Here is a 57,671-nt window from a genome sequence, read left to right as displayed (position 1 = left end):
CTCCTTGCGCCCCATCACGATGAAGGGCTGGCTGTCGTCCTGGGTGCGCTCGATACCGGTATTGAGCGACCAGTTTCGCTTGCCCTGCACCAGAATGTCAGGCGTCGCGCTGGTATCGACCTCGTCTCCGGCCAAAGGGGCGAGGGCCACCGCGCCGTCCTCCGTCGTGACGACCTTCAACCCGGTGCCGGCCAGAAGGCCGCTCAGCGCGAACATCGGCTCGTAATTGCCGTGCAGGCCGCCCGTCGTCTTACGGCCGACATCGTCCATGCGGTACACGATCTCGCGCTTGGTGATCTTGCTCCACGCCTGCAACGCCTCGGCCAGCCCCCCGGCCGGAATGTCGAACCGCTCGGTCGCCGCCTTGCGCGGCGTGCGCTGTGCGGATTGCGCGGCGGCGCTGCCAGCCGACGCGAACGGAGTCAGAACAGTCGCCCCCATGGCGATCGCAACCATGCTCTTCTTCATATGATAGCCCCCCTGACGGCATATTTTCATGCCGCTCCGGCAAGATTGTCATTTCGGCATCACGAATCCGTAACGTGGAATTTCAAAAAATTTTACGGCAGTGGAACTTCCGGATAAATTTGGCATGCGCGGTGCCCTCGGCTATTTCCCGTTACGGTTTTGCATGAGCCGGTTGTCATGGTGCTGCGAGACGGCTTTCACGAAGGAGTAGTTTGGACGGCCGATGGTGAACGACGCGCAGTTGGAGCGATGGTTTTGCGACGAGGTGCTTCCGCTGGAAGCGTCGCTGACCCGCTATCTGCGCCGCAATTGGCGGACGACCGAACAGATCATGGATATCCGGCAGGACATATATGAGGCGGCGCTGACCGGCGGGCGGCAGGAACTGCCCGCCAATACCGCGGGCTATGTCTTCACGATCGCGCGCAACATCCTGGTCAACCGTGCGAAGCGCGAACGCATCGTGCAGTTCGAACATTATGCCGACATGGAAAGCGTCGACCAGGCCATCGATCTGTCGGCGACCGACCGGCATCTCGACGCCCGCGACGCCCTGCGCCGTGCGCAGGACGGGATCGAACGGCTGCCCCCGCGGTGTCGCGAGGTGGTACGGCTGCGCAAGATCGAAGGATTGTCGACGCGTGAGGCGGCGGCGCGGATGGGCGTCGGCATCGACACGATCGAGCGGCAGTTGGTGCTCGGCATCCGCGCCATGGCCGATGCGATGCTGGGCGGCACCGGCAAGATCCGGCGGGGTGCCACGCCGGGCGCCAGCAAGGTCCGCCGCCAATGAACCGGGCCAGCGAGATCGAACAGACGGCCGCCGAGTGGATCGCCCGGCAGGAAGGCGGCGACTGGTCCGCCGAGGATAGCGATGCCCTGCGGTCTTGGCTGGACGAAGGAATGGCGCACAAGGCGGCGTTCTGGCGCCTGCGCCATGGCTGGGCCGCGGCGGATCGCATCGGTGCGCTGGGCTTCCAACCGGCAAAGCCCCGTTCGCGCCGGGCCCGGCCCTGGCGCCACTGGGTGAAGAACCGGCCCGCCATCGCCAGCGCGGTCGCCGCTTCGCTGGCCCTGGTGGTTGGGATCGGTGCCGTCACGCTGCGCACCCGCCCGTCGGATGCTCCGGCGCCGAAGCCGATGCTGGTGCAGACCCCGGTCGGCGGGCAACGGACGATCGCGCTGCACGACGGCAGCCGGGTTCAGCTCAATACCGCCACCGTGGTCCGAACCGCAAAGGATGCCGATACGCGCGAGGTCTGGCTGGACAAGGGCGAGGCCTATTTCGATATCGCGCATCGCCCCGATCATCCGTTCATCGTCCATGCCGGACCCCGTACGGTCACGGTGCTGGGTACGCGCTTCACCGTCCGGCGGGACGGCGAAAAGGTGACGGTGGCGGTGCTGTCCGGCCGGGTCCGCGTCGAGGATGCGATCGACGGCGCGAGCAGCCGTGCCGCGGTCATCGGAAAGGGCGACATCGCCTATGCGCAATCGCACGGCACGCTGGTGGCGCTCGCCGCCCCCGATCAGGTCAACGCCATGACCGGGTGGCGGGACGGCGTATTGATTTTCAACAATCGCCGCCTTGCCGACGCCGTTGCGGACTTCAACCGCTATTCGACGCTCCCCATTCGAATCGACGACCCCGCCGTCGCCAATATCCGCATCGGCGGCACCTTCCAGATCGACAACAGCACCGGTTTCCTTCACCTGCTTCAATCGGCCTATGGGCTTGAGGTTCGCCAGCGTGAAAACGAAATTCTGGTAGACCCCTGAGGTCGCCTCCGGAGGCGATACGGCTCACAGCGGCAAGGCGATATTCGCGATCATGAAGGGGGCCGAACGGCCTTCTTACTGGAGGCGATCGCTTCGGCGATCAAGGCGGGCAGGCCCTCCTTCAGGATATCCTGCTCTACCCAATAGCGTGCAGAGGCGGGGCTGGCAGGCTGGCGGGCGTCGAGTTTCAGGATGTGGAAACCTTCCGGTCCGCGTACCGGTTCGGTGATCCCGCCCACGGGCAATGCCTGTACATAGGGAAAGAAGGCATCGTTCATCGTGACGCCGAGCAGTTCGGAGAGCGCGCCGCCCTCGGCGGCGGTGGAGCCATCCTCCGACGCGGCCTCCGCGACCGTTTCGAAGCGCTCGCCGCCCATGATCCGCGCGCGGATTTGCCGTGCGAGCGCCAGGGCATCGGCTTCGCTGCGGCGCTTGCCGTCGCGGGTCGGGCCGACCGCGACGAAGATGTGGCGCAGGCGATATTCGTCATACCGCCCCGGATGGGCCGCGATCCGTTGCGCGATCTCGGCATCGGTCGGTCGAATGGAATCCACCAGGCTGCGGCGGGCCGCCTCCGCCAGGATCAGGTCATCCGCTGCGGCACGCGCGGCGCGCACATCGGCTCGGTCGGCCAAGCCTTTGGATCGTGCAACATTCGCCAGCCCCATCACCTGTCGGGCATCATGCCTGTCCGAATCCGTGACCTCGATATGTTCGAGTACCATGGGATCGAAGAGCCAGGAAAAATCCGTTCGAGAATGCAGCATTTTGGCGACGGAATCTGAATTCTTATCCGCCATATTCAATCCAGTCCGCGCCTGCGCCGGAACTGCAACAATGGCCATGACGGTCATGGCCATCATTATCATGCCAGAACGAAGATACCTCATTTTGGAAGCATTCCCATTGATTGGAGAATCATCAGCATAATAAAAGCTTCATTTTGACGGATTACAGTCGCAGCCGACAAGAATGCGGTTTAACTTGCAGAGGTGGATCATGTCGAATTCACTTGTCGATGTCCGTCGTTCGCGCAAGCCGTTCGCCATGGTGGCAGGACTGGCCGTCCTGGCTGGCATCGGTGCCTTCCTGATGCGCAACCATGGGCCCGCCGATGGCACGTCGTCGAACGACCGGATCGTGGTCGTCTCCGCGCGCGGACAAGACATGCCGCATCGTGAACGCCCGGAAGCCGATCCGGCAAAGCCCTTGCCAGCGATATTGGACGCGGCGGGCGTCGACCGGATGGTGTCGCAATATCTGCCCATGCTGCGCGCGGTCAGGAGCGAGTGCGATGCCGATATCTGCGTCGTGTCGGCCCAGCCGAACGCGGCCGGAGCGCCACTCGACGACTTGGCATTTTCGCAGTTGGTCCAGCAGGACATGCCGACGATCCTCACACGGGCGGGCCACGGCCTGACGGAGCCGATCCAGATCGAGGAACTTGGCCCCGATCAATATCGCCTGCGCTTCCGGATCGCACGCCAAGCCCACTGACCTGTCGCAATCCGGTGGGTGGCGCAAAGTCCGCCCACCGGCTCATCGGTCGGACGCGATCAGCCCCAATAGCCTTGGAAATGGTTCTGGCGCTTGCCCGCGCGTGACAGGTAGCGGACCGTGCCCTGGGGGTCGTCGGTGGTGATCAGGCCGAAATGCTGCTGGACCAGAAAGGGCATCTGCCCGCGCCGATCATCGGTGTCGCGCCCCGCCACCTGGCGATTGACGTAATAGGTGTAATAGAGATCCGACAGCTTGTAGCAGCACGCGCCCGTGTTCTTGTAGAAGGTGTCGGCATAGGGACCGTCCGGGATCGCCTGGAACACGCCGACACGGATGCCTTTGTTCAGCGCCTGATCCTTCTGATAGGATAACAGGCCGCCCGCCTGCTTGACGTTGATCTCCATCGTCCGCACCCGGCTGGACCAGGCGTTGAAGGCGTCGGCGACGCTGATCTTGCCCAGCATGTTGGTGGTAAAGACCGGAATGACCTTCAGGTGGCTGCTGTCGCGCCAGAAGGACTGGGGCGTCGGATAGAGGGTCGCGTTGACCTTCACCCCCATCACCTCCCCGCCGTTCGGCACCAGCCCCGCGACCAGGGAATCGAGCATCCGCACCGCGCTGGTCGTCTTGGTGTCGAAGATGATCGGCGTCGACCACCGATCGCCCGTATAGGTCTCCAGCACCTTGCTGACGCGGGGCAGGCCCTGATCCGACAAGCCCGACCGATTGGGCAGCAGCAAGGTGAGCCGGTCGAGCTGGGTCGCCATCGTGCTGCTGACCGCCGGGTTGGCGCCCGTGTCGTGGATCGGATCATATTTGCCGCCCGACTGGAAGCGGTAGATGTCCGTGGTGCGGCCCAGGTTGAAATCGTGCATCAGATAGAGGACGCCGTCTTTCGACTCCTTCACGTCATATTCGATGCCGTCCATGCAGTCGGCGTTGGCCGATGCACCCGATGCGATGGAATTTTCCGGGATGGTGTTGTCGTTGCGGTTATATGGCCCCCAATTGCCGCGATGCGCCAGGAACAGCGTGTCGCCAGTCGCGCGCGTGTTCATGATTTCCGCCATCTGATAGGCGGCGGACTGGCACGTCGCGGCGCTGGCCTGCTGCGCGCCCAATAGGACCACAGCAGACGCCAGGGTGCAGGCCGCATAGCGGAAAAGACGACGGTGATAGAACATCGGTTTCTCCCTGAATGAGCGCAGGCGCTTGAAAACGGGTGGATACGGATTCGTTCTGACGTCGGCGGCGCTAGAGCAGCTCGGTTTCGTCTTTGTGACGCGGGATGCGACTCTCAAGGGCGGCGGCAGGACCGCGGTCCATGCCGCCGCTCGCATCAGTACCGAACGAGTGCGCCGATATAGAAGGCGCGACCATTGTCGATTTCTTCGCGCAACAGACCGAAATCGGGGCCGAACATCCGCTGCGGACGGAAGTCGGTGAGGTTCTTGCCCTGGGCGACGATCGTCCAGTGTCGGCTCAGCCTCAGGCGAAGCTGCGCGTCGAACAGGTCGCTGGCGGCATAGCGCCGGTCGCCGAGCGGATCGGTGGTCGATACCGAATAGAGGATCGGCGACAGGTGGTTCCACGCGCCCTGTACCGTGACCGGCCCGGCGGTATAGAATAGTTTGACGTTGGCGACCGTGTTGGCGCTTTCGAACAGGCCGGACAGGCGACGGCGGGTCACACCGTCGGACAGCGTCACCTGTGGCGGCGTGGGGTCGAGCAGCGTCACGTTGGCCGAGACGCCAAGGCCCGACAGCGGGCCGGGCAGGAACGGCATCCGCGCCACGACCGCGTTCAGTTCGATACCCTGCACCTTGGCGCTGCTGGCATTGACCGGGCGGATACGGGTGACGAGCTGCTGCGCGCCGTCGAACAGCTCGGTCGCCTGGTTGCGCACGGTGATGATCTCGTCCTTGATGTCCTTGCGGAACAGCGCGGCGGAGAACAGCACGTCGCGGTTAGCGTAATATTCCAGGCTGAGGTCATAATTGTCCGACCGGCGCGGCTTGAGGTCGGGGTTGCCCGACGTGATGCTGACCGCGCCGGTCGAACTGTTGATGTTGACGCTCTCGCGCGCGGCAAGGTCGTCGTAATTGGGGCGGCCGAGCGTCCGGCTATAGGCCGCGCGGAAGCGAAGGCGGTCGGTCAGGTCCCAGTCGAACTGGGCGGAGGGCAACCAGTCCTGATAATGCTGGCCCTGCTGCCCCCAGGCATAGGCCTTGTCCCGCAGTTGATAAGAGCCGGTCGTCAATGTCGTGTCCTCGAACCGGACCCCCGCCGTCAGCCGCGCGGTGTCGAGCGCGTAACGCGCCATCAGATAGCCGGCGACGATGTTCTCGGTCAGGTTGTAATCGGACTGCAGGCTGTTGCCGACATTGGCGGAATTGGCCGTAAAGCCGCTACGATTGGCGTCGAAGAAGGATCGCGCCGCGCTCGGATCGACGAACAGCATCCTCTGCCCGCCGCCATTATACGGTGTATAGCTTTCCGGCGCGAGCACGCCCGAGAGCAGATAATTGGAAGCGCTGTTCGTCCGGTAATTGTCCAGCACATAGTCATAGCGGCGGTCGAGGAAACGGGCGAAAGCCCCGGTCGCCACACCGAAACCACGATCCTCCGCCCCCATATTGAAACCGATATTGGCGCGCGCGGTCAGCGCGTTCTCGCGCTGGTCCTCGGCGGTCGTGCCATATTCGAACTGGCGGTAATTGGCCGGGTTCGCGACATAGGCCGGGTTGGTGAAGTTGAACTGCGTGAACTGACCCGGCGTGATCGTATAGGCATAGGCCAGATTGTTGGTGTTCGCGATGCGATAGGTGGCGAGGCGGGCATCCTGACGATAGGTTGCCACCGCGTAATTCACGCCGAAATCGGCATGGATGCGATCGCCCGGAGACAGCTCGCCCCGGAAATCGGCATAGCGCATCCGGCGGGTCTGGTAGTAATTGACCAGATCGACCTGCCCGCTGGCATTGGCGACGTTGCCGCCCGTCGCGGTCACGCCGCTGAAGTTGGTATAGCGATTGGTCGCGCTGGTCACCGCCGTATTGGCCGTGACCAGGTTCGACTGACGTTCCTCGTCATTGGTATGGCGGAAATCGGCCAGCGTCACCGCCGCCTTGAACATCCGATGATCGTCAAATTCCAGCTTGCCGAACACGCCATAACGCTGGCGGACATTGTCATAGTGAAGCCAGCGGCGACGGTCCGGCGCGACGAAGGCGTTCGAGACGTCGTTGGCCGGCGAGGTCAGCCGCGTGCCGGTCGAGGGATCGAAGTACAGATAATTGTCGCTCGCCGAATTGAGCGAGGCGGAGTCGCGGCGGAAATAGCTGCCCGCCAGCACCACACCGAATTTGTGATCCGGTCCGAACGTCGTCGAGCCGACCAGCTCGGCCTGGCCCGAGGGCGTGGCTTTGCCGCGCGTCCGTTCGAAATCCCATTGGCCGATGTCGAAACGGCCGCCGACGAACGGCTTGCCGCCCCGGTCGAAGGCGCTGCGGGTTCGCAGATTCGCGATGCCGCCAATGGCATTGCCGTTCATCGCGGCATTGAGCGACTTGTAGACCTCGACCCGCGACGCCAGCGACGAAGGGATCACATCGAGCGAGACGTTGCGCCGTCCGACCTCATTGGCGGGTAGCGACACGCCATCGATCTGGACGAGGTTGTAATCGGCGTTGAGTCCCCGGATCGACAGGAATTGCGCCTCGCCGCGCGCGTTGTTCTGGATCGTCGACACGCCGGGCACGCGGGTCAGTGCCTCGCCCAGCCCGAAATCAGGCAGCGTGCCGATCTCGTCCGAACTGATGCTGTCGGAGATGACGGGGATCTCCCGCTTGGCCTCGATCTCGCGGACCGCCTGCAGACGCGCGCCGGTCACCACGATGTCGCTATCCGCCCCCGCCGATGGCGACGATGCAGCCACTGGTGAGGCCGTCTGGGCATGGACCGGCGCGGCGAGTGCCGACGACAGGAGCAATACGCTTCGCATGGCCAGTGACGCTTTCATCATAATCCCCTCTTTCCCCGAACAGGTCGAACGCCTATTACTCACTATAGGTGACATAACTATGACGAAGCGGCGTGACGCGCAATCGTCGGCAAGCCAGATCAGGAAAGGTGCCTATGTTCCGTATGTTGACTGCTCTGCTCGCGCTCTCGGCCAGCTCCGGCGCGATGGCGGCCGAGCGACTCTATGCCTGTGGCGACGACCAGATTCGCGAATATGCGGTGACGGGCGACCATGCGCGCGAGACGTGGCGCTGGACCGCCGCGCAGGCCGCCGACTTGCCGGATGCCTATCGCACCAGGCTGCTGGCCCATATCGACGATTGCAAGCCGGTGGAGGATGGCAAGGCGATCCTGGTGACCGCATCGACCGGCGGGGTCGTGCTGATCGATCGCACGACCGGCAGGGTCCGTTTCCGCGCCAAGGCACCGATGGCCCATTCGGCCGACCTGTTGCCGGGCGGCTATGCCGCGGTGGCGCTATCGATCAACCCGCAGGGCGATCGACTGCAAATCTACAAACTGTCCCGCAGCGAAACGCCCCTTCTCAGCGTACCGCTGCCATCCGGGCATGGCGCGGTATGGGACGCGCGGCGGAAGCGGTTGTTCGCCCTGTCGCACGACCTGATCCAGGCCTTTTCCTTCGATCCCCACGGAGGCAAGCCCCGCCTGACCGAGACGGCCCGCTGGACGCTGCCCGGCCGCCACGACGGCCACGATCTTTCGGCGACACCGGAGGGCGGCTATGTCGTCACGACCGATGACGGCGTATGGCGTTTCGATCCTGAAGAGGGCCGCTTCACGCCGATCGCGGCGCTGAACCCGAAGCTGCGGGTCAAGGCGGTCAGCGTGGCGCAAGGGGGCATGGCATGGGTGCAGGCGGAGGACAGCTGGTGGGCAAATGGCTTCACCATCGCCGATCGCGACACCGGGAATCCGCACCGGATCGAGACGCCGGGGATGAAGCTCTACAAGGTCCGCTGGATTCGGTAAGCTGGCGACGGGTCTGCGCACTCTATTGCGCGGCGCATTTCGGCAAGAGCCTGTTATGGACGGCCAGCGACCTGCTGACCCTGTACCTGCTGGTATCGGTCTATGGGCTCGATCCGATGACGGCGGGGCTGGTCTTCCTGATCGGGCTGGCGGCGAATGCCTTGGCCGACTTCGGCGTCGGCCTCTGGTTGGCGCGCCGCCCCCGCCATGCGGCGGTGTTGGCGGGTGGCGGACTGGTCGTCGCTTGCCTCGCCTTTCCGCCCAGCGTGCTGCTCGCCCCCGCCGGAGCCTGGGCGGTGATGATGGCGACCCTGGTGTTCCGCATCGCCTATGCCGGATGCGACGTGCCGCACAATGCGCTGCTGACCCGATTGGGGGACACGCCGCGCCGGGCGCTGGCGCTGTCGCGCGGACGGACGATCGGAACCGCGCTCGCCTCGGTCATCGCCGCCGCGATCGTGCGTGGCGATGCGGGCGTCGTACCGCTCCTGTCCGGCCTTGCAGGGGCCAGTCTGCTGATTGGGGCGACCATGGTGCCGTTGCTGGTCGCCTTTCCCCTGTCCGCCCCAAAGCCTGGGCAGCGGGGAGGAGGATTGCCCTGGCGCTTTCTCGCCGCCAGCGTGATCGGCATCGTCGCGCTGGCGGCACTGGCCAAGGCGATCCTGCACCTGCCCGCCGACTGGCATGGCGGGGAAGGCGGTACGGCGATCCTGCTATGGCTGATCCTGGGGCGAACGCTGTCCGCGCTGTTGCCGATACGGCTTGCGACCTCTGACCAGGGCCTGAGGATGCTGGCGATCGCCTTTGTCATCGCAAGCGCGGTGTCGACCGGTTTGATCTGGCATACCGGCCCCGTGATGCTGGTGTTGCTCGGCCTGGTCATGGGCGCGACCAATCTGATCGGCTGGGCGATGCTGCCTGTGCTGTCGGTCGGTCCGCGCGGCTATGGCATCTATGCCATGGCGTCGAAGCTGGCGCTCGGCGCATCCGGCCTGGCGCTTGCGGGCGGACTGGGAGGCGTGCCGGTCTTCACGCACAGCGAATATACGGCTTTCTCCGTCGCTACCGCCACGGCCTGTCTCCTGACGGCGGCGCTGTTCCTGCCATGGTTGACAGTACGCCGATGGCGAGCTTTGCCTGCCGGATGACCGCAATATCCGCAGGCGAATTCCCGCCCCAGTTCCTGCGCGAGGATGGACGGCGCACCGCGACCGCCAACGAACGGGTCCTCATGGACCTGCTGTCGCGCCAAGGTTCGGCAAGCCGCGCCGACTTGGCCCGGCTCACCGGCCTCGCACCGCATTCGATCACGCGCCTGGTCGAACCGCTGATCGCGCGGGACCTGCTGCGCGAAGCCGTTCCGGTCGCGGCCGGGCGCGGCAAGCCGGCGGCCAAGCTGACGCTGAACGCCGCCGCGGCCTTCGCGATCGGCCTGTCGGTGATGACCGATGCGGTGTCGCTGGTCCTGCTCGATCTGGCTGGCCATGTTCCGGTCGCACGAAGCAAACCCCTCGCCGATATCGAGATCGCCGGAGCGTGTCGGCAGATCCGCCGCATGATCGATGCCGCTATCGCCGAGACGGGGCGGCACCGCTCGGCGCTGGTCGGTATCGGCGTCGGCGTCACCGGCTATTTCATCGGTGACGGGGCACGGCTCAATCCACCCCGGCTGCTCGATCCATGGGCGCTGGTGCCGCTCGACACCATCCTGGCCGAGGCCTTGGGCGAGAAGGTCTGGATCGACAATGACGGCAATGTCGCCGCGATCGGCGAGGCGATGCTGGGGCATGGGCGAACCGTGCGCGACTTCGCCTATCTCTATTTCTCGGCCGGTTTCGGTGGCGGGATCATCGCCCAGGGGCGTCCGCTGCGCGGGCGGCACGGCAATGCCGGAGAGTTCGCGTCGATCCTGCCCGTCGACTGGCCGCAACCGAATCTGGAAGCCTTGCGACAGAGCTTTCAGTCGATGGGCGTCCTGTTTCCCGACCTCCATGCGATGCTGGCGGAATTCGATGCGGGGCACGCCGCGGTCGATATGTGGCTGGACCGCTGTCTGCCGTCGCTCAACCTCGTCGCATCGGCCATATCGGCCTCGATCGATCCCGAGGCGATCGTGCTGGGCGGTCGCCTGCCCGCATCCCTGGCGTCGCGGATCGCCGACCGGATATGCTTCACCAATCCCGACCGGCGCGGTTTCCATCGCCCCGCCGCCCGGATCGTGCCCTCGACGATCGATGGCGACGCCGCCGCGATCGGCGCAGCGACCCTGCCGCTACGCGCCGCGTTCTTCGATCCTGCCCCAGGTCCTATGTTCGTGACGGACTGAAAGGGCCGTGTTCGATCCGGGCACGGGATGAGGCATCATCGGCGCAATATCGGCAAGGTCGCCGAGGGCCGATGGGCACCATGGGCCACGCTCGACGTCACCCCGGCACCGAGCCGCCGGTTACAGCCCGTTCAGCATTTTCAGGCCCTTGCTGTAGATCGTAGGCATGCCATGCTCGATATACAGCGTCCGCGCATAGTCCGCGATCACGTCGGAACGGTAGGCGGTCATGTCGTTACCAAAGCGAAGCACCACATAGTCGTTCTCCAGCGCCGCCAGCAGTTCCTGCTGCTCGTCCGCTTCGAGGCACTGGATTTCGAAATGGATGACCAGCGGCAATGCGCCTTGGGCAAGGATGTCGAGGATGATCGCTTTGTTCATGCCCTCGGCGTCGACGACGAGGATATCCGCCGCGCGACCACCGGTCTTGGCCAGCACATCCTGATAGGTGACGACCGGCACCGCGATCTTTTCGATGCAGGACTGTATCTGAAGCGTCGTCGCCGCATCGACCGTCTTGCCGCCGATCGCATTCTTGTCGTCGTAGATGGAGGACAGGCCGATCACCCAGCGCGGCAGGCCCAGTTCCGCCACTCTCGCCGGGTTGATCGCGTTGAGGATAAGTTCCCCCCCAACGGTCCCGTAGGCGAAGGGCAGCAGCATCGCGTTGCGGTTGTTGCGATAGCCGCGCTCCAGTGCCGCGAACATATAGGGGTTCGGCTCCAGCAACACTGCGGGTGGATCGTAATTGATCATCACCGGCCGCAGCGGATCGACCAACATGCCGTCGGCCGCGCCGATCTGCCACACCATCCGGTCGCCATCGCGGTCGAGTAGCCAGGCGACGACCTTGCCGAACTCGAACGCGATCTGGTCCTGCGCGTCGATCGCCATATCCTGATTCAGAATGGCCGCCATGGCGACGCTGTTGGTGCGGTTCTCCCGCATGCCCGCGATCAGCACACCGATATCCTGCGACCATTCATCGTCATAAGCCGCCAGGATACCGGCAGGTTCTTCCAGATCGCCCTTGCGCAGCAGATCCATCGCCTTGGCCTTGCGGACCGGCTCGGGCAGCCAGGAGCCACCCCAGATATGGATGCCGAAGGTGTTCTCCAGCGCATGTCGGCGGACCGAGGCCAGCGATTGGTCGTAAAGATAGGGATAGAACGCCTCGGTGCTAAGGCGGCGGTGCGCATGCCGCTTTAGGAAAGCACCGAACAGCCATGGCCCGGTCGACATGTTGGTACGCGTCTCATCGAGCTCGTGGGTCATGATATGGTCGAGCAATTCGCGGAAGATCGCGTGCCCCTTGGGTGCGCCGATGAAGCCGATCGAACAATAGTCGGTCGAGGCGTCCTCATTGCATATGGTCAGCACGCGCGACATCTCGGCGGCGTCGAAATGCTGATACGGCATGATGTCGCAATCGAGGAAGAGACCGCCGAAGCGATAGAGAATCTCATAGCGCGCGATATCGGCACGCATCGGCATGACGGATACCGTCTCGATCTTCTCGCGCGATATGGTCAACGTCGGCAGATCGGCATCGGTCCAAGTGATGAAGCGCGCGTCCGGGAACTGCCGCTGCCATGCCGCCCAATAGGCCTCGTATTGCGGCGGGATCGGCTTGTTTCCGAACCAGATGCGGTGAAACAGGCCCTGCTCCAGATCCGGGTCCCCCACCGCCACCGGCGCGTCCGGCTGCACGGCGGGGGCGGGCGTAGCCGCAGGGGCGAGCGAATGCTGGTGGATCACGTCATAGGCGCCGCGCGTCGATCCCCAGAGTTGATGCGCATAGATGGGATCGCTGCCGTCATAGGCGATGCCGGTAAAATGCTCCGGGATGAAATAATGGCTCGGATAGATGCGCAGCCGGTTATAGCCATAGGCGCGATAGGCGTCGGTCACGCGCTGCGGGCCGACGCTCTGCCATGCCATCCGGTCGACGACGCTGGTTTCGGCGGCGATATCCTTGATGATCTGGCCGACGAACGGATTTTCCGCCTCGCATCCGAAATAGCCCGCCGCGATCAGGCCGGGACGCGCCACTTCACTCTCCCAACAGGCGAAGGCCTCGCACTCTAGGAGATGGTCGTGGAGCGGGCGGACACAGATGCTGTCCGCGTCGACCAGCACGCCGCCATGGTGGTACAGGATTTCCCAGCGCATCATATCGGCGACGCCATTGAGTTCGCGCCCCCACATCGCATCCATATGGGCTTGGTTGACCCATTGGGTGGCGGTGAAGTCCTGATTACCCCACAGCCGGAACTCCCAGTCCGGATGCATCGCGCGCCAGGTATCGATGCAATTGTCCGGCCGCTTGGCTTCGTCGCCAACCCAGATGACGTGCAGGCGCTTGGGGATCATGACGGCGTTACCTTCTGACTTGGTGGGGCTGTTTGTCGAAGGGTAAACGGGCGTGTTTAATATCGCGTTATCGCAATCGATCCGGGGCGCAGTCGGTCAAGACGACAACGGTGCCCCCGGCCGAATCCGGGGACACCGTCGAAGGACGAAAACGATCAGCCTTATGGCTGATGCGTCAATATGCGCTCGACATCCGTGAGTTGCTGGTTGAGCCGGTCGGCATCGGTACGGCTGACGGTGCCGGTACGCGCCTGGAGATGGCCTGCGGTCGTCTGGACCTGCCGGACGGACAGGTGCAGCTTGGCGGCCTTCTTCCTCGACAGCGCATGGTCCTTCACGGCCAGGTCGATGCGGTCGTTCAACGACGCCGCGCGATGCTGAAGATATTCGCTGTCGGTTTCGACGGCCTGTTGGGCATGGCCCGGTATGGCGACGCAGAGGGAGGGCAACAGGATCAGGGACAATAACGCACGACGCATGACGGCATCCTATGTGCGTACGCCGACGATCGGCGCACGACGGCGGTACAACGCCGCCGGGGTATGATGGACCCGCCATGCTTTCCCCGACATGGCTGACGTGGGGAAAGCGCCGCATGTTTCCGGGCTATGCGCCTCCCGGCTCCACCCCGGACATGGGGGCGTCGCCCTCGACCTGTCGCTCCAGCTCGGCATTGAGTTCGGCACCCAACAGAAAGACATAGGCGCTGAGCCAGAGCCAGGTCAGGGTGACGATGACGGCGCTCAGCGAGCCATAGGTCGCCCCGTAATTGCCGAAACGGGATACGTAGAAACCGAAGGCGGCCGTGCCGGCCAGCCACAGCAGCGTCGCACCGATCGAGCCGGGCGACAGCCATACCCATCGCGGCTGCCGGTGGTCCGGGCCGTAGCGGAACAGCACCGCAGCCGCCGTCACGACGATCAGCGCCAGCAGCAGATAGCCGCCCAGCCTTATCGCCGCCACCACCATGCCGGGGGCATCGGGGATCAGCCCGTTGAGGAAGGCCAGCAACATGGTCGTGCCCATGGCGACGAAGATCAGCATGACCCCACCCGCGACGACCGCGAACTGCAACAGGTTCAGCCGGAGGAAACCCCGCGTCTCCTCGGTATCATAGGCGACGTTCAGGCCGGTGATGATGGCCGACGATCCCTTGGTCGCGCCGTACCAGGCCAGTGCGAGGGCAACGACCAGCCCGATCCCCTGCTTGTCCTTCGCGCTTTCCACCACCGTCAGCAACTGGTCGGTGATGATCGAGGCGGCGTCGCGCGGCAGCGATGCGAAAACCGCCTCGACATTGTGCCGCACCGTCTCCGTATCGGCGAACAGACCGTAACTCAGCACGACGGCGCCCAGCGTCGGCACGATCGCGGCAAAGACATAGAAGGCGATGCCCGCGGCGATGATGCCGATATTGTCGGCCCCCATCTCCGTCCAGGTCCGTTTGAGAACGGCCAGCCATCCCCTGGGCGGCACCTGAAAGGGCGAGCGCGCCCCTTCACCGACGCGATCCGCTGCGCCACGGCGCGCCACCGCCCCCTGCCCCATCCCATCATCCATTTGCTTTCCCTTCGGAAAAGGCAAACTCGCGCCATGCAAGATCGGTCCCAGGCCGACAGGCCCGCCCGGCTCGCGACATTGCGCTGCGCTCTGCACCCATGGCATGGTCGGGCCGTGGAGAACCGCCCTCATATCCTGGTCGACGCCGACGCCTGTCCGGTGAAGGACGAGATCTATCGCGTCGCCTATCGGCTGGACATGCCGGTGACGGTGGTCAGCAACGCGCCGCTCCGCGTGCCGCAGCATCCGTTGATCACCCGCATCGTGGTCGGCGATGGCTTTGACGCGGCGGATGACTGGATCGCCGACCGCACCGACCGCATGGCGATCGTCGTCACCGCCGATATCCTGCTGGCCGATCGCTGTCTGAAGGCGGGCGCGGCGGCGGTGCTCGCACCGAACGGCAGGCCGTTCACCACCAGTTCGATCGGCAATGCGGTCGCCGTGCGGGCGATCATGGCCGACCTGCGGGCGGGCGGCGATCGTATCGGCGGGCCGCCGCCCTTCGGCAAGGAGGACCGGTCGCGCTTCCTGTCCGCGCTGGACGAAGCCGCGATGCGGACGCTCCGCCAGGCGAAGGCGTAACGACCGGTCGCGCACCGATGCGGCTTGATCTGCCGGGGCGAGGCCGATTACGACCGCCGCCATGAAGCCCTGTTCCAACGCCCCTCGTCGGCTGCCCGTCGCCATCCTTCTGTCCGTGGCGATGGCGGGCACCTGCGCCCCCCTGACGGCGCAGGTCGGGAAGACCGCCAAGGCCCCCGCCCCGAAGGCCGCGCCCGACGGGGGTATCATCCCTCTGCCACTGACCCCCATCGTGCCCCCATCGCAGCGGTCCTGCGCCATGCAGACGCCATCCGGCCTCGGCTACACGGTGCTGCGCGCGGGTAACGGCCCCAAGCCCGGCGCAGATGCGACTGTGCTCGTCAACTATATCGGCTATCTCAAGGCGACGGGCGCGGTCTTCGACCAGGCCATGCGGACACCGATGCCGGTCGACGGAGTCATCCCCGGCTTTTCGGAAGGATTGCAGCTGGTCGGCCGGGGCGGCATCGTGCGGCTGTGCGTCCCCCCGGCGCTGGGCTATGGCGCCGAGGCGTCCGGACCGATCCCGGCCAATGCCGACCTTATATTCCAGGTCGAGTTGCTCGACTTTAAAACGGCCGCCGAGATCGACGCGCTGCGCAAGGCGGGGGATGCAGCCCCGACCCCGCCGACCACGCCGAAGCCCTGAGCCTGGGCGGCGACACATCCGCCGACCCGCCGCCTTGATGGATATCAATCACTTCGTTGTAGGGCGAATGGCCGATCCGCGCGTTGAGAGGGTGATCCCCCTCAACGACGGAAGAGCATCATGGCGAACAAAAGCATCAAGCGCGATGGCGGCAAGACAGGCGGACCGACCGGCTATGCCGAACCCCAGGGTCATGGCGGCGAGACGCATCAAAGCACCGAGGATGCCGGTCGCACCCTGACCACCCAGCAGGGCGTTCCCGTCGCGGACGATCAGAACAGTCTGCGCGCGGGCGAACGCGGCCCGACGCTGCTCGAAGACTTCATCCTGCGCGAGAAGATCTTCCATTTCGATCATGAACGCATCCCCGAGCGGGTGGTCCATGCGCGCGGTTACGGCGCGCACGGCGTGTTCGAACTGACCGACAGCCTGGCCGACTATACCCGCGCCGACGTGCTGAGCGAGGTGGGGCAGCAGACCGAGGTGTTCGTCCGCTTCTCGACGGTCGCGGGCAACAAGGGGTCGATGGACCTCGCCCGCGACGTGCGCGGCTTCGCCGTCAAATTCTATACCAAGCAGGGCAACTGGGACATTGTCGGCAACAACATCCCCGTCTTCTTCATCCAGGACCCGATCAAATTCCCCGACCTGGTCCATGCCGTGAAGCAGGAGCCCGACCGCGCCTTTCCGCAGGCGCAGTCGGCGCATGACAATTACTGGGATTTCGCGAGCCTCAGCCCCGAGGCATGGCATATGGTCATGTGGCAGATGTCCGACCGGACGATCCCGCGCTCGTTCCGCACCATGGAGGGCTTTGGCGTCCACAGCTTCCGGTTGGTCAATGCCGAGGGCAAGTCGACCTTCGTCAAATTCCACTGGAAGCCGCGCCAGGGCCTGCAATCGGTGTTGTGGAACGAGGCGGTCAAGATCAACGGCGCCGATCCCGATTTCCACCGCCGCGACCTGTGGACCGCGATCGAGGGCGGCGACTTTCCGCAATGGGATCTGGGCGTCCAGTTGTTCGACCAGGAAACGGCCGACCGCCTGCCCTTCGACCATCTCGATTCGACCAAGCTGATCCCCGAGGAAGAGGTGCCGGTCCGCATCATCGGCACGCTGACCCTGAACCGCAATGTCGACAATTTCTTCGCCAATACCGAACAGGTCGCCTTCTGCACCCAGAATGTCGTGCCCGGCATCGACTTTTCCGACGATCCGCTGCTCCACGGGCGCAACTTCTCCTATCTCGATACGCAACTGAAGCGGCTGGGCGGGCCCAACTTCACCCATATCCCGGTCAATGCGCCGCGCTGCCCGGTGATGAATTTCCAGCAGGACGGCCATATGGCGATGCACAACCCCAAGGGGCGCGCCAATTACGAGCCGAACAGCTGGGGCCCCGATGGCGGTCCGCGCGAAAACCCGACCATCGGCTATCGCAGCTTCCCCGCCGAGGTGCAGGGCACCAAGCAGCGCATCCGGGCGGAGACCTTCGCCGATCATTACAGCCAGGCGCGGCAGTTCTTCATCAGCCAGTTGCCCATCGAGCAGAAGCATATCGGCGATGCGTTGGTGTTCGAACTGTCGAAGGTCGAACGGCCCGACATCCGCGCACGCGCCGTGTCGCATCTGCGGTTGATCGACGAAGGGCTTGCCGCGACGGTGGCCGATGGACTGGGCCTCGACCTGCCCGCACCCGCCCAGGCCGCCAAACCGACGCGCGACCTGCCGCCCTCGCCGAAGCTGAGCATCCTGTCCAACGGCCCGGCGGACTTCAAGGGGCGCAAGATGGGCATCCTGCTGACCGACGGCAGCAGCGCCGATCTGGTCGCCGCGCTGACCAAGGCGCTCCAGGCGGAGGGTGCGCTGTGGGAGGTCGTGGCGCCCAAGATCGGCGGCGTGACGCTCGACGACGGCACCAAACTGCCCGCCCAGCAAAAGATCGATGGCGGCCCCTCGGTACTCTATGACGCGGTGGCGGTGCTGCCGTCCGAGGCGGGCGCGGCGATGCTCGCCAAGGATGCGACGGCCAAGGATTTCGTCGCCGATGCCTTCGCCCATTGCAAGTTCATCGGTCACACGGCGGCGGCACTTGGCCTGTTCGATGCCGCCGGGGTGACGGACCGCGACGAAGGCTTTGTCAGCCTGGCCAAGGCGAAGGACGCCAAGAGCTTCGTCAGCCAGTGCCGCGCGCTCCGAGTCTGGTCGCGGGAGCTTCAGGTCGATCTCGACGCGGCATCGCTTCAGCCGTCGCGGTAACGGCCATGGTGAACGGGAAGGGCAATAAATCCTTCCCGTTCATCACGATAGCCAAGCCAGCACCCATCTTGCCGCGATGAAAGGGCTTGCCTCGATGGGGTCTTGACAGCATCATGGATATGAATACATTAGGATACGTTCATATGTTGATGTTTGCATGACACCGGATGAAGGAGCGCAACTCGCAGATCTGTTCCGCCTGCTGGGCGAACCCAACCGGCTGAGGCTTGTGGTGGGATGCCTGGACGGCCCGCGGACCGTAGGGGAACTGACCGAGGAGGTCGGCGTCAGCCAGAGCCTCGTGTCGCAGCACCTGCGGCTGCTCAGGGCCGGGCGCCTGCTCAAGCAGAGTCGGCAGGGCCGGAACGTCCTCTACGAGCTGCCCGACTGCCATGTGCGGACCATGCTGACCAACATGATCGAACACGTACTTGAAGCTGATCATGTCCACGAGGAGTGAGTTGAAATGGCCGTTACCGTCGAAAACGTGAAGTGCGCCTGCGCCGATTGCGTCTGCATCGTTGCCACCGGCAAGGCGATCGAGGCTGAAGGCCGTAGCTTCTGCAGCGATTCCTGCGCCAAGCATCACACCGACGGCACCGGTTGCAATCACGCTGGCTGCACCTGCCACGGCTAAGCCGATCGGGGCCGGGCGCGATCCGCATCCGGCCCCGCTTTGCCCCGCGCGATCTTCCTTGTCGGCGCGGCAGCATCTGCACCACCCCTATCGCTTTTTCGCTTAGCCCGCTCTTGAAATGATATACCGTAACATTACAAGTGCGTGAGGCGCGGGATCGAACATGGCCGTGATCCCGCCGAGATGGGATAGATGGTGATGAACGACGCGCGCATGCTGCCGGTGACGGTGCTCTCCGGCTTTCTGGGGGCGGGCAAGACGACATTGCTCAACCACATCCTCGCCAATCGCGCCGGGCGCCGCGTGGCCGTGATCGTCAACGACATGAGCGAGGTGAATATCGACGCCGACCTGGTGCGCGGCGGCGAGGCCGCTTTGTCCCGATCAGAGGAAGCGCTGGTCGAGATGACCAATGGCTGCATCTGCTGCACCTTGCGCGACGATCTGCTCGCCGAGGTGCGGGCGCTGGCAGAAGCGGGGCGCTTCGACAGCCTGGTCATCGAATCGACGGGCATCTCGGAGCCGCTGCCGGTCGCGACCACCTTCTCGTTCCGGGACGAGGACGGCGCATGTCTGGGCGATGTCGCCCGGCTCGATACCATGGTGACGGTGGTGGACGCGCTCAACCTGCTGGCCGATTATTCCAGCCGGGATTTCCTGGCCGATCGTGGCGAGAGCCTGGGCGAGGACGACACGCGCAGCCTGGTCGGCCTGTTGGTCGAACAGATCGAATTCGCCGATGTGGTGGTGGTCAACAAGGCGTCCTCGGTCTCGCCGGAGCAACTCGCCATCGTGAAGAAGCTGGTGGCCAGCCTCAACGCCGATGCGCGCATCATCACGGCCGACCATGGCCGGGTCGATCTGGACGCGGTACTCGACACCGGCCTGTTCGACGAGGAGAAGGCCAGCCGCCATCCGCTCTGGGCCAAGGAGCTGTACGGCTATGCGCATCATCAACCCGAAACCGAAGAATATGGCATCGAGAGTTTCGTCTATCGCGCCCGCCAGCCCTTCGATCCGGCCCGCTTCCATGCCTTTCTGACCGATGGGGGGCTCGACCATGTCGTCCGGGCCAAGGGGCATTTCTGGCTGGCGACCCGGCCCGACTGGGTCGGCGAACTGGCGGTCGCCGGAAGCCAGACCATGACCTCACGCCTCGGCCGATGGTGGGCGTCGATCCCCAAGAACCAATGGCCCGATGACGACCGGTTCGCGCGTTTCGTCGCCGGTCACTGGGACCCGATCTGGGGCGATCGGCGTCAGGAACTGGTATTCATCGGCATCGGGATGGACGCGGCGCATATTCGCGCGCGCCTGGATGCCTGCCTCCTGCCCGCAAGCGCCTTCACCCCTGCGCTGTGGACCGGCTTGGCGGACATGTTTCCGTCCTGGAGCGAACGCGTGCCGGAACCGGCATGAGCCGAGACGCCCTTCTTCATCATGCACGCATCACGCGCCCTATCGCTTTGGTGATGAGCTTGATGCTGATCGGCTTTTCGCACCGGACGACGTGCCCGAACCGCTCCGGCATCGCCGAGCCGCCATAGCCGGTGGTGAAGACCAAGGGTACGGCGCGCGCCAGCAACAGATCGGCGGCGGGAAAGACGGCCTCGCCGCCCAGATTGACGTCGAGGATCGCGCCGTCGATCCGCGCCTCGGCGGCGACCAGGTCCAGGGCCTGATCGAGCGTCCCGACCGGACCGAGGACGATCGCGCCGACATCGCCCAGTTCGGTGGCCAGATCGTCCGCCAGCATGAACTCGTCCTCGACGACCAGGATGCGACAACCGCGCAGCGTCCGTTCAGGCATGTCCCGACACCTCTCTGCTGATGGAAACGGGGGAACTGGCGGAAACCGGGATCGAGATGGTGCAATGCACCCCGTCCGGCCCCAGGCTGTAGGAGGTTCGGGCCCGAAGCTGATAGGGGAGCGCCCGCTCGATCAGTTCGCGCCCCTGGCCGGTTCCTTCGGGGGTCGATCCGGCGGGGGGCATCGCGACCCCGCTTTCCTGCCAGTCGACATGCAGCCACGGCTTGCCGTCGTCGCCGGACGGCTCGACGAACCAGGTGACGCCGAGCTGTCCGTCCGGTTGCCCGAGCGCGCCATATTTGACCGCGTTGGTCGCCAGTTCGTGAAGCGCCATCGCCAGCGTCTGCACGGTCGACGACCGCAGGCGAACGCCGCTCGGCCCGTCGAGGACCACATGATCCAGACCACCGTTCAACGCCGCCAGTTCCGTGCGGATCAAATCGTCGAAGGTGACGCGGTCCATGTCTTCGAGGCGGGAGAGCAGCCCCTGCACCCGTGCCAGCGATTCCAACCGGTCCCGAAAGCGCGCGCGAAACGCGTCGAAATCGGTGCTGGAACGCGCGCTCTTGTCCGCCATCGACCGCACCACGCCGATCAGGTTACGGGTCCGATGCTGGAGTTCGCCGACCAGCACCGCCTGGCGTTCCTGCAATTCCTTCAACTGCTGCACATCGGTCGTGGTGCCGAGCCATTCGACGATGCGCCCCCGATCGTCCCGGACCGGCATGGAGCGGGTATGGTGCCAGAGATACGCGCCGTCGCTCGCCCGCCGGACCCGGAACTCCACATCGATGCCGCCCGCCTCCCCGGCCTGGTGCCAGGCGCGCAGGACGGCGTCGCGATCCTGCGGGTGGACCGCCGCCAGCCATCCGCGATCGCGGCTCTCCTCCAGGCTCTGCCCGGTAAAGGCCTGCCACTGCGAGCTGGACCAGGTCCAGTGCCCCTCGTCCGCCGAACGCCACACCAGTTGGGGGATTCCCTCGACCAGCAGGTGCAGCCGGGCCTCGCTGGCGCGCACCCGCTCTTCGACCTGGCGCCTGTCGGTGATGTCGAAGGTGACGCCGTTGATGATCCATGGCCGCTCGCGCTCGGCCCGCCCGCGTATCTCCACCCAGCGCCCCGCCGCGGGGCCGCCGGCCACCTGGACCTGGATCTGGAAATCCTTTCCGGGCGCGATCGTCCGGCCCGTGACGGCTCCCAGCCAGTCCGCGCCGTCCGGGGCCATGAGGTCGGCATAGACCGAAAGGGGATGCGGCTGCGCCGGATGGGCTATGCCCCATAGCGCTTGCACGGTGGCGTCGGCGCGGACGGTTTCCGTCCGCATGTCCCAGGTCCAGGCCCCCATGCCGCCACTGTCCAGCGCGACGCGTCGGATTTCCTCGCTCTCCTGCAGGGCCGCCTCGGCACGGCGGCGCTCGGTGATGTTGGTGAAGAGGACGGCGACGCGATGATGCCGGGGGTCGAGCGGAAAGATGTTGAGGTCGAAGATACGGTCGAGCATCGGCTCGCTTTCCTCGACGCGGATCGAACGGCCGGTGTCGATCGCCTCGCCGTACAGCTTCACCCAATGGGGGTTCGGCGTACCCAGCAACTCGGTCGCGGTCTGCCCGATCGGCCAGGGCATGCCGGTGTGCTTGAGGAAAGCGCGATTGACCTCGATGAAGCGAAAGTCGCTCCAGCCGCCCTTCGCGTCCCGCAGGACTTCGACGACCGCATAGGCCTCGTCCATCGACTCGAAGAGCATGCGATATTTGGCTTCGCTCTCGCGCAAGGCCGTCTCGGCGCGCTTGCGGGCATCGATGTCGATATTGATGCCGACCCATTTTCCGATGCCGCCATCGCTGTCGAGAACGGACGCGGCCCGCACGTTCGTCCAGCGCCAGCCACCGTCGGGGGCGCGAAGCCGGAACTCCGCATCGACAAGGCCACGCACCGCGATCGCCTCCCGCCACTGCCGCTCGGCATAGGCGCGGTCGTCGGGATGGATGGCGTCCAGCCAGCCATAGCCGCGCCATTCCGCCACCGTCTGGCCGGTATAGGCGCGCCAGCTCGGACTGTCCGCGACGACGACCCGTCCGGATCGGTTTCCCATATCGCCTGCGCCCAACTTCCGATCAGCAGCCGGTGCCGCGCCTCGCTCTCGCGCAGCGCGCGTTCCGCCAGCACCTGCGGGGTCGTCTCCTTCAGGGTCCAGAGGACGCCTGCGACCCGCCCCGTCTCGTCGCGGACCGGGGCATAGTCGACATCGAACCAGGCATCCTGCAACTCGCCATGGCGCAGCACCGGATAGCGTTGCGCCATCCGCCGCGCCGACTGTCCCGCCATGCCGGCGGCGACATCCGCGGCAAAGACATCGCGCGACCGGGCGAACGTCTCGAAGGCCGATCGCCCCAGCGCCTGCTCATAATGCTCACGCAGCAATTCGGCGAAGCGGTCATTATAGAGGTGGATCGCCTCGGCACCCCAGACCAGGCTCATCATGCTGGGGGAATCGAGCATGAGGTCGACGATGGTCTTCAGGCTCTGCGGCCAGTGTTCGATCGGTCCGATCGCGGTTTCGGCCCAGGGATGCGCACGGATCAGCGCAGCCATCGCGCCTTCGCCTCTTGGCCATGTGCCCCGCCCCATGTTCTCACCATCCCCCACGGACTTCTCCATCACGCTATCCGATGCCGGGCCCGTCCGATCAACGCATGAACGCAATCAAGATACTGTAAAACAACATAAATCACCGATATTTCGTCGGATTTGACAAAGGAGTTGCAGGACGCGGAACTGGGGGTATCGCCCCCCTCGAAGATGACCGCGACATCGGTGCTCCGGGACGACATACCGGGTCAGACTGTCCAGTCGCATCGGCACCCCAGCGTCACGGGCTTGCTTACGCTTGCGTCAGTCCGACATGTCGGTCATCGGGAATGCTGCTGGATCACGTTGGGACGGGAATTGGGTCTTTGACGAACCGTACCGAGATCGAAGACCACGAGACGCAGAGGCTGGCGGCCTTGGCGCGCTATGACGTGATGGACACGCCGCGCGAGCCGAGCTTCGACGAACTGGCCGCGCTCACCGCCCGTCTTTGCGATGCGCCGATCGCCGTGGTGAACCTGGTCGGCAAGGGACGCCAGTTCTTCAAGGCGGAAGTCGGGCTCGGCGTCCGCGAGACGCCGCTCGAGAGTTCCTTCTGCGCGCATGCCCTGCTCGAACAGGATTTCCTGATCGTACCCGACCTGAGCAAGGATGCGCGGTTCGATTGCAATCCGCTGGTGACCGGCGCCCCTCATATCCGCGCCTATGCCGGGGCCTTGCTGAAGACCGAGGACGGCATGGCGATCGGTACGCTGTGCGTGCTCGACTATCGCGTGCGCGACTTTTCGGATCTCCAGCGCGAGGCACTCGGCGTCCTGGCGCGGCAGGTGATGGCGCAACTCGACCTGCGGCGCACCGTCGAGCAGCTCGACCGGCGGAACGAGGCGCTGCGGGCGGGCGAGGCGCGGTTGCGGCTGATCCTCGACAGCGCGCGCGACTATGCGATCATCGCCACGGACACCCAGCGGCGGATCACCAGCTGGTCGGCCGGGGCCGAGGCCATTTTCGAATGGACCGAGGCGCAGGCGCATGGCCGACCGATCGACGATCTGTTCCTGCCCGAGGATCGGGCCGCCGGCGTGCCGGAACAGGAGATCGCCCGTGCCGAGACCGAAGGCTATGCGCCGGATGTTCGCTGGCATTGCCGGGCGGACGGCTCGCTGGTGTTCCTCAACGGATCGACCCATCCTATCCGGGACGGTGACGGGCGGATCGTCGGTTTCCTCAAGGTCGGCCGCAACGAGACCGAGGACCGCGCCCGCGCCGCCGAACTGGCCCGCACCCGCATCGAGCTGGTCGACAGCGAGGATCGGTTCCGCAACATGGCGGACCATGCGCCGGTCATGATGTGGGTCACCGACGCGGACGGCGCCTGCACCTATCTCAACCGACGCTGGTATGAATATACCGGGCAGACGCGCGAAGAGGCGCTGGGCCATGGCTGGCTGAACGCCACCCATCCGGACGACAAGGCGGAGGCAGGCCACATCTTCGGCCAGGCCAACACGACCCACACCCCGTTCCGGATCGATTACCGCCTGCGCCGGGCGGACGGTTCCTATGGCTGGGCGATCGATGCCGCGTCGCCGCGCTTCGGCCCCGATGGCGAGTTTCTGGGCTATATCGGTTCGGTCATCGACATCGCCGACCGCCGGGCGGCGGAGGACGCGCTGCGCCATGCCAATGCGCTGCTCGCCGCCGTCATGGAGGCGGTGCCCGGCGTCGTCTATGCCAAGGACGGTGCCGGGCGGATGCTCGCCGCCAATCGCGGCACCAGGGAACTGGTCGGCAAGCCGCTGGACGCGATCATCGGGCGGACCGACCTGGAGTTTCTGGACGACCGGGCACAGGCGGAGGCCGTCATGGCGAACGATCGCCGCGTGATGTCCGAAGGCCGGATGGAAGTGCTGGAGGAACAGGTCAGCCTGCCGGACGGAACCTGTGCGATATGGCTGTCGACCAAGGCCCCGTTCCGCGATGCGGCGGGGCGTGTCGTCGGACTGGTCGGATCGTCGATCGACATCACCGAGCGCAAGCGCGCCGAGGAAGCGCTGCGCTGCCTGAACGAAACGCTGGAAGACGAGATCGCCGAGCGGACGGCCGAGCGCGACCGGATGTGGGATACCTCGCCCGACCTGATGCTGATCCTCGATTTCAATGGGATCGTTCGGCGGGTGAACCCCGCCTGGACGACCCTGCTCGGCTATGACGAAGCGGAACTGGTCGGCCATCATGTCAATGAATTCGTCCTGGCCGAGGATCATGCCGATACGATAGGCGCCTATGAACGGGCCGCGCGCGGCGGACTGCTGGAGATCGAGAACCGGTGTCGGCACAAGGACGGCTCGATCCGGTGGATTTCCTGGAACGCCGCCCCCGCCGGGGTGATGACCTATGCCACCGGCCGCGACGTGACGGCCGAGAAGGACCAGGCCGCCGCCCTCGCCCAGGCCGAGGAACAGCTTCGCCAGGCGCAGAAGATGGAAGCCGTCGGCCAGTTGACCGGCGGCATCGCGCATGACTTCAACAATCTGCTGACGGCGGTGACCGGCGGGCTGGAACTGCTCGCCGCACGGCTGGCCAATGGCGAATATGACCGGCTGGGTCGCTATATCACGATGGCGCAGACCGGGGCCAATCGCGCCGCCGCGCTGACCCAGCGGCTGCTCGCCTTCTCGCGCCGCCAGACGCTCGATCCCAAGCCGACCGATACCGATCGCCTGATCGCGGGCATGCAGGACATCATCGTCCGGACGATCGGCCCCGCCATCGTCGTAAAGGTCGTACCGACACCCGGCCTGTGGCCGATCCTGGTCGACGCGCCGCAGTTGGAAAGCGCGCTGCTGAACCTGTGCATCAACGCGCGCGACGCGATGCCCGAGGGCGGCACGCTGACCATCGAGACATCCAACAAGACGCTGGACGCCCGCGCGGCGGCGGCACAGGATCTGCCCGCGGGCGATTACGTATCACTGTGCGTCACCGATACCGGCACCGGCATGCCACCCGAGGTGATGGAGCGGGTCTTCGACCCCTTCTTCACCACCAAGCCGATCGGCGAAGGCACCGGGCTGGGCCTGTCGATGATCTACGGCTTCGTCCGCCAGTCCGGTGGCCAGGTCCGCATCTATTCCGAGGTCGGGATGGGCACCACCATGCGCCTGTATTTGCCCAGACTGTCCGGCGAGCATGACCTGGCAGACCTGACCGACACGGTCGCGGCCCGCCACCGCGCCCATGACGGGCAGACCGTCCTGCTGGTCGAGGACGAGGCGGCCATTCGCGAACTGGTGAGCGAAGTGCTGCGCGATTCCGGATACCGCGTGCTGACCGCCAGCGACGGCCCGATGGGGGTGTCGCTGCTCCAGTCGAACGTGCGCATCGACCTGCTGGTCACCGATGTCGGCCTGCCCGGTGGGTTGAACGGACGCCAGGTCGCCGATGCGGGCCGCGCGGTGCGGCCGGACCTGAAGGTGCTGTTCGTCACCGGCTATGCCGCCAATGCCGCGGTCGGCGCGGGGCATCTGGAAAAGGGGATGGAGGTGCTGACCAAGCCCTTCAACGTCCTGGAGCTGGAACGCCGCGTCGGCGAAATCCTGTCGGCCTAGGCCCCAGCGGACTTTCACCCGCATCGGCCATCTATGGCTTTCCCGTTGCGCGGCCGACCGGAATCGATGCAAGGCACTCGAATCACGGGATTATGGGGGCGTCGATGGGAAAGGCTTTGCACTGGGCGCTGGGGGTGGCGGCGCTGACGGTGAGCGCCCCCGCGCTGGCCGACGACGAACCCCGCTTCTGCCCGACCCGACCGAATCTCGGCGGCTCGAGCTGCACGACCGAGCCGGGGCGGGTCCATGTCGAGCTTTCGACGCTGGACTGGCAGCGCGATGACCAGCCCGACCAGCGCGAGGATCGGATCGTCACCGCCGACATCCTGACCCGGTTCGGGATCGGCAAGAATACCGAGGTCCAGTTCGACTGGGTCGGTTATGGCCGCGACAGGACACGCGACACGGCCACCGGTACGGTCGACACCGTGACGGGCACCGGCGACATGACCTTCGCCATCCGCCAGCATCTGGCGGGTGAGAAGGGCAAGCCTTTCTCGGCGGGCGTCCAGGCCTTCGTCACCGCCGCGACCGGACGCTATCCGGTGGGGGCGGGGACCTGGTCGACGGGGATCATCGTCCCGGTCCAGTACGACCTGACGGAAAAGGTCGCGATCGCGATCACGGGCGAGGCCGATGCGGCCGCGAACCAGTCGGGCATGGGTCGTCATCTGGCCTATAGCGAGATCACCGGCCTGCGGTACAAATTCACCGATCGGGTCACCGCGACCGCCGAACTGTCGCTGGAGCGCGACGACGAGCCGGATCAGCACGAGACCTCGGCGCTGGCGGCGCTGTCCGCAGCCTGGCGGCCGACCAAGGTCGTCCAGCTCGACATCCTGGCGGCGGCGGGCCTGAACCATGCCGCCCCCAGCCTGCGCCTCGTCACCGGCGGCGCCATTCTCTTCTAGCGCCGCCCCATCCTTCGGAACCTCCCGACCGTCCGAGCGATCCACAAGCTCGGGGGAGCCGAACCGCCATGACCGATCCGTTGAATGCCGCTGCCCATGTCATCCAACTGGCGCTGACGCCCATTTTCCTGCTGACCGCCGTGGGCTCGTTGCTGAACGTGTTCTCGACCCGGCTCGGGCGGATCAGCGACCGGATACTCGGCCTGAAGAAGGACGGGCGTCAGGACGGCGTCGAGATGCGGCGCTTGCGTCTGCGCTCCAAGATCCTCGACATCGCCGTCATGCTGACCGCCGCCGCAGGAGCCATGACATGTTGCGCGGCCATTACGCTCTTTCTGGGGACATTACGCGATTCAGGGCACGCGACGGTCCTGTTCTTCTTCTTCGGGGGCGGCCTGTTATGCGCCGTCGCGGGACTGGCCTGTTTCGTGAGCGAGATCACGATCGCGGGACGCGCCTTGCGTGACGAGGACAGCTGACCGCCGGGACGCGCCAGCAGAACCGGTCACTATCTGTCCGGCCTGCGAGTCGGCGCTCAACGGATGGTGATGTTGTTTTTTGCGATGGCCGGGTTCGAAACAGGGGGTCGCGTCCGCCATGGGGGCGGCCACGGCGAAACAGTCGTCGGTCGTCGCCGGATCGTCCTGCGCGGCGAACGCGGGAGCGGCGACCAGCATGGTCGAGGCGGCGATGATCCATAAGCGGGTGCACAGCATGACATGCCCTTCCGTTGAGATGCGGGAATGGCGGCTCTGTCGCGCAATCCGCCCATGGGACCGACTTAAATGAATTTCACCCGCCCTACGCGCCTTGGCCAGGGCGCGGCGGTGCGGCTATGCCGATGCCATGGCTGCCATCCTGGTCATCGAAGACGACGACGCCACCGCCGCGGCGATCATTGCCGAGTTGAAGCGGCATGGGCATGAGGTGAGTCATGCCGGTGACGGCGACACCGGGCTGGACCTGGCGACCCGCACGGCGTTCGACGCGATCACGCTCGACCGGATGCTGCCCGGCCTGGACGGCCTGTCGCTGGTGGCCCGGCTTCGCGAACGGCACATCACCATCCCCGTGCTGATGCTGAGCGCGCTGAGCGATGTCGACGAGCGGATCGCCGGACTTCGCGCCGGGGGCGACGATTATCTGACCAAGCCCTTCGACTTTGCCGAGATGGCGATGCGGGTCGAGGTGCTGTTGCGCCGCCGCGATCAGGCGGAGGCGGTCGTGCTGCGCGGCGGCGGCATCGAATGCGATCTCGTCCGCCGGACCGTCAAGGTCGAGGGCGAGCCCGTCCGGCTGCTGCACATGGAGTTCCGTCTGCTCGAATTCCTGATGCGCAACCAGGGCGAGGTGATGACCCGGCGGATCATCTTCGAACGGGTCTGGGGCTATTATTTCGATCCCGGCGCCAACCTCATCAGCGTGCATGTCGCCCGACTGCGCAAGAAGATCGACCGGCCGGACCGCCCCTCCCGCATCCAGACGGTGAAGGGGGAAGGATATCTGTTCGATGGCGGCTGAACGGCTGCGCTGGCGCGATATCGTTCGGATCAGCACCTTTCGCCTGTCCGCCATGCTGGGCGCGGTGTTCGTCGTCGGGCTGATCGCGATGCTGAGCGTCGTCTATGTCGCGACCGAGCGCGACCTGACCGCGCGCAGCGACCGTATCCTGCATGCCGCCGCGGTTCGGCTGCTGACCGTTCCCGCCGACCAGTTGCCGGGGCGCATCCGGGCCGAGTTGCAGCGCGACCGGTCCGGGTTCAACTATCTGGCGCTGATCGCGACGGACGGGACGCCGATCATCGGCAATGTCCGCCTGCTGCGGCCGCTGGCGCCGGGGTTTCCGATCGATGTCGAGGACGGCGCACGACGCCCTTTCCGCCTGGTCGCGCTGCGGACCCGAGAGGGGGAAACGCTGCTGGTCGGACGCGACATCAGCCTGCTGCGCGACCTGCGCCGCACCATCCTGGAGACGCTGATCGTCAGCGGCTTGCTGACCATCATCGGCGTCGCGGCGGCCGCGATCCTGTTCAGCCGCGCCCCCCTGCTGCGTGTCCGTGCCTTGCAGCGCGCCAGTCGCGAGATCGCCAAGGGCGATTTCTCCGTTCGGATGCCGATCGCCGGGCGGCATGACGAACTCGACCAGTTCGCCGGGACGGTGAACGCGACGGTCGAGGAGGTCGGCCGCGTCGTCGCGCAGGTCAAGGGCGTGACCGACGCGATCGCGCACGACCTGCGCACGCCCCTGACCCGCGTTCGCGCCACGCTGAACGCGGTCGGTCACCAACCCGGCGATCCGGCGAGCGTGGCGGCGGGAATCCGTCGGGCGACCGCCGATCTCGATCTGGTCCTGGAACGCTTCACCGCGCTGCTCCGCATTTCCGAACTGGAGGCGGGGCGGCGGCGCGCCGGTTTCCGCACGGTCCGGCTGGAGGCGCTCGTCAGCCAGGTGGCCGACCTGTACGAACCGCTGGCCGAGGACCGCGACATCGCGCTGTCCGTCGCGACCCGCCCCCTGTCGGTCAAAGGCGACGACAAGCTGTTGTTCGAGGCGCTGAGCAACCTGATCGACAATGCGATCAAGTTCGGGCGACCGGGCGGGCAGGTCCGTATCGCGGTTCTGGACGACGAACGCGGCCCCGCGATCGAGGTGCGCGACGATGGCCCCGGCATCCCCGCCGACCAGCGCGACGCGGTGCTGCGCCGATTCCATCGGGGGGCAGCGGCGCACGGCGTACCGGGCAGCGGCCTGGGCCTAAGCGTCGTCGTGGCGATCCTGCATCTCCATGATTTCCAACTGCATCTGTCGGATGCCGCGCCGGGCCTGTGCGTGCGGATCGCGGTCGGGCCCCGGTCGGCCTGACGCACCCCTTCCCCGCCGGGCGGTGAAATTCATTTAAGTCGCCTGGCCTTCCGAATGGCGCGATGGACGTCCCCGTCGACGGTGCGCAGCGGTTTCCCCACCCCCTTGATTCCGCGCCACCGTCGGCACCTGTCCGTGTCGACACCGGGATGCCCATGCTCCAGCTCGTCAAGCTCGCCCTAGCCAAGCCCTATACCTTCGTCGTCCTTGCGATCCTGATCGTGCTGGGCGGCGGAATCGCGGCGGTCGAGACGCCGACCGACATCTTCCCCGACATCCGCATCCCGGTGATCGCGGCGGTGTGGAGCTATCGCGGCCTGCCGCCGCGCGACATGTCGGGCCGTGTCGTCTATTATTACGAACGCTCGCTGTCCGCGACGGTCGGCGATATCGACCATATCGAAAGCCAGTCGCTGTCGGGCGTCGGCATCGTCAAGATCTTCTTCCGCCCCGGCGTCGACATCCGCACCGCCACCGCGCAGGTGACCGCCGCCTCGCAGACCGTGCTGAAGCAGATGCCGCCGGGCATCACGCCGCCGCTGATCCTGAACTACAACGCCTCGACCGTGCCGATCCTCCAGCTCGCCTTGTCGGGCAAGGGATTGTCCGAACAGACGATCTACGACCTGGGCCAGAACATGATCCGCCCGGCGCTCGCCGCGGTGCAGGGGGCGGCGATCCCGTCGCCTTACGGTGGCAAGGAGCGGCAGATTCAGATCGACCTCGATCCCGCCGCGCTCCAGGCCCACCGGCTGTCGGCGACCGATGTCGCGAACGCGCTGGCGCAGCAGAACCAGATCGTGCCCGCCGGGACCGCCCGGATCGGCCAGTATGAATATAATCTGCGCCTCAACAACAGCCCCGACGCGATCGACGCACTGAACGACCTGCCGATCAAGACGATCGACGGGACGACCGTGCTGATGCGCGACGTGGCGCATGTCCATGACGGCTCGCCCCCGCAGCGCAACGAAGTGCGGGTCGACGGCGCGCGGTCGGTCCTGATGACCGTGTTGAAGAGCGGTTCGGCCTCGACCATCGCGATCGTCGATCAGGTCAAGGCGCTGCTGCCCAGGCTGGAAGCGACGCTGCCCCCCGGCCTGAACGTCAAGCTGCTGTCCGACCAGTCGGTGTTCGTGAAGGCGGCGGTGTCGGGCGTGATGCGCGAAGGCGTGATCGCCGCCGCGCTGACCAGCCTGATGATCCTGCTGTTCCTCGGCTCGTGGCGCTCGACGGTCATCATCGCCGCCTCGATCCCGCTGGCCATTCTGGCGGCGATCGCGGGGCTGGCGCTGGCGGGACAGACGCTCAACATCATGACGCTGGGCGGGCTGGCGCTGGCGGTCGGCATCTTGGTCGACGACGCCACCGTCACCATCGAGAATATCAACTGGCACCTCGAACAGGGCAAACCGGTGCGCGACGCGATCCTGGACGGTGCGAAGCAGATTGTCGGCCCCGCCTTCGTCTCGCTCTTGTGCATCTGCATTGCCTTTGTCCCGATGTTCTTCCTGCCGGGTGTCGCGGGCTTCCTGTTCGCGCCGATGGCGATGGCGGTGGTGTTCGCGATGATCGCCTCGTTCATCCTGTCGCGCACGCTGGTCCCGACGATGGGCAATTACCTGCTGCGCGATCATGGCGGCGCGCACACCGCCGAGGTGATGGTGACGCATGACGCACAGGCCGGTCGCCCGGACAGCCGCAACCCGCTGCGCCGGTTCCAGCATGGCTTCGAACGGCGGTTCGAGGCGGTGCGCGGCTATTATACCGGTCTGCTCGCCTTTGCGCTCGCCCGGCGGCGGCCGTTCGTCATCGGCTTCATGATTGTCGTGCTGATGTCGTTCGCGCTGGTGCCGATGCTGGGCCGCAACTTCTTTCCCGCGGTCGATGCGGGCCAGATCAGCCTTCACGTCCGCGCGCCCGTCGGCACCCGGATCGAGGAGACGGCCGCGCTGTTCGACCATATCGAGAACCGCATCCGCCAGATCGTGCCGCCCGACCAGCTCGACACCATCGTCGACAATATCGGCCTGCCGGTCAGCGGCATCAACCGCGCCTATTCCAACACCGGCGGCGTGGGTCCGCAGGACGGCGACATCCTGATCACGCTGAAGGAAGGCCATGGCCCGACGCCCGCGTTCGTCAAGGCGCTGCGCGAACGGCTGCCCCACGACTTTCCCGGTTCCTCCTTCGCCTTCCTGCCCGCCGATATCGTCAGCCAGATCCTGAACTTCGGCTCGCCCGCGCCGATCGACGTGCAGGTCGCCGGGCCCGATATGAGCGGGAACGAGGCCTATGCCCGGATGCTCGTCGCCCGGCTGGCGCGGATTCCGGGGCTGGCCGATGTCCGCCTGCAACAGGCATCCAACTATCCCGAATATGCGGTCGATGTGGACCGTGCACAGGCCAGCCGCCTGGGCATCACGGAGAATGACGTGACGCGCAGCCTGTCGGTCAATCTGGCGGGCAGCTTCCAGATTGCGCCGAGCTTCTGGCTGAACCCGAAGAACGGCGTCTCCTATCCGATCGTGGTGCAGGCCCCGCAATATCGCGCCAGCACCATCGAACAGATCGACAATCTGCCGATCACGGGCAGCGCCCCCGGCAGTTTCCAGACGCTGCGGGCGCTGGGCACGCTGCACCGCGAACCCAGCCCCGCGCTCGTCTCGCACTATGCGGTGCAGCCGGTGTTCGACGTCTATGCCACGCCGCAGGGCCGCGATCTGGGGGCGGTCGCCGCCGACATCGACAAGGTGCTGGCCCAGACCAAAGGTCAGCTGCCCAAGGGCGCGACCGTGGCGATGCGCGGACAGGTGGAGACGATGAACACCGCCTTCACCGGCCTGATCCTCGGCCTCGCCGGTGCGGTCGTCCTGATCTACCTGCTGATCGTCGTGAATTTCCAGAGCTGGGTCGATCCGCTGGTGATCGTCTCGGCGCTGCCCGCCGCACTCGCCGGGATCGTGTGGATGCTGTTCGCGACGCACACGCCGCTCAGCGTGCCCGCCCTGACCGGCGCGATCATGTGCATGGGCGTGGCGACCGCGAACAGCGTGCTGGTGGTCAGCTTTGCCCGCGAACGGCTGGCGGCGTGCGGCGATGCGATCCAGGCGGCGATGGAGGCGGGCGCCACCCGCTTCCGCCCGGTGCTGATGACCGCCTTGTCGATGATGATCGGCATGGCCCCCATGGCGTTGGGCCTGGGCGAGGGGGGCGAGCAGAACGCGCCGCTCGGTCGCGCGGTCATCGGCGGCCTGCTGTGCGCCACGCTCGCCACGCTCGTCTTCGTGCCCGTCGTCTTCGCCATCGCGCACCGCCGCCGGACGGCGACCGCGCCCACCCCCCTTATGCCCATCGGAGAAGCCATCCATGCATAACGCCGCCCCGGCCCCCGCTGTGTCGGCCGACACGCCTGCGCCCAAGGGTCTGAAGACCGCCGGGCTCACCGCCGCCGCCCTCGCGATCGGGGTAGTCGCCCTCGGCGCCCTGACGCGCAGCCATGACGTCGCGGCAGCGACCAGCTGGTCCAGCGCCAATGCCATCCCGACCGTCCATCTAGTGCCAGTGAAAAGCGGCGCGGCGAGCGATACGCTCGACCTGCCCGCCACGCTGGAAGCCTGGGACGCGGCCCGGCTCTTCCCACGGGTCAGCGGCTATGTGCGCAGCTGGTCGCAGGATATCGGCGCGCAGGTCGGCGCGGGTCAGCCGCTGGGCGTCATCGACACGCCCGAGCTGGACCAGCAGATCGACCAGGCGCGCGCCGCGCTGGCCAGTGCGATCGCCCACGAAAAGCTGGCGCGCAGCACGGCGGCGCGCTGGGCCGACCTGCTGACCAGTTCCTCGGTATCGAAGCAGGAGGTTGACGAGAAGAATGGCGACCTGGCGGTCAAGACGGCGGGCGTCGCCGAGGCGCGCGCCGCCCTGTCGCGGCTGGAGGCGATGAAGCGTTATGCCGTCATCCGCGCGCCGTTCGCGGGCGTGGTGACCGCACGCAATGCGGAGGTCGGCGACCTGGTCGGCCCCGGCGCCGCCGCGCAGGCGCCGATGTTCGGCGTGGCCGACACCCACCGCATCCGCGTCTATGTCAGCGTGCCGCAATCGCTGTCGGCGACGATCAAGCCGGGCATGACCGCGACCCTGACCGTCCCGGCCTTTCCCGGACGCCGCTTCACCGCGACGGTCGCCGGATTGTCCAGCGCGGTCGACCCGCAATCGGGCGCGTTCCGGGTCCAGCTGTTCGCCGACAATCCCGACGGCGCGCTGAAGCCCGGCGGCTATGCCCAGGCGCGCTTCGACCTGCCGGGTCGGGCTGGCGCGGTGCAGGTGCCGTCGAGCACCATCCTGTTCGGCGCGGGCGGCGCGCAGGTCGCGACCGTCGATCCCCAGGGCCGCGTCGTGCTGCATCCTGTCCATATCGGCCAGGACAATGGCCCGACCGTGCAGATCCTGTCCGGCCTCACGCCGGGCGAGCGGATCGTCGACAATCCGCCGGACTCGCTGGCGCAGGGCGAACTGGTTCGCGTGGGGGCGAGCAACGATGGCTGACCCCCTTCGCCACTGGATGGCGGGCGCGGCGCTGGCCCTGCTGGGCGGCTGTTCGATGGCGCCCGCCTATCATCCCCCCGCCATCGCCGCGCCCCCGGCGTTCAAGGAGGCGGCGGGCGACTCGACCTGGAAACCGGTGGATACGCTCGCCGCCGCGCCACGCGGAGACTGGTGGACGGGGTTCGGCGATGCCACGCTCGACCGGCTGGAGGCGCGGATCGACGCCGACAATCCGACGCTGGCCGGGGCCTTGGCGCGTTATGATCTCGCGCGCGCCACGCTGGCGGGGGCACGCTCCGGCCTGTTCCCCCATGTCGAGCTGACGCCCGGCATCCTGCGCAACCGTCAGTCGGACGATCGCCCGCTGCGCGGCGGCACCCAGCCCGATTTCTACACCGCCGCAACGCTGGGCGGCGACATATCCTATGAGGCGGATCTCTGGGGCAGGGTGCGCAATTCGGTCGCGGCGGGCCGTGCGCTGGCCCAGGCCAGCCAAGACGATCTGGCGGCGGTGAAGCTGGCCCTGCAGGGGCAGTTGGCGACCGATTTCGTGCGGTTGCGCGGAAAGGATCGCCAGCTTTCGCTGCTCAACCAGACGATCGATGCCTTTGCCAAGGCGGACGCGCTGACCCGCAATCGCTTCCGCGGCGGGATCGCGACCGGCATGGATGTCGGCCGGGCGGGTGCGTTGTTGGGCGAGGCGCGCGCGCAATATGCCGCGCTGGAGGCCGACCGCGCCGTCACCGAACATGCCATCGCCAGCCTGGTCGGCCAGCCCGCCTCGACCTTCTCGATCCCGCGCAGCGACGCGGCGATGCGCCTGCCCGCCATCCCGATCGGCCTGCCCTCAACCCTGCTTGCCCATCGCCCCGATATCGCGGCGGCGGAGCGGCGGATGGCCGCCGCCAATGCGCGGATCGGCGTCGCCAAGGCGGCCTTCTTCCCACAGATCACCTTGGGCGGCAGCGGCGGCTTTCAGGGCACCGCGCTCGCCGGGCTGGTCGCTGCGCCCAATATCTTCTGGGCGATCGGGCCCGGCGCGATCCTGAACCTGTTCGACGGCGGCAAGCGCCGCGCCGATGTCGCCGCCGCCCGTGCCGACTGGCGCGGCGCGGTCGCGGATTACCGCGGCCATGCGCTGAGTGCGTTCCAGGATGTCGAGGACGCGCTGGCCCTGCTCCACCATCTGGGCGCGGCGCAAACGGCGCAGGATCAGGCGGTGACCGCCGCCACCAGCACCCAGGTCATCGCGCTCGACCGCTATATCAAGGGGGCCGCGACCTATCTCGACGTGGCGACCGCGCAGGAGAGTGCCTTGCGCGACCGGCAAGCGGCGCTGACCCTAGAGACGCAGCGGCTGGCCGCCGCCGTCGCGCTGATCCGGGCGCTGGGCGGAGGATGGACGGCGCCGCCCCTTCCCCGCCAGCCTGGGTCCTGAGGTCGACCGGCTCAGCGGGTCATGCTGTTGAGGTTGCGCGAGACGCTGGCATCGGACAATCGCTCGGGATGCGGGGTCACCGGCTGCGCATGGACCGCGACGATCACCTCGCCCGTCCCTTGTGCGAAGGGGTGCCGCACCACCCGATAGCCGCCGCCCTGTACCAGGTGGCGCAGGACCGCGCTGTGCGGATAGGCGTCGCGCGCCCGGTCGCGCACGATCACCGCACCCGCCGTTCCGATGCGGTCGAGAATGGCGGCGGCTTCGGCAGGGTCATGCGCGATCAGGTGATAGCCATGCCCCATGAAGTCGCTGCCCGACAGCCATTGCGACGCCCGCGCGGTCCAGAGCCTGCGGGACCCGCGATCCTGATAGGCGGCCTCGGCGATGATCGCCCCCTCGCCCCCTGCGCGCCCATCGACCAGCCAGATGCCGGGCGCATCCCGCATCGCGGCGACGATCGCCGGGGCCGCCATATCGCGCTTGGGGGCCATGGGGATCAGCGTCATGACAGGCGCGATCGACGCGGCCACCGCCAGCATGCCCGCCGCCACGCGCCCCTGCCCGCCACGTCGCCAGACCAGCACCAGCGTCAGGGCGATCGGCATCACCATCCAGGGGATGGCGGGCAGCATATAGCGCGGGTCGAGCGCGACCGGCACGATCGACTGAAACGCCAGGGTCGCGACGATCACCGCCACCGCCAGCCGCACCACCGGCCGCGCCTGCGCGTCCCGCCACCCCATCCCGATTCCCGCAATCGCCAGCACCAGACCGACCCAGCCCAGATCGTCGACCAGCGCCGCGCTGTTGGTCGACAGCGCCAGCCACGCATAGGCCGCCCCCGGCGCATAGTTGAATCCCCCCGCCGAAATCCGGAAGGACACATAATACCAGGGCGCCACCACCAGCAGCGTCGCCGCCGCCACCGCCCATAACCGACGATCGCGCAGCAGATGCCAGCGCCGCGCCAACAGGATCTCGATCGCCGGGACCAGCGCGATCAGCGCGCCATTGCCCTTCACCAGCGGCGCGAACGCCGCCAGCGCGCCGAACAGCAGGAAGCGCCCCCATCCCGGCCGCTCCGCCGCCCGCAGCCAGGCGATCGCGCCCAGCCCAACGACCAATGCCACCGGCTGATCGAGCAGAAAGGATTGCGCGCTTTCGATCACCAGCGGCGACAGCAGCATGGCGAACGCCGCCGCCAGCCCGACGCGCGGGTGCCCCGTCCGCGCCAGCCCCCACAACACCAGCACACAGGGCAGCCCCGCCACGAACGCACTGAACATGGCGGCGGCCAAGGGCGAGGGCCAGATCAGCGCAAAGCCGGGTGCGAGCAGCGCATACCAGCCCGGCGGCCAATGCCCGATCGATAGCTTGGGGTAATGGACATAATAATCGCGCGCAAAGCCCATCGGGCTAGGCAGCCCGGCACGCAGCCAGTCGGCCAGGAACAGCGTATTGACGTAATGCGCCGATTCATCGGGGCCCAGGAAACTGCCGGTGATCCCACCCATCGCCCAGGCCAAAACCAGCGATGCCAGCCCCAGCATCACGGCCGCCCCGATCGTCCAGACCCAATGCCGCATGCTCCATCCCCCCGTCAGACGAGGCGCGATAGAGGGTGACGAACCGGCGATATAGGGAAATCTGGATGCCCCGTGAGGATTCGAACCTCAATTAACGGAGTCAGAGTCCGTGGTCTTACCTTTAGACGACGGGGCATCGAACAGGGGCGTGCCTCTAGGCGGCCGAATCGATGCTGTCAACCCGATTTACACGCACGCGCCGCCCCCGCGTCTTGTCGTGCGGGCACCGACTCGCTACCTTGGGGTCCAAGCACCGGCGAACGCTCATGTTCGTGACGGATAGAACAGAATAAAGCGAGATACGGCGATGGGGGATGTTCCCACCCGAAGGCCGTACCGGCAGGCCAAGCCCCCTGCCCGTTCGGCACCCCCCCGGCCCCAGCGTGGCCGGTGGTCGGATGCGCAGGCCTATGCCGCGCTCGACCTGGGCACCAATAATTGCCGGTTGCTGATCGCGCGGCCGCAGGGCGGCGGCTTTGCCGTCGTCGACGCCTTTTCGCGAATCGTCCGGCTGGGCGAGGGGCTGGCGACCACCGGCCGCCTGTCCGATGCCGCGATCGACCGCACCATCGCCGCGCTGCGCGTGTGCGCCGACAAGCTGAAGCGCCGCAACGTCACTTTGTCGCGCGCCGTCGCGACCGAGGCATGTCGCCGCGCCGCCAACGGCCCCGCCTTCATCGCGCGGGCGCTGGCCGAAACCGGCATCCACCTCGACATCATCTCGGCGGAGGAAGAGGCGCGCCTCGCCGTGCTCGGCTGTCATGCGCTGATCGAGCCGGGCGAAGACCCCGCGCTGATCTTCGACATCGGCGGCGGCTCGACCGAGCTGGTGCTGGTCGACACCCATGGTCCCAGCCCCCGCATCCTCGACTGGCATTCGGCGCCCTGGGGCGTCGTCTCGCTGACCGAAAGCGCAGGCGGCGGCGAGGGCGAGGCGGGGCGGCTGGCCGCCTATGCCCGGATGCGCGGAATCGTCGCGGACAGCTTCGCCGATTTCGCCGCGCGCCTGCCGAAGAATCTCAAGCGCCCCCGCCTGCTCGGCACCAGCGGCACGGTGACGACGCTGGGCAGCGTGCATCTGGGGCTCAGCCATTATGACCGTGCCGCCGTCGACGGGCTGATCGTGCCCACGTCCGCGATGCGCACGATCAGCGCCGACCTGTCGCGCAAGAGCCTGGCCGCGCGGGGCAAGGTGGCGTGCATCGGCCCCGAACGCGCCGATCTGGTGGTGGCGGGCTGCGCCATACTGGAGACGATATTGGACCTCTGGCCCGCCGAGCGGCTAGGGATCGCCGACCGCGGGATTCGCGAGGGAATCCTGCGCCGTTTGATGGGAATCGCCAGACCGTGAGCAGAGGCAATGCAGGGCTGCACCAGCGGGTGCGCACCGCGCGGAAGCGCACCGCCCAGTCGACTCGCTGGCTTGAGCGCCAGTTGAACGACCCCTATGTCCGCCGCGCCAAGGCGGAGGGCTATCGCAGCCGGGCAGCCTACAAGTTGATCGAGCTGGACGAGCGGTTCGGCTTCCTGCGCGGCAAGAAGCGGATCATCGACTTAGGGCTGGCGCCGGGTGGCTGGAGCCAGGTCGTGCGGCGCCAGGTCCCGAACGCCAGCGTGGTGGGCATCGACCTGTTGCCGGTCGACCCGATCGACGGCGTCACCATCTTCGAGATGGACTTCATGGACGATGCCGCGCCCGACACGCTGATGAACGCGCTGGGCGGCGCGCCCGACCTCGTCATGTCGGACATGGCGGCCAATACCGTCGGCCACCCCCAGACCGACGCGCTGCGCACCATGGGCCTGGTTGAGACGGCCTTCGCCTTTGCCTGCGACGTGTTGTCGCCTGGCGGCGTGTTCGTGTCGAAGGTCTTCGCGGGCGGCGCCGACTCGCAACTGGTCGCCGAAATGAAACGCCACTTCGCCACCGTGAAGCACGCCAAGCCGCCGTCGAGCCGCAAGGGTTCGGTGGAATGGTTCGTCGTCGCGCAGGGGTTCAAGGGGCGGAAGACGGCGGTGGTGGAGGATGCTTCGGAGGAGTGAGGGGGGAGCGGCGGGGTCCGCTTTCGCCCACTTGCGGACGTTCGTGGCGCGTGTTGTTCTGACGTATGCGCCGCTGGCTACCGCTCCTCTGTGTCGTCCTTTTGGCCGCCTGTGTCACCCTGACAAGTCTTTGGTTGACTGCGGAAAGCCGCCTTCGCCACTTGCAGCAAGAGGTCCGTAATCCACTGGATGCACCGCTAGAGCGTCGGGCCTACGCGATCAAAGCTCGGGTAGAACGTAGCACGGCCAGAGAGATCGAGGACTTGCTCCTGCCCGTGACGGTGTCCTTCCCGGATCGCAATTGCGTCGAGCTGCGGCCGCGCTGGGGAGTCGTCGGCGGCACAAGCATGACCTGCTTCTCAAACCGGACCGGCAAGCTTTTGTACCACGCCAGCATCGGCGAATGAACGGCCGCTAACCACTAAAAGTGGACATTTGGTTCTTCCCACCCCCGTTCAGCCTGAGCGAAGTCGAAGGCCACGGGATAGCGCTCGCGGCATAGGTTCGGGGAGTGCACTTCGACTTCGCTCAGTGCGAACGGAGGCTGGGGGCGAGGCGAACGGGGGAGGTTCCCCCCTCACACCAACGCGTTCACCGCCTCCATGAAGCGCATCAGGCTGATCGGCTTGGACACGTAGGAATCCGCCCCCGCCGCGCGGATGCGGTCTTCGTCGTCGCGGCCCGCATAGGCGGTCACCGCCATCACCGGGATGCGGCGCAGTTCCTCGTCCGCCTTCAGCTCCAGGATCAGCTCATAGCCGGTCACATGCGGCATCTGGATGTCCATGATGATGAGGTCGGGCTCCACCTCCCGCGCGCGCGCCACCGCTTCGCGCCCGTCGCGCACCGGCTCGGCGATGAAGCCATGGGCGCGCAGCAGATCGCAGAAGAGTTTCAGATTGAGTTCGTTGTCCTCGACAACGAGCACCTTTCTTGTCACGCCCGCTCCACCATTACCCAAAGTGACGATAGGCAATGCCCGGACCGGATACAATCGAACCCGCACGGATAGAGGGGGCCATGGCACTGGCGCTGCAGGCTTTGGTGTGGACGCTGCAAAGCCCGTCGCGCGCCGAACGCCTGCTGGCGCTGACCGGGCTGTCGGTCGAGGAGTTGCGCGGCGGCGCGGGCGAGCCCGGCGTGCTGGCGGCGATCCTGGCCTTCCTGGAGGGGCATGAGGCCGATCTGATCGCCTGTGCCGAAGACCTGGGCGAACGGCCCGAGGCGCTGGTCGCCGCGCGCCGGGTGCTGGAGGCCGCATGAAGCCGCTGCTGATCTGCGACTGCGACGAAGTGCTGGTGCATATGGTCCGGCATTTCCGCACCTGGCTGGACGAATCGCACGATATCGACTTCGCGATCGACCGGCATGATTTCTTCGGCGCGATGACCCGGCGGAACGGCGAGTCTGCGCCGAGCCAGGCCGAGGCCTGGGACCTGCTCCACGGCTTCTTCCCCGGCCAGATGGAGCGCCAGACGCTGGTCCCGCACGCGGCCGAGGCGCTGGCGGCGCTGGGGGCCCAAGCCGACATCGTCATCCTGACCAATTTGATCGAGGAATGCCGCCAGCCGCGGATCGAGCAACTCGCGCGCTTCGGCATCCATCACCGCGTCCAATGCAACAATGGCGGCAAGGGCGAGCCGGTCGCGCGACTCGTTGCCGAGCATGGCAACCCCGTCACCGTCTTCGTCGACGACCTGCCCCAGCATCACGCCTCGGTCGCGACCCACGCGCCGCAGGTCCACCGGCTGCACATGGTGTCGGAGCCCGAAATGGCGCCGCACGTGCCCCCGGCGCCGCACGCCCATGCGCGGATCGACGATTGGCGCAAGGCCGAGGCCTGGATCGCGGCGCGCTTCGCCGAGAGGCGGCCCGCCACGGCTTGACGCCAACGGGGCGAGCGCGCCATGTCTCGCCCCATGACCACGCATATCGATCGCGCGCTCGAGCAGCTCGGCCTCACCCTGCCGGAGGCTGCCGCCCCCGTCGCCGCCTATGTCCCCGTCGTTGAGGCGGGTGGGCTTCTCCACATTTCGGGCCAGCTGCCCTTTATCGACGGCCAGCTCGTCACCGGACGACTGGGCGACGGCGTCTCGCTGGAAGACGGGCAGAAGGCGGCGCAGGCCTGCGGCCTGATGCTGGTCGCCCAGATCAAGAAGCATCTCGGCGGCGACCTGACCCGCGTGAAGCGGATCGTGAAGCTGGGCGTGTTCGTGAATTCGGCCGGAGATTTCGTGGACCAGCCCAAGGTCGCCAATGGCGCGTCCGAGCTGATGGTGTCGCTGTTCGGTGAAGCGGGGCGTCATGCGCGCTCGGCGGTCGGCGTGCCGGTGCTGCCGCTGGGTGCGGCGGTCGAGGTAGATGCGATCGTCGAATTGGCTTGATTTTCCGGGGTGGGGTCCTTGCGGCCCTGCCCTCCCCCATCCCCTCCCGCCTGCGGGAGGGGAGCGATACCTGGCGGGCGTCTTCCCGCCTTCGCGATGGAAGCTTGTCGTTGCAGCGAAGCACGCCCCTCCCGCAGGCGGGAGGGGATGGGGGAGGGTCCGCTTCCACAAGCCACCCGCTCGCCCCCTTGTCCCACCCCATCCCACACCGCATATCCCACCGCGATGACCACCGCCGTCGCGCGTATCCTGTCCGGCGTCGCCGCCCTGCCCCCCGACCAGTGGGACGCCTGCGCAGGCACGGCCAACCCGTTCGTCTCCCATGCCTTTCTGACCGCGCTGGAAGACTCGCACAGCGTCGGCGGCCGCTCCGGCTGGACGCCTGCCCCGATCGTCATCGATGGCCCGGACGGCCAACCCGCCGCGATCGCGCCCGCCTATCTTAAGGCGCATAGCCAGGGCGAATATGTCTTCGATCATGGCTGGGCCGATGCCTGGGAGCGCGCCGGGGGGCGTTATTATCCCAAGCTTCAGATTGCTTCGCCCTTCTCGCCGGTGCCCGGCCCCCGGCTGCTCCTGCGCGATCCCGCGCTTGCGCCTGCGCTGATCGCGGCGATCGAGGCGGTGACCGACCAGAACGAGCTGTCCTCCGCCCACGTCACCTTCGTCGCCCCCGATCAGGTGCCGCATTTCGAGGCGGCGGGCTGGCTGATCCGCGAAGGGGTGCAATTCCACTGGCGCAATGACGGATACGCCCATTTCGACGATTTCCTGAACGCGCTCGCCAGCCGCAAGCGCAAGGCGATCCGCAAGGAGCGCGCCGCCGCCGTCGAGGGACTGACCATCCGCCACCTGACCGGCAACGACATCCAGCCGGAGCATTGGGACGCCTTCTGGGTCTTCTATCAGGATACGGGCAGCCGCAAATGGGGCCAGCCCTATCTGACCCGCGCCGCCTTCGACCGGATCGGCGAGCGGCTGGGCGACAAGGTGCTGCTGATCCTGGCGGAGCGCGACGGCATGCCGATCGCGGGCGCGCTCAATCTGATCGGCGAAGATACGCTCTATGGCCGCTATTGGGGCGCGGTCGAGGAGGTGCCCTTTCTCCATTTCGAACTCTGCTATTACCAGGCGATCGACGCCGCCATCGCACGCGGGCTGGCGACGGTCGAAGCGGGGGCACAGGGCGAGCACAAGCTGGCGCGCGGCTATGTGCCCGTGCCGACCTGGTCGGCGCATTACATCCCCCACCCCGCCTTCCGCCGCGCCGTTGCCGAGTTCGTGGAACGCGAGCGTCAGGCGATCGAAGCGGAAAGCGAGTATCTGGGCGAACTCACCCCGTTCCGCCGGGGGTGAGGCTCAGTCGTCGTCCTTATCCGCCGTCGCCTTGCGCCGGGCGGGGGCGCGCTTTTCTTCCTCGGGCAACGGGCGGCTGAGCAGTTCATAGGCCGCCGGGTCGATGATCGGGCGGCGATCGTCGATCCGATAGAGCACGCTGTCGCCCTCGCGCCAGATCGGCGTCAACCCGCGCGTCAGGCTTTCGTCATAGCGCGGCGCATGGACCAGCCAGACATAGTCGAACGCATCGCGCGGCAGCAGCTTCAGCGCGGTGTCGACCGGCCGCCACCATTGCCCGCGACAGCGCCGCTGGGTCACGATCTCGGACGGGTCGTGCGCGAACCGCTTGGCCGGGGCATAGCGCACCGTCAGCAGCTGTCCGCCCGCCATCGACCATTGATCATTGGCATAGGCCAGCTTGCGCTCCAGCGCGAGGCCCGCGACATGCTCCAACCGGCTCGACGGCCAGACATCGGCGCAATATTGGCGGCCCACAAAGGTCAGCAACCGCGCGCGCGGCGGCACATGATCGAGCGCGGTCAGCACCCGGTCATAGTCGTTGCTGTACATCACATAGCTGACCGTGGTCGCGCCGATCCGCACGACGAAGAACAACAGGCCGACGATCGCCAGCGTCGACGCCCCGCGCAACGACAGCCCGCGCCGGGGACGCAGCGCGATCAGTGCGATGGCGAGGACATAGGGGGCGAGGCGCATATCAGCATAGGCCGATCCGAAGACGACGCGTGGCAGCAGCAGATAGACGACGAACAGGAACGCCGCCGACAGCACCAGATTGCGCGAATATTCGACCCGCTCGTCGCGCACGCCCTTGAGCAGGACGAGGAACAGCACCGTGACCGAGGCGAGGTCGAACGCCATCCAGCGATCGCGCAGGACCATGGTTACCCAGTTGATCTTCCAGCGCCAGTTGAACCAGTCGCCGGTCTTGCCGGTCACGTCCGCACCCGACCGCCACAGCACCATCAGCACCATCGGCAGCGCCAGCGGAACGCAGCCCAGCCCGGCATGGAAGGCCGACTCGGCCCAGCCCTTCACCCCGCGCGCACCCTTCGCCCGGCGAATGTCGTGCTGGCGGATCAGCTCGGCCGAGAAGGCCAACACGCCTAGCACACCCCAGCCAAAGGTATGCGCGACCCACAGGATGCACGACAGCGGCACGAAGATAATCGCGCGCAGCCGCACCGCATGGAGCCGCCCCATGCGCAGCCACAGCGCGAACAGGTTCAGCGCCAGCGCCATCGCCAGCGCGAAGTTCACGAAGCCGAACTGGAAGGGATAGCTATAGGCCAGCGGCAGCGCGAACAGCGCGGTCGCCGGAATGCGCCCCTGCACCTCGCGCGCGATCCACAACAGGCCGGTGACGGTCAGCACCGGAATGGCGATCACGATCAGCTTGACCGCGAGTTCGAGCCCGAAGATCGGCGCCAGCGGCTCGATCAACAGGTCGATGCCCAGATTGCCGATCATCTGCCATTCGAAGCGATACCAATGCGCCAGCCAGGGCTGATGCGCATATTCCAGCTGGACGCGATACCGCCCCATATGGCCCGGCAGGTCGACCAGCGGCGGCACGGTCGGCCAGAGCAGTGGTACGGCGGCGAGCAGCGCCATCGCCGCGACGAACCACCGCGTCTGCCACCAGTTGAGCTTTCCCCCATTCATGCCGGTCGGCCTAGCGGATCACAGGGGGCTTGGACAAGACGAACGCGCGTTGCAGTGCGGCGAGTGGTTGCGGGCGGCGATCGCAGCCTTTGCCGGGATGACGGTGTCTGGATGACAGGCAGCGAAAAGGGGCGGACAGGTTGCCCCGCCCGCCCCTTCGGCAATCCGCTCCGGAACCGGATCAGTCGCGGTCGCGACGGCCCAACAGGCGCAGGCGCAGCGCGTTGAGCTTGATGAAGCCCGCCGCGTCGCGCTGGTCATACGCGCCCTGATCGTCCTCGAAGGTGACGACCTTTTCCGAGTAGAGGCTGTAGGGCGACTTGCGGCCGGTGACGATCGCCTGGCCCTTGTACAACTTCAGGCGGACGGTGCCGGTCACCTTCTCTTGGCTGTGGTTGACGGCGGCCTGGAGCATCTCGCGCTCCGGCGAGAACCAGAAGCCGTTATAGACCAGCTCGGCATAGCGCGGCGCGAGTTCGTCCTTTAGATGCGCGGCACCCCGGTCGAGCGTGATCTGCTCGATGCCGCGATGCGCCAGCGCATAGATGGTGCCGCCCGGCGTTTCGTACATGCCGCGGCTCTTCATGCCGACGAAGCGGTTCTCGACCAGGTCGAGACGGCCAATGCCGTGGCGACGGCCCAACTCGTTCAGCTTGGTGAGCAGCGTGGCGGGCGAGCAGGCCTCGCCGTTCAGCGCGACGCCGTCGCCACGCTCGAAATCGATGGTGATGACCTCGGGCACGTCGGGCGCGTCTTCCGGATTGACGGTGCGCGAATAGACGTAATCGGGCACCTCATCCCACGGGTCCTCCAGCACCTTGCCCTCGGACGAGGTGTGCAGCAGGTTCGCATCGGTCGAGAAGGGCGCCTCGCCGCGCTTGTCCTTGCTGACCGGAATCTGATGCGCCTCGGCGAATTCGATCAGCTTGGTGCGGCTGGTCAGGTCCCATTCGCGCCACGGCGCGATGACCTTGATGTCGGGGTTCAGCGCGTAATAGCCCAGCTCGAAACGGACCTGGTCATTGCCCTTGCCGGTCGCGCCATGGCTGACCGCGTCGGCGTTCACTTGTCTGGCGATCTCGATCTGGCGCTTGGCGATCAGCGGCCGCGCGATCGAGGTGCCGAGCAGGTACGTGCCCTCGTACAGCGCATTGGCGCGCATCATCGGGAACACGTAATCCTTGACGAACTCCTCGCGCAGATCGTCGATGAAGATATGCTCGGGCTTCACGCCCGCCATCTCGGCCTTCTTGCGCGCGGGCTCCAGCTCTTCGCCCTGGCCCAGATCGGCGGTGAAGGTCACGACCTCGCAGCCATAATGCTGCTGCAGCCACTTGAGGATGACGCTGGTGTCGAGGCCGCCCGAATAGGCGAGGACGACGCGCTTGATATCTTCGCTCATGGCAAAGTCCTTGATGAAGAGGGGATGGATTTGCCTCGCGCCCTATGCGCTGTCGCGGTCCCACGCAACCTTGGCGTCGCGTCGTTCATTGCGCGGACAGCCAAAGGCCGTCAGGAGCGGCCGGGATGATCCGTTCAGGAGTTTCACGCATGACCCGTTTTCTCGTCGCCGGTCTGATCGCCGCCACGCTGGCCACCCCCGCCCTGGCACAGGACACCCGCGCCTCGGCCGCCGCCAAATTCTCGCGCGAGTTCAAGGCGCGCGACACCAATCATGACGGCGTGCTGACCAAGGCCGAGGTCAAGGCCGCGATCATGAAGATGGGCAACGGCAAGAAGCAGATCGACGCGGTCCATGCCCAGCGGCTGACCGATCTGTGGTTCGACAAGGCCGACGCCAACAAGGACGGCAAGGTGACCGAGGCCGAAGCCCAGGCGCTGCTGTCGCGCACCTTCGACGAATATGAAGCGGCCCGCGCGGCGCAGCGTACGCAGCAACCGGCAGGCCCGGCGGCCGGGCCGAAGGGGCGGTAAGCACCAACCGAGGCCGCCCACAAAAAAGGCCCGGTGCGTTGCCGCACCGGGCTTAGGTCGTCCGCAGGAGGAACGTCGTGGGGTGCGGGGGTTCTCTTCGCCCCCGCTCCCGATCAGTTGTAGGCGCGCTCGCCGTGCTCGCCGAGGTCGAGGCCTTCCTGCTCGACTTCCTTCGAGACACGCAGCCCGGTGACCGCCTTGGCGACATACATGGCGATGACGGTGCCGATGGTGGCCCAGACGATGGTCGTGCCGACCGCGCCCAGCTGCACCAGCAGCTTCGAGCTCATGACATAGTCGGCCGCACCCGGGCCGCCCAGCGAGGGCGCATAGACCACGGCCGTACCGATCGCGCCGATCATGCCGCCGATGCCGTGCACGCCGAAGGCGTCGAGCGCATCGTCATAGCCGAGCTTGGGCTTGAGGACCGACACTGCATAGAAGCAGATGACACTGGCGATGGCGCCCAGCACGATCGCGCCGAACGGGCCCGAGTTACCGGCCGCCGGGGTGACCGCGACCAGACCGGCGACGATGCCCGAGCAGAAGCCCAGCGCCGAGCCCTTATGCCCCGCCAGACGCTCGGCGAGCATCCAGAACAGGCCACCCGACGCCGTCGCGACGAAGGTGTTGATCATCGCCAGACCCGCCGAACCATTGGCCTCCAGCGCCGAGCCCGCATTGAAGCCGAACCAGCCGACCCAGAGCAGACCGGTGCCGACACCGGTCAGCGTCAGCGAGTGCGGGGGCATCGGCGTGGTCGGATAGCCCATGCGCTTGCCCAGGATCAGCGAGGCGACCAGCGCCGAGACACCGGCGTTGATGTGGACCACCGTACCGCCCGCAAAGTCGAGCGCGCCCGCCTTGAAGAACAGGCCCGACGAGGCCCACACCATGTGCGCGATCGGGAAGTACACGATGGTCAGCCACACCGCGACAAACGCCATGACCGCCGAGAACTTCATCCGCTCGACCACCGAGCCCAGGACCAGCGCCGCGGTGATCGCGGCGAAGGTCATCTGGAAACAGATGAAGACATATTCGGGGATTTCGACGCCCGCCGTGAAGGTCGCCGCCTGGCTGGCGGGCGTGACGCCCTTCAGGAACGCCTTGCCCAGCCCGGAGATGAAGTTGGACGCGCCCCCCGACACGTCCGGCCCGAAGGCCAGGCTATAGCCGTACATCACCCAGATCAGCATCGCGAGGCACGCGGCCGCGCCGATCTGGGTCATGGTGGACAGCATGTTCTTCGCGCGGGTCAGACCGCCATAGAACAGCGCCAGGCCCGGCAGGATCATCATCATGACCAGCACGGTCGAGGTGAGCATCCAGGCGGTGTCGCCCTTGTTCACCGTCGCGGCCGGCGCGGCGCTGGCGGGCGACTGGAGCGCGACGGCATCCTGCGCCCAGGCGGGCAGCGCGACGAACAGCGTCAGGCCGAGGCCCGCCGCGCCGGTCGCCAATTTGGTGACGTGCTTCATCGAAATCCCCCCTTGCTCAGAGTGCCGATTCGTCGGTTTCGCCGGTGCGGATGCGCACGGCCTGGCCGACATCGAGCATGAAGATCTTGCCGTCGCCGATCGCGCCGGTGTTGGCGGCGGCCTGGATCGATTCGACGACACGGTCGGCGATCTCGGACGCGCAAACGACCTCGATCTTGATCTTGGGCACCATGTTGGTGCTGTATTCGGCGCCGCGGTAGATTTCGGTCTGGCCCTTCTGCCGCCCGAACCCCTTGACCTCGGTCACCGTCATGCCCGCCACGCCCAAGGTGGTGAGCGCCTCACGCACCTCGTCCAGCTTGAACGGCTTGATGATCGCAATGATCAGCTTCACCTGTGCCCCCTTTGCGTTACCCGCAGACAGGCATCGCAAGGGGTGTGCCAGTTTACGATTTCGTTACTTTTCCACGCAGATTCGCTTGCGGGCCGGGTGATCGGCCTGTTGCGACGCATCAAAAATTCAGCATATCGCCGCCACTGCCCAAATTTCAGGCACAAATGGGAGCAAAGCCGTCCGCCACCTGTTGGCCTTTCAGGCAGGGCGAGACAGGAGCACATCATGGCCGATACTTCCGGCGAACCGCTGGCCGCGACGGTGGCCGACGCCCTTGCCGAGCGGGGCGAGGCGGGGATCGCCTCGATCCTGTGGCTGGGCATTGCGGCGGGCGTGCAGATCGGGTTCGGCGGGATCGCCTATCTGGTCGCCAGTGCGGGCATGCCGTCGGGGGCGGGCGCGACGCACCTGTTGGCAGGACTCGCCTTCTCCAGCGGGCTGATGCTGGTGATGGTGACGGGCGCGCACCTGTTCACCGGCCATGCGATGCTGTCGCTGCCGCTCGCCCAGGGCCGGGTGACGGGCATGGGGCTGGTCAAGGCGCTGGGGCTGGTCTGGCTCGCCAATCTGATCGGCAGCCTGATCGTCGTCGGCCTGTTCATCGCGGCGGGTGGGCCGGAGGCCATGGACGGCACTGTCGCCGCCGTGGCCCGCGAAACGGCGATGACGAAGGTCGCCAAGCCCGGCGGCACGCTGATCGCCTCGGGCATTCTCGCCAATATGCTGGTGTGCCTGGGCGTCTGGATGGCGAGCGGGGCAACGACCGTCGCGGGCAAGATCGTCGCGGTGATCGCGCCGGTGACATTGTTCGTCGCGGCCGGATTCGAACATTCGATCGCGAACATGACGCTATTGCCGCTGGGCTGGGCGCTCGATCCGGCGGAGGTGTCCTTGGGCGGCATCGCGCACAATCTGGCGCTGTCGACGCTGGGCAATCTGATCGGCGGCGGCGCGATCGCGCTGTTGCTGGGTGCGGGCCATGGGGCGTTGAAGAAGCGAGCCTAATTCCTCCCCTACAAGGGGAGGTGGCAGCGCAAAGCGCTGACGGAGGGGTGTCCCGGTTCGCGAGGTCGGCCCATTCTCGCCACCGGCTACACCCCTCCACCAGCTTCGCTGGTCCCCAGTGGCCGGTCGATCATGCCCCCGGCATGATCTGGATTGCCTGGGAGGCAATCCACCTGCCACTCCTTGCAGGGGAGGATGTTTACGCCGCCAGCGCGGTCCCGCCGACGGTCAGCCCCTCGACCAGCAGCGTCGGCTGGCCCACGCCCGCAGGCACGCTCTGCCCGCCCTTGCCGCAGACGCCGATGCCCTCGTCCAGCGCGAAGTCGTTGCCGATGCCCGTCACCTTGGTCAGCACGCTGGGCCCGTCGCCAATCAGCGTCGCGCCCTTGATCGGCGCGCCCAGCCTGCCATTCTCGATCCGGTAGGCCTCGGTGCAGGAGAAGACGAACTTGCCCGACACGATATCGACCTGACCGCCGCCGAACGACTTGGCGAAGATGCCGTTCTTCACCCGCGACAGCAGCTCGGCGGGATCGTCCTGCCCGCCCTTCATGAAGGTGTTGGTCATGCGCGGCATCGGCGCATGGGCAAAACTCTCGCGGCGGCCGTTACCGGTCGGGGCAACGCCCATCAGCCGCGCGTTCAGCCGGTCCTGCATATAGCCCTTGAGGATACCGTCCTCGATCAGCACGACTTCGCGCGTCGGCGTGCCTTCGTCATCGATCGACAGCGAGCCACGCCGGTCGGCCAAGCTGCCGTCATCGACCACGGTGACGCCGGGGGCGGCGACCCGCTCGCCGATGCGCCCCGAGAAAGCCGAAGTGCCCTTGCGGTTGAAGTCGCCCTCCAACCCGTGCCCGATCGCCTCGTGCAGCAGCACGCCGGGCCAGCCCGGCCCCAGCAGCACGGTCATCTCGCCCGCAGGCGCGGCGACCGAGTCAAGATTGACCAAGGCCTGACCCAGCGCCACGTCGATGCCGCGCTCCCACGTCTCGCGCGCGACCAGCCGGTCGTACAGGTAACGTCCGCCGATGCCGAAGCTGCCCGTCTCGCGCCGCCCATTCTGTTCGACCACGACCGAGATGTTGAGCCGCACCAGCGGCCGCACGTCCGTCGCGACGAAGCCGTCGGCGCGGACGATCTCGACCACGCTCCAGCTGCCGGACAGCCCGACCGACACCTGCACGACGCGCGGATCGCGGGCACGGGCGGCGGCGTCGATCGTCTGGCAGAGCGACACCTTCTCGGCAAAGGGGATCAGGTCGAGCGGATCGGTGGCGGTATAAAGATGCCGGTTGGTCCCCTGCGGCGGCGGCGCGGCCGCGCCCTTGGCCGGGTCGATCAGCGCCATGGTCTGCGCGGCGCGCTGGATCGCGGCCTCGGACAGTTCATTGGCGTGCGCGAAGGCGGTCATCTCGCCCGACACCGCACGCAGCCCGAAGCCGGAGTGCGTGTCGTAGCTGGCGGTCTTCAGCCGCCCGTCGTCGAAGCCGAAGGCCTCCGACCGCTTATATTGCAGATAGAGTTCGCCATCGTCCGCACGTGACAGGGCGTTGGCGGTCAGCCGCAGCGCCGCATCGGGGTCCAGCGTGTCGCGGTAGAGGAACGAGCGGGGGTCGGTGGCGGATGTCATGCCACCGAATATAGGAGGCTCAGCGGCCCGCGCCATCCCCATGGTCGGGAAGCTGCGACTGGTCCGCGCCGTCCGCCGGGCCGCCGATCAGCACGAAGCGGCGATCGCAATAGCCGCAATCGACATAGCCGGTCTCGTCGATCTGAAGCCAGACGCGCGGATGGCCGAGCGCAGCGCCGCCGGGAATGTCGGTGGCACCGTCGCAAGCGACGCGGGTCTGGGTGACGCGGGTGGTTTCGGGCGGCGGCAACATAGGCTCGCGCGATAGCAAGGCGGACGCCCCCGTGCAATTGCCGAAAACCGGCTTGGCCTGTCCGCCGCACGGGCCTATCGCTGGGCCCATGACCGCCTCCACAGAAGCCGCCATTTCGATTCAGGGCATTGCCAAGACCTATCAGGGCGGCAAACGCGCGCTCGACGGGGTCAGCTTCGATGTACCGAGAGGGCAGATTTTCGGACTGCTGGGGCCGAACGGCGCGGGCAAGTCGACGCTGATCAACATCCTGGCGGGCTTGGTGATGAAGACCGAGGGCTCGGCATCGATCTGGGGCTTCGACATCGACCAGCATCCGCGCAATGCCAAGGCGTCGATCGGCATCGTCAATCAGGAAATCCTGTTCGACCCCTTCTTCACGCCGCTGGAGACGCTGGAGATTCAGGGCGGGCTGTACGGCGTGCCCAAGGCGCAGCGCCGCTCGATGGAACTGCTGCGCGCCGTGCATCTGGAGGACAAGGCCAACGCCTATTCGCGCACCCTGTCGGGCGGCATGAAGCGGCGCCTGATGGTCGCCAAGGCGATGGTCCATTCGCCGCCCGTCCTCGTCCTCGACGAGCCGACCGCCGGCGTCGATATCGAACTGCGCCAACAACTCTGGGCCTATGTCCGCTCGCTCAACGAACAGGGCGTGACGGTGGTGCTGACGACGCACTATCTGGAGGAAGCCGAGGAGCTGTGCGACCGGATAGCGATCATCAATCATGGCCGGTTGGTCGCCAATGAGCCGACCCGCGAACTGGTCGGCAAGGCGCAGGAAAAGATCGTCGCGGTCACGGTCGACCGCGATGTCGCGGTGGTCCCCGACCATGCCAGCTTCGGCAAGATCGTGCTGAAGGGCACACGGACGCTGGAAATCACCTATGCCAAGGACAAGGTCAATGCGGGCCAGGTGCTCGCGGCGGTGCAGGCGGATGGGTACGGCATTGTCGATGTGTCGACCAAGGAAGCCGATCTGGAAGACGTGTTCCTGTCGCTGACGCGGAGCGTGAGGGACTGAACCTAATTCCTCCCCTGCAAGGGGAGGGGGACCAGCGAAGCTGGTGGAGGGGTGTCCTGCTATCGAGAGGGCGACACCCCTCCGTCAGGGCTTCGCCCTGCCACCTCCCCTTCCAGGGGAGGAATGCGACACTCACCCCGCCCGCGCCAGATCGGGAAAGCCCGCCCGGAAGCCCGCGACCTTCGGCTTGTCCCAGCGGACGATGTACGGATAGGTCGGGTTGCGGTCGTAGAAATTCTGATGCTCGGCCTCGGCCGGGAAGAAGCGGCCTTGTTCGATCCGGGTCGTGATCGGCCTGGGGAAGGCATGGGCGCGGGTCAGTTGCGCGATATAGTCGCGCGCCACCCTCGCCTGTTCGGGCGACTGGGCGAAGATCGCCGAGCGATAGCTGGGGCCGTGATCGGGGCCTTGGCCACCAACCTGGGTCGGGTCATGCGCGATCGCGAAATAGACGCGCAGCAGCGTGGCGTAGGACACCTGCGCAGGGTCATAGGTTATGCGGATCGCCTCGGCATGGCCGGTCCGCTCGGTTGAGACGGCGGCGTAATTCGCATCCTCGCGGCGACCACCGGCATAGCCCGCCGTGACCGAGCGCACGCCCTTCACCCGCTCGAACACCGCCTCCATGCCCCAGAAACAGCCACCCGCCAGCACCGCCACCTGGGGCCGCGCGGACGCGGGGATATCGACCGCCGCCTTTGGCAGCGGCACGGCCCGTTCAGCTTGGGCGGGAAGCGAGGACAGCACGACCGCTCCAAATGCGGTCGCCGCCAGGGCGAGGCAGAAGGCATTGCGCATGCCCCGAATATGGGATGCGCCCGACGCTTCGGCTAGAGGTGGAACTTCCGGAGGCGTCTGTGGTTCTGCTCCGTGACGACCAGCGTCTTAGCGAACCGCCTCGACCGGTGCACTGGTGTAGCGGCTGGGCGCTTCGCCCGGATGCAGTACGACGAGGCCCAGGGCACCCAGCGCAAATCCGCCGGCGAACTGCCACACGAAGCTGGACTTGAGGAGGGCACGCATTCGTCTTCACCTGTCTTAACGGGTCGCCGCCATGTGGCCGGCGATCTTCCGGGCGCCATCTGGTCGATCGGCGCCGTTCCGACAATGGCGTTTATAGAAACACAGCATTAACGGCACGTGACCGTGTCGTTCACGCCACAGTTAAGCCATATTGCTGCGCCGCACCTAAGCGCGTGAAAAAGCCAGCCAATTCGGCATGTTGACCGAACCGACTGGCTTTCGTACCGCAGCGAGGCGGTAAATTATTTCAGGGCCGCACAGGCCGTCTGAATGCGCGTGCACGCCTCACGAAGCAGCGCGTCCGAGGTCGCATAGCTGATTCGCATCGCGGGCGAGAGGCCGAACGCCGCGCCCTGCACCGCCGCGACCTTCGCATCGTCGAGCAGATAGCCGACGAACGCCTCGTCGCTGTCGATCAACCGGCCCGAAGGCGTGGTCTTGCCGATCAGCGGCACAAAGGACGGATAGACGTAGAACGCACCTTCCGGCGTCGGGCAGGTCATGCCGGGAATCGCGTTGAGCATCGACACCACCATGTCGCGCCGCGCCTGGAACGCCTGGTTCCGCTCGGCGAGGAAGCTCTGGTCGCCGGTCAGCGCGGCAGTCGCCGCCGCCTGCGCCACCGAACAGGGGTTGGATGTCGACTGCGACTGGAGCTTGGCGATCGCCTTGATCAGCCAGGGCGCGCCGCCCGCATAGCCGATGCGCCAGCCGGTCATGGCATAGGCCTTGGAACAACCATTCACCGTCAGCGTGCGCTCGTACAGTTCGGGGCAGACCTGCGCGATGGTGGCGAAGCGGAAGCCGTCATAGACGATATGCTCGTACATATCGTCGGCGAAGACCCAGACGTGCGGGTGCTTGAGGATGACTTCGCCCAGCGCCTTCAGCTCGTCGGCGGTATAGCCCGCGCCCGTCGGGTTGGACGGCGAGTTGAGGATGACCCATTTGGTCTTGGGCGTGATCGCCGCGTCCAGCGCCTCCGGCGTCAGCTTGTAACCCTGTTCCGGCCCGGCCTTCACGATCACCGGCACGCCGCCCGCGAACTGGACGACATCGGGGTAGCTAACCCAATAGGGCGCGGGGATCACGACCTCGTCGCCCGCATCGATCGTCGCGACCATCGCGTTGAACAGGGTGTGCTTGCCGCCGACATTCACGCTGATCTGATCGGCCTTGTAGGTCAGGCCGTTGTCGCGCGCGAACTTGGCCGCGATCGCCGCCTTCAGCTCGGGCGTGCCGTCGACATTGGTGTACTTCGTCTTGCCGTCCCGGATCGCCTGGATCGCCGCCTCTTTCACGAAGTCCGGCGTGTCGAAATCGGGTTCGCCCGCGCCCAGTCCGATCACGTCGACGCCAGCGCGCTTCAGCTCCATCACGCGGCTGGTGATGGCGAGCGTGGGGGACGGGCTGATACGGCCGAGCGCGGCGGAGGGCTGCATGAAACGGAACCTTTGCGTCAGGAGATTGCGCGTGGCCCTTAGCCCCTCCGCGCCTCAATCCGCAACCATCTCCGCACGAAACAATCCGCGAAGCGCATTGCCAAGCAAGAATCCGTCGCGAAGGTCGGCGCGAGTGAGTTCCCCCTCGATCGCGCGGCCCGTCTCGATCAGATGGCTGCGCAGCACACCGGGTAGCAACCCCAGTGCCAGCGGCGGCGTCACCAAGACGTCGCCACGCGGCACGAACAGCGAGGTATAGCTGCCCTCGGTCAGCAGGCCATCGGGCGTCTCGAACACCACTTCCGCCGTGCCCGCCGCCGCCCGCGCCGTATCGTAAAAGCCGCGCGCGCTGGTCTTGTGCCGCAGCCGCAGGTCGCGCGGCGGGACGGGCAGCGGCACGACCCGCACCGGCATCACGCCGTCGAAGCGCGCGGGCGCAGGACCGACCTCGACCACCAATGCCCCACCGCGCGCCAGCAGCAGTCGGACGCGCCGGGCATCGCGCAGGCGGAAGGTCGCCGCCTGCAACTCGTTGCGCGCGTCATGCCGGTCGAAGGTGAAGCCCAGCGCCGCCGCGCTCGCCTTCATCCGCGCGAGATGCGCCTCCAGATGCTGGATGCCCTCGATGGGATCGAAGGCCATGGTCTCGATCAGGTCGAAATCGGGCCGCCCCCCGGCCAGGAACGCCGCCTTGGCCAGACACTCGTCCCATTCGTCCGCCGCCACCGAGTCGGCGACCACGCCCGATCCGATGCCCAGAGTCGCGCGAGTCTCCCCCTCGGGCCAGATCAAGGTGCGGATCGCGACGTTGAACATCGCGTCGCCATCGGCGTCCAGCCGCCCGATCGCGCCGGTATAGAGGCCACGCGGCGAATCCTCGATCTCGGCGATCGCCTGCATCGCGCGGATCTTGGGCGCGCCGGTGATCGAGCCGCAGGGGAAGAGCGCCGCCAGTACGTCTAGGGCATCGCGCCCCTCGGCCAGATCGGCGGTGACGGTCGACACCATCTGATGCACCGTCGGATAGGGTTCGACCGCGAACAGCTCGGGCACCGCGACGCTCCCTGCGCGCGCGACCCGCGACAGGTCGTTGCGCATCAGGTCGACGATCATCAGATTCTCGGCGCGCTGCTTGGGATCGTCGCGCAAGGCCTGGGCGGCGCGGGCATCGGCGGCCGGATCATCTTCGCGCCGCGCGGTGCCCTTCATCGGCCGGGCGGTCAGCTTTCCCCCTTCCAGCGCGAAGAAGAGTTCGGGCGACAGCGACAGGATCACCGCCTCGCCGGTCGCCACCACCGCCCCCCAGCCCGCCCGCGACCGGGCGCGCAAACCCGCATAGAGCGCCAGCGGATCGCCGAGTACGGAAGCGGTCGCGCGAAAGGTCTGGTTGACCTGATAAAGGTCACCCGCCCCGATCAACGTCTGGACGGCGGCGAATTGCTCGGCATGGCGGGTGGCGTCCAGCTCGGGCGCCATCTCACCGATCCAGCCGCCCGCCGGGTCGGGAAGCAGCGCATCCGGCTCGACCGTCTCATATCCCGCGAACAGGCCGAACCATAATAGCGGGCCA

The 57,671-nt window shown here is 66.6% G+C and carries 48 protein-coding genes, 1 tRNA gene and 1 pseudogene (2 of these 50 running past the window's edge); 28 read left to right on the top strand and 22 right to left on the bottom strand.

The window, feature by feature from the left end:
* Positions 1-468: the beginning of a TonB-dependent receptor gene (locus tag U1H82_RS11565; protein ID WP_322965067.1), read on the bottom strand. It extends 2,721 nt beyond the left edge of the window; the window shows 468 of its 3,189 coding nt (coding positions 1-468); it begins with the start codon at positions 466-468; the stop codon falls past the left edge of the window.
* Positions 469-691: 223 nt separating this feature from the next.
* Between U1H82_RS11565 and U1H82_RS11560 the strand changes: the two genes are divergently transcribed.
* Together U1H82_RS11560 and U1H82_RS11555 are read left to right on the top strand one after the other, a co-directional pair.
* Complete coding sequence (locus tag U1H82_RS11560; protein WP_322965066.1) at positions 692-1,261, top strand: RNA polymerase sigma factor; 570 nt, start codon at positions 692-694, stop codon at positions 1,259-1,261.
* Positions 1,258-2,247: a FecR family protein gene (locus U1H82_RS11555; RefSeq protein WP_322965065.1), complete on the top strand. Its 990-nt coding sequence runs from the start codon at positions 1,258-1,260 to the stop codon at positions 2,245-2,247. Before U1H82_RS11560 ends, U1H82_RS11555 begins: the two co-directional genes overlap by 4 nt.
* Positions 2,248-2,297: 50 nt before the next feature.
* Here U1H82_RS11555 and U1H82_RS11550 read toward each other — a convergent pair whose 3' ends face one another.
* Positions 2,298-3,110, bottom strand: coding sequence for a peptidylprolyl isomerase (locus U1H82_RS11550; protein ID WP_322965064.1), 813 nt, complete (start codon positions 3,108-3,110; stop codon positions 2,298-2,300).
* A 136-nt stretch (positions 3,111-3,246) separates the two neighbouring features.
* On the opposite strand from U1H82_RS11550, the gene U1H82_RS11545 reads away from it, so the two are divergent.
* Positions 3,247-3,744 carry a hypothetical protein gene (locus tag U1H82_RS11545; protein WP_322965063.1) on the top strand — a complete coding sequence of 166 codons (498 nt, stop codon included), beginning with the start codon at positions 3,247-3,249 and terminating at the stop codon, positions 3,742-3,744.
* A gap of 59 nt (positions 3,745-3,803) precedes the next feature.
* Here the strand turns inward: U1H82_RS11545 and U1H82_RS11540 are convergent, their stop codons facing one another.
* Positions 3,804-4,931, bottom strand: coding sequence for a glycerophosphodiester phosphodiesterase family protein (locus tag U1H82_RS11540; protein ID WP_322965062.1), 1,128 nt, complete (start codon positions 4,929-4,931; stop codon positions 3,804-3,806).
* 155 nt (positions 4,932-5,086) lie between these two features.
* Positions 5,087-7,771, bottom strand: coding sequence for a TonB-dependent receptor (locus tag U1H82_RS11535; RefSeq protein ID WP_322965061.1), 2,685 nt, complete (start codon positions 7,769-7,771; stop codon positions 5,087-5,089).
* Positions 7,772-7,884: 113 nt separating this feature from the next.
* On the opposite strand from U1H82_RS11535, the gene U1H82_RS11530 reads away from it, so the two are divergent.
* Both U1H82_RS11530 and U1H82_RS11520 read left to right on the top strand, forming a co-directional pair.
* Positions 7,885-8,760, top strand: coding sequence for a DUF6528 family protein (locus tag U1H82_RS11530; protein WP_322965060.1), 876 nt, complete (start codon positions 7,885-7,887; stop codon positions 8,758-8,760).
* Between the two features lie 1,105 nt (positions 8,761-9,865).
* Entirely contained in the window at positions 9,866-11,086 is a 1,221-nt protein-coding gene (locus tag U1H82_RS11520; protein WP_322965059.1) for an ROK family transcriptional regulator, read from the top strand.
* Positions 11,087-11,206: 120 nt separating this feature from the next.
* Here U1H82_RS11520 and U1H82_RS11515 read toward each other — a convergent pair whose 3' ends face one another.
* The 3 genes from U1H82_RS11515 to U1H82_RS11505 form a co-directional block, all read right to left on the bottom strand.
* On the bottom strand, positions 11,207-13,459 hold the full coding sequence (locus tag U1H82_RS11515; protein ID WP_322965058.1) for a glycosyltransferase family 32 protein: 2,253 nt from the start codon (positions 13,457-13,459) through the stop codon (positions 11,207-11,209).
* A 161-nt stretch (positions 13,460-13,620) separates the two neighbouring features.
* Positions 13,621-13,938, bottom strand: a complete 318-nt coding sequence (locus tag U1H82_RS11510; RefSeq protein ID WP_322965057.1) for a hypothetical protein — start codon at positions 13,936-13,938, stop codon at positions 13,621-13,623.
* A 127-nt stretch (positions 13,939-14,065) separates the two neighbouring features.
* Positions 14,066-15,019: a YihY/virulence factor BrkB family protein gene (locus U1H82_RS11505; RefSeq protein ID WP_322965055.1), complete on the bottom strand. Its 954-nt coding sequence runs from the start codon at positions 15,017-15,019 to the stop codon at positions 14,066-14,068.
* A gap of 114 nt (positions 15,020-15,133) precedes the next feature.
* Between U1H82_RS11505 and U1H82_RS11500 the strand changes: the two genes are divergently transcribed.
* The 6 genes from U1H82_RS11500 (at position 15,134) to U1H82_RS11475 (ending at position 20,568) form a co-directional block, all read left to right on the top strand.
* Positions 15,134-15,604 (top strand): YaiI/YqxD family protein, encoded by a 471-nt coding sequence (locus tag U1H82_RS11500; RefSeq protein WP_322965053.1) that lies wholly within the window; start codon positions 15,134-15,136, stop codon positions 15,602-15,604.
* Between the two features lie 61 nt (positions 15,605-15,665).
* Positions 15,666-16,253 carry an FKBP-type peptidyl-prolyl cis-trans isomerase gene (locus tag U1H82_RS11495; protein WP_322965052.1) on the top strand — a complete coding sequence of 196 codons (588 nt, stop codon included), beginning with the start codon at positions 15,666-15,668 and terminating at the stop codon, positions 16,251-16,253.
* A gap of 120 nt (positions 16,254-16,373) precedes the next feature.
* Positions 16,374-18,512 carry a catalase gene (locus U1H82_RS11490; protein WP_322965051.1) on the top strand — a complete coding sequence of 713 codons (2,139 nt, stop codon included), beginning with the start codon at positions 16,374-16,376 and terminating at the stop codon, positions 18,510-18,512.
* Between the two features lie 157 nt (positions 18,513-18,669).
* Positions 18,670-18,972 (top strand): ArsR/SmtB family transcription factor, encoded by a 303-nt coding sequence (locus U1H82_RS11485; RefSeq protein WP_322965050.1) that lies wholly within the window; start codon positions 18,670-18,672, stop codon positions 18,970-18,972.
* A 6-nt stretch (positions 18,973-18,978) separates the two neighbouring features.
* A complete protein-coding gene (locus U1H82_RS11480; RefSeq protein WP_322965049.1) occupies positions 18,979-19,149 on the top strand; it encodes a metallothionein in 171 nt (56 codons plus the stop codon).
* A 198-nt stretch (positions 19,150-19,347) separates the two neighbouring features.
* Entirely contained in the window at positions 19,348-20,568 is a 1,221-nt protein-coding gene (locus U1H82_RS11475; RefSeq protein ID WP_322965048.1) for a GTP-binding protein, read from the top strand.
* Positions 20,569-20,587: 19 nt separating this feature from the next.
* Here the strand turns inward: U1H82_RS11475 and U1H82_RS11470 are convergent, their stop codons facing one another.
* From U1H82_RS11470 to U1H82_RS18310, 3 genes and pseudogenes are all read right to left on the bottom strand, one after another.
* Positions 20,588-20,959 (bottom strand): response regulator, encoded by a 372-nt coding sequence (locus U1H82_RS11470; RefSeq protein WP_322965047.1) that lies wholly within the window; start codon positions 20,957-20,959, stop codon positions 20,588-20,590.
* Positions 20,952-23,051, bottom strand: a complete 2,100-nt coding sequence (locus U1H82_RS11465) for a PAS domain-containing sensor histidine kinase (RefSeq protein WP_322965046.1) — start codon at positions 23,049-23,051, stop codon at positions 20,952-20,954. Before U1H82_RS11465 ends, U1H82_RS11470 begins: the two co-directional genes overlap by 8 nt.
* An 89-nt stretch (positions 23,052-23,140) precedes the next feature.
* Positions 23,141-23,437, bottom strand: a pseudogene (locus tag U1H82_RS18310) (PAS domain-containing protein); the annotation flags it as partial.
* A 476-nt stretch (positions 23,438-23,913) separates the two neighbouring features.
* Here U1H82_RS18310 and U1H82_RS11460 point away from each other — a divergent pair.
* The 8 genes from U1H82_RS11460 (at position 23,914) to U1H82_RS11425 (ending at position 36,913) form a co-directional block, all read left to right on the top strand.
* Positions 23,914-27,156 (top strand): PAS domain S-box protein, encoded by a 3,243-nt coding sequence (locus tag U1H82_RS11460; RefSeq protein ID WP_322965045.1) that lies wholly within the window; start codon positions 23,914-23,916, stop codon positions 27,154-27,156.
* 104 nt (positions 27,157-27,260) lie between these two features.
* The gene (locus tag U1H82_RS11455) at positions 27,261-28,067 is read left to right on the top strand and encodes a transporter (protein WP_322965044.1); all 807 of its coding nucleotides are present in this window, start codon (positions 27,261-27,263) and stop codon (positions 28,065-28,067) included.
* Positions 28,068-28,135: 68 nt separating this feature from the next.
* Positions 28,136-28,546 carry a DUF2721 domain-containing protein gene (locus tag U1H82_RS11450; RefSeq protein ID WP_322965043.1) on the top strand — a complete coding sequence of 137 codons (411 nt, stop codon included), beginning with the start codon at positions 28,136-28,138 and terminating at the stop codon, positions 28,544-28,546.
* 367 nt (positions 28,547-28,913) lie between these two features.
* Complete coding sequence (locus tag U1H82_RS11445) at positions 28,914-29,588, top strand: response regulator transcription factor (RefSeq protein ID WP_322965042.1); 675 nt, start codon at positions 28,914-28,916, stop codon at positions 29,586-29,588.
* A complete protein-coding gene (locus tag U1H82_RS11440) occupies positions 29,578-30,930 on the top strand; it encodes a sensor histidine kinase (protein WP_322965040.1) in 1,353 nt (450 codons plus the stop codon). The genes U1H82_RS11445 and U1H82_RS11440 overlap by 11 nt, the downstream gene beginning before the upstream one ends.
* 155 nt (positions 30,931-31,085) lie before the next feature.
* The gene (locus U1H82_RS11435; protein ID WP_322965039.1) at positions 31,086-34,307 is read left to right on the top strand and encodes an efflux RND transporter permease subunit; all 3,222 of its coding nucleotides are present in this window, start codon (positions 31,086-31,088) and stop codon (positions 34,305-34,307) included.
* Positions 34,300-35,475, top strand: a complete 1,176-nt coding sequence (locus U1H82_RS11430; protein WP_322965038.1) for an efflux RND transporter periplasmic adaptor subunit — start codon at positions 34,300-34,302, stop codon at positions 35,473-35,475. Before U1H82_RS11435 ends, U1H82_RS11430 begins: the two co-directional genes overlap by 8 nt.
* The gene (locus tag U1H82_RS11425) at positions 35,468-36,913 is read left to right on the top strand and encodes an efflux transporter outer membrane subunit (protein ID WP_322965037.1); all 1,446 of its coding nucleotides are present in this window, start codon (positions 35,468-35,470) and stop codon (positions 36,911-36,913) included. The genes U1H82_RS11430 and U1H82_RS11425 overlap by 8 nt, the downstream gene beginning before the upstream one ends.
* Before the next feature lie 11 nt (positions 36,914-36,924).
* Here U1H82_RS11425 and U1H82_RS11420 read toward each other — a convergent pair whose 3' ends face one another.
* Together U1H82_RS11420 and U1H82_RS11415 are read right to left on the bottom strand one after the other, a co-directional pair.
* Positions 36,925-38,502, bottom strand: coding sequence for an ArnT family glycosyltransferase (locus U1H82_RS11420; protein ID WP_322965036.1), 1,578 nt, complete (start codon positions 38,500-38,502; stop codon positions 36,925-36,927).
* A 62-nt stretch (positions 38,503-38,564) separates the two neighbouring features.
* Positions 38,565-38,638 (bottom strand) — tRNA-Gln (locus U1H82_RS11415).
* Positions 38,639-38,809: 171 nt separating this feature from the next.
* On the opposite strand from U1H82_RS11415, the gene U1H82_RS11410 reads away from it, so the two are divergent.
* Positions 38,810-39,853, top strand: coding sequence for a Ppx/GppA phosphatase family protein (locus U1H82_RS11410; protein ID WP_322965035.1), 1,044 nt, complete (start codon positions 38,810-38,812; stop codon positions 39,851-39,853).
* On the top strand, positions 39,850-40,545 hold the full coding sequence (locus U1H82_RS11405; protein ID WP_322965034.1) for an RlmE family RNA methyltransferase: 696 nt from the start codon (positions 39,850-39,852) through the stop codon (positions 40,543-40,545). Before U1H82_RS11410 ends, U1H82_RS11405 begins: the two co-directional genes overlap by 4 nt.
* Positions 40,546-41,122: 577 nt before the next feature.
* Here U1H82_RS11405 and U1H82_RS11400 read toward each other — a convergent pair.
* Positions 41,123-41,485, bottom strand: coding sequence for a response regulator (locus tag U1H82_RS11400; protein ID WP_322965033.1), 363 nt, complete (start codon positions 41,483-41,485; stop codon positions 41,123-41,125).
* 80 nt (positions 41,486-41,565) lie between these two features.
* Between U1H82_RS11400 and U1H82_RS11395 the strand changes: the two genes are divergently transcribed.
* From U1H82_RS11395 to U1H82_RS11380, 4 genes are all read left to right on the top strand, one after another.
* Positions 41,566-41,808, top strand: coding sequence for a DUF3572 family protein (locus U1H82_RS11395; RefSeq protein WP_322965032.1), 243 nt, complete (start codon positions 41,566-41,568; stop codon positions 41,806-41,808).
* On the top strand, positions 41,805-42,431 hold the full coding sequence (locus tag U1H82_RS11390) for an HAD family hydrolase (protein ID WP_322965030.1): 627 nt from the start codon (positions 41,805-41,807) through the stop codon (positions 42,429-42,431). Before U1H82_RS11395 ends, U1H82_RS11390 begins: the two co-directional genes overlap by 4 nt.
* 33 nt (positions 42,432-42,464) lie before the next feature.
* Positions 42,465-42,929, top strand: coding sequence for a RidA family protein (locus U1H82_RS11385; RefSeq protein WP_322965092.1), 465 nt, complete (start codon positions 42,465-42,467; stop codon positions 42,927-42,929).
* 225 nt (positions 42,930-43,154) lie between these two features.
* Positions 43,155-44,285, top strand: a complete 1,131-nt coding sequence (locus U1H82_RS11380) for a GNAT family N-acetyltransferase (RefSeq protein ID WP_322965028.1) — start codon at positions 43,155-43,157, stop codon at positions 44,283-44,285.
* 3 nt (positions 44,286-44,288) lie between these two features.
* On the opposite strand, the gene U1H82_RS11375 is transcribed toward U1H82_RS11380, so the two are convergent.
* The gene (locus U1H82_RS11375) at positions 44,289-45,953 is read right to left on the bottom strand and encodes a hypothetical protein (RefSeq protein ID WP_322965027.1); all 1,665 of its coding nucleotides are present in this window, start codon (positions 45,951-45,953) and stop codon (positions 44,289-44,291) included.
* Between the two features lie 181 nt (positions 45,954-46,134).
* A complete protein-coding gene (locus U1H82_RS11370) occupies positions 46,135-47,355 on the bottom strand; it encodes an argininosuccinate synthase (RefSeq protein WP_322965026.1) in 1,221 nt (406 codons plus the stop codon).
* A 149-nt stretch (positions 47,356-47,504) separates the two neighbouring features.
* On the opposite strand from U1H82_RS11370, the gene U1H82_RS11365 reads away from it, so the two are divergent.
* Complete coding sequence (locus U1H82_RS11365) at positions 47,505-47,888, top strand: EF-hand domain-containing protein (RefSeq protein ID WP_322965025.1); 384 nt, start codon at positions 47,505-47,507, stop codon at positions 47,886-47,888.
* Between the two features lie 113 nt (positions 47,889-48,001).
* Here the strand turns inward: U1H82_RS11365 and U1H82_RS11360 are convergent, their stop codons facing one another.
* Positions 48,002-49,369: an ammonium transporter gene (locus U1H82_RS11360; protein WP_322965024.1), complete on the bottom strand. Its 1,368-nt coding sequence runs from the start codon at positions 49,367-49,369 to the stop codon at positions 48,002-48,004.
* Between the two features lie 16 nt (positions 49,370-49,385).
* Positions 49,386-49,724, bottom strand: coding sequence for a P-II family nitrogen regulator (locus U1H82_RS11355; protein ID WP_042488306.1), 339 nt, complete (start codon positions 49,722-49,724; stop codon positions 49,386-49,388).
* 225 nt (positions 49,725-49,949) lie between these two features.
* On the opposite strand from U1H82_RS11355, the gene U1H82_RS11350 reads away from it, so the two are divergent.
* Positions 49,950-50,729: a formate/nitrite transporter family protein gene (locus U1H82_RS11350; RefSeq protein WP_322965023.1), complete on the top strand. Its 780-nt coding sequence runs from the start codon at positions 49,950-49,952 to the stop codon at positions 50,727-50,729.
* A 199-nt stretch (positions 50,730-50,928) separates the two neighbouring features.
* On the opposite strand, the gene tldD is transcribed toward U1H82_RS11350, so the two are convergent.
* Positions 50,929-52,362, bottom strand: coding sequence for a metalloprotease TldD (gene tldD / locus U1H82_RS11345; protein WP_322965022.1), 1,434 nt, complete (start codon positions 52,360-52,362; stop codon positions 50,929-50,931).
* Positions 52,363-52,381: 19 nt separating this feature from the next.
* A complete protein-coding gene (locus U1H82_RS11340; RefSeq protein ID WP_261268488.1) occupies positions 52,382-52,615 on the bottom strand; it encodes a zinc-finger domain-containing protein in 234 nt (77 codons plus the stop codon).
* 88 nt (positions 52,616-52,703) lie between these two features.
* Here U1H82_RS11340 and U1H82_RS11335 point away from each other — a divergent pair, with 88 nt between their 5' ends.
* Positions 52,704-53,636, top strand: a complete 933-nt coding sequence (locus tag U1H82_RS11335) for an ABC transporter ATP-binding protein (protein ID WP_322965021.1) — start codon at positions 52,704-52,706, stop codon at positions 53,634-53,636.
* A 132-nt stretch (positions 53,637-53,768) separates the two neighbouring features.
* Here U1H82_RS11335 and msrA read toward each other — a convergent pair whose 3' ends face one another.
* The 3 genes from msrA to pabB form a co-directional block, all read right to left on the bottom strand.
* The gene (gene msrA / locus U1H82_RS11330) at positions 53,769-54,434 is read right to left on the bottom strand and encodes a peptide-methionine (S)-S-oxide reductase MsrA (RefSeq protein WP_322965020.1); all 666 of its coding nucleotides are present in this window, start codon (positions 54,432-54,434) and stop codon (positions 53,769-53,771) included.
* A 467-nt stretch (positions 54,435-54,901) separates the two neighbouring features.
* Positions 54,902-56,101 (bottom strand): pyridoxal phosphate-dependent aminotransferase, encoded by a 1,200-nt coding sequence (locus tag U1H82_RS11325; RefSeq protein ID WP_322965019.1) that lies wholly within the window; start codon positions 56,099-56,101, stop codon positions 54,902-54,904.
* A 54-nt stretch (positions 56,102-56,155) separates the two neighbouring features.
* Positions 56,156-57,671, bottom strand: partial view of an aminodeoxychorismate synthase component I gene (gene pabB, locus U1H82_RS11320; protein ID WP_322965018.1) — the 3' portion only. The gene runs 233 nt beyond the window's last position; the window shows 1,516 of its 1,749 coding nt (coding positions 234-1,749); the start codon falls outside the window, past its right edge; the stop codon is at positions 56,156-56,158.

This window comes from Sphingomonas fuzhouensis (assembly GCF_034659795.1).
GTDB classification, from domain to species: Bacteria; Pseudomonadota; Alphaproteobacteria; order Sphingomonadales; family Sphingomonadaceae; genus Sphingomonas; species Sphingomonas fuzhouensis.
The sequence above is the reverse complement of the archived record's forward strand: the minus strand, read 5'-3'. Positions and strand labels throughout refer to the sequence as shown.

Coding starts and splice junctions, on each gene's coding strand:
- U1H82_RS11440 (WP_322965040.1), top strand. CDS start 29,578: ATGGCGGCTGAACGGCTGCGCTGGCGCGATATCGTTCGGATCAGCACC.
- U1H82_RS11360 (WP_322965024.1), bottom strand. CDS start 49,369: ATGAAGCACGTCACCAAATTGGCGACCGGCGCGGCGGGCCTCGGCCTG.
- U1H82_RS11410 (WP_322965035.1), top strand. CDS start 38,810: ATGGGGGATGTTCCCACCCGAAGGCCGTACCGGCAGGCCAAGCCCCCT.
- U1H82_RS11485 (WP_322965050.1), top strand. CDS start 18,670: ATGACACCGGATGAAGGAGCGCAACTCGCAGATCTGTTCCGCCTGCTG.
- U1H82_RS11375 (WP_322965027.1), bottom strand. CDS start 45,953: ATGAATGGGGGAAAGCTCAACTGGTGGCAGACGCGGTGGTTCGTCGCG.
- U1H82_RS11550 (WP_322965064.1), bottom strand. CDS start 3,110: ATGATGGCCATGACCGTCATGGCCATTGTTGCAGTTCCGGCGCAGGCG.
- U1H82_RS11335 (WP_322965021.1), top strand. CDS start 52,704: ATGACCGCCTCCACAGAAGCCGCCATTTCGATTCAGGGCATTGCCAAG.
- U1H82_RS11520 (WP_322965059.1), top strand. CDS start 9,866: ATGGTTGACAGTACGCCGATGGCGAGCTTTGCCTGCCGGATGACCGCA.
- U1H82_RS11540 (WP_322965062.1), bottom strand. CDS start 4,931: ATGTTCTATCACCGTCGTCTTTTCCGCTATGCGGCCTGCACCCTGGCG.
- U1H82_RS11490 (WP_322965051.1), top strand. CDS start 16,374: ATGGCGAACAAAAGCATCAAGCGCGATGGCGGCAAGACAGGCGGACCG.
- U1H82_RS11505 (WP_322965055.1), bottom strand. CDS start 15,019: ATGGATGATGGGATGGGGCAGGGGGCGGTGGCGCGCCGTGGCGCAGCG.
- U1H82_RS11340 (WP_261268488.1), bottom strand. CDS start 52,615: ATGTTGCCGCCGCCCGAAACCACCCGCGTCACCCAGACCCGCGTCGCT.
- msrA (WP_322965020.1), bottom strand. CDS start 54,434: ATGCGCAATGCCTTCTGCCTCGCCCTGGCGGCGACCGCATTTGGAGCG.
- U1H82_RS11510 (WP_322965057.1), bottom strand. CDS start 13,938: ATGCGTCGTGCGTTATTGTCCCTGATCCTGTTGCCCTCCCTCTGCGTC.
- U1H82_RS11425 (WP_322965037.1), top strand. CDS start 35,468: ATGGCTGACCCCCTTCGCCACTGGATGGCGGGCGCGGCGCTGGCCCTG.
- U1H82_RS11395 (WP_322965032.1), top strand. CDS start 41,566: ATGGCACTGGCGCTGCAGGCTTTGGTGTGGACGCTGCAAAGCCCGTCG.
- U1H82_RS11545 (WP_322965063.1), top strand. CDS start 3,247: ATGTCGAATTCACTTGTCGATGTCCGTCGTTCGCGCAAGCCGTTCGCC.
- U1H82_RS11560 (WP_322965066.1), top strand. CDS start 692: ATGGTGAACGACGCGCAGTTGGAGCGATGGTTTTGCGACGAGGTGCTT.
- U1H82_RS11495 (WP_322965052.1), top strand. CDS start 15,666: ATGAAGCCCTGTTCCAACGCCCCTCGTCGGCTGCCCGTCGCCATCCTT.
- U1H82_RS11455 (WP_322965044.1), top strand. CDS start 27,261: ATGGGAAAGGCTTTGCACTGGGCGCTGGGGGTGGCGGCGCTGACGGTG.
- U1H82_RS11365 (WP_322965025.1), top strand. CDS start 47,505: ATGACCCGTTTTCTCGTCGCCGGTCTGATCGCCGCCACGCTGGCCACC.
- U1H82_RS11390 (WP_322965030.1), top strand. CDS start 41,805: ATGAAGCCGCTGCTGATCTGCGACTGCGACGAAGTGCTGGTGCATATG.
- U1H82_RS11480 (WP_322965049.1), top strand. CDS start 18,979: ATGGCCGTTACCGTCGAAAACGTGAAGTGCGCCTGCGCCGATTGCGTC.
- U1H82_RS11465 (WP_322965046.1), bottom strand. CDS start 23,051: ATGGGAAACCGATCCGGACGGGTCGTCGTCGCGGACAGTCCGAGCTGG.
- U1H82_RS11450 (WP_322965043.1), top strand. CDS start 28,136: ATGACCGATCCGTTGAATGCCGCTGCCCATGTCATCCAACTGGCGCTG.
- U1H82_RS11350 (WP_322965023.1), top strand. CDS start 49,950: ATGGCCGATACTTCCGGCGAACCGCTGGCCGCGACGGTGGCCGACGCC.
- U1H82_RS11445 (WP_322965042.1), top strand. CDS start 28,914: ATGGCTGCCATCCTGGTCATCGAAGACGACGACGCCACCGCCGCGGCG.
- U1H82_RS11470 (WP_322965047.1), bottom strand. CDS start 20,959: ATGCCTGAACGGACGCTGCGCGGTTGTCGCATCCTGGTCGTCGAGGAC.
- U1H82_RS11555 (WP_322965065.1), top strand. CDS start 1,258: ATGAACCGGGCCAGCGAGATCGAACAGACGGCCGCCGAGTGGATCGCC.
- U1H82_RS11385 (WP_322965092.1), top strand. CDS start 42,465: ATGACCACGCATATCGATCGCGCGCTCGAGCAGCTCGGCCTCACCCTG.
- U1H82_RS11370 (WP_322965026.1), bottom strand. CDS start 47,355: ATGAGCGAAGATATCAAGCGCGTCGTCCTCGCCTATTCGGGCGGCCTC.
- tldD (WP_322965022.1), bottom strand. CDS start 52,362: ATGACATCCGCCACCGACCCCCGCTCGTTCCTCTACCGCGACACGCTG.
- U1H82_RS11435 (WP_322965039.1), top strand. CDS start 31,086: ATGCTCCAGCTCGTCAAGCTCGCCCTAGCCAAGCCCTATACCTTCGTC.
- U1H82_RS11475 (WP_322965048.1), top strand. CDS start 19,348: ATGAACGACGCGCGCATGCTGCCGGTGACGGTGCTCTCCGGCTTTCTG.
- U1H82_RS11530 (WP_322965060.1), top strand. CDS start 7,885: ATGTTCCGTATGTTGACTGCTCTGCTCGCGCTCTCGGCCAGCTCCGGC.
- U1H82_RS11430 (WP_322965038.1), top strand. CDS start 34,300: ATGCATAACGCCGCCCCGGCCCCCGCTGTGTCGGCCGACACGCCTGCG.
- U1H82_RS11420 (WP_322965036.1), bottom strand. CDS start 38,502: ATGCGGCATTGGGTCTGGACGATCGGGGCGGCCGTGATGCTGGGGCTG.
- U1H82_RS11515 (WP_322965058.1), bottom strand. CDS start 13,459: ATGATCCCCAAGCGCCTGCACGTCATCTGGGTTGGCGACGAAGCCAAG.
- U1H82_RS11325 (WP_322965019.1), bottom strand. CDS start 56,101: ATGCAGCCCTCCGCCGCGCTCGGCCGTATCAGCCCGTCCCCCACGCTC.
- U1H82_RS11380 (WP_322965028.1), top strand. CDS start 43,155: ATGACCACCGCCGTCGCGCGTATCCTGTCCGGCGTCGCCGCCCTGCCC.
- U1H82_RS11535 (WP_322965061.1), bottom strand. CDS start 7,771: ATGATGAAAGCGTCACTGGCCATGCGAAGCGTATTGCTCCTGTCGTCG.